This window comes from Streptosporangium jomthongense, from assembly GCF_042650425.1.
Lineage (GTDB): Bacteria > Actinomycetota > Actinomycetes > Streptosporangiales > Streptosporangiaceae > Streptosporangium.
This window is the reverse complement of the sequence record NZ_JBHSBC010000015.1, coordinates 1-56,773: the sequence shown is the minus strand read 5'-3', so window position 1 is coordinate 56,773 and position 56,773 is coordinate 1. Positions and strand designations below refer to the sequence as shown.

Here is a 56,773-nt window from a genome sequence, read left to right as displayed (position 1 = left end):
TCCCGAGCCGTCCAGCGATGTGTATGGCAGACGGTCGGGTGGTCGGATTGGAAGCATTCATTGCTGTTTTCTCCTTTCGGCGCGGGAGGGGTGCGCGGTCGTTTCTCCTCAAGGGTGCCTGAGAAGGACTCTTTCGGCAGCCACATGATTGCGACGATCTGTTCGCACATTGAGTTTCGGTTTCTGTAGGACGCACACAGGTTTATGTAGGACCGTGAAGGATTCCTCGCCGACGGCGCGAATATATTTCACAAATCCCACATAACAGGCAGCCCGCACAAGCCCTGACCTGCACGGGACCCGATACCACGGCGCGACCCCGGTCGAGCTTCGTTGATCACGTGCCGGTTTGCGGATAGGTTCCCCCTGACCGCGAAGCGCGAGAGAAAAACAAAGATATCCGACAATTAGAACATTGCCCACAAATCATAATTTGTCATTTATGCCCTTTTTCTTGCGCCGTCTGCCGCCGCGAACCCACCAGCGGAAGGACTCGCCTTGCTGGATCGCCTCCTGCCCTCCCTCGTCACGCCGGCCGCATTTCTCACCGTCTCGGCGATCGCCTGCGCGGCCGTCTGGGCGGGGAGCGCCGCGGCCGGGGACACGGGTTCCGTCGGCGACTGCGGTCCCTCCCTGACCTTCTCCGGCTCCGCGTTCGGCTACCTCGACAACGGCACGCTCAGCGCCGGGTTCTGCGTCAAGGGGAGGTCCCTGCGCCGGATCAACGTCGCCTACGACAAGGCGCGGGGAGGGGCGACGAACGTCCGGCTCGGCTACCAGCAGACGAACAGCTCGGGCGTCGGGATCAAGAGGCCCGTCTACGGCCCGGCCGTGACGGCGCGGGCGGGCGGCACCACCTTCAGGAGTTTCTCCCTCTCCCTTCCCTCCGGGTGTTACCACGGGATCATGCTGAACACCGCGACCCGTTTCCAGTACGTCACGAAGGTCTGGGGCGACTGCTGATCCCCCTGCCCGTCGAGGTCTTCCTCGCCAACCGTGACCTCTGGCTGCCGGTCGTCTGCCTGCTGACGGTCCTCACCGGACTGTGCGTCCCGCTGAGCCGAAGAGCCTCGGCGGTGTTCCGCGTGCGGCGGCCGACGGCGTTCCTCTGGCTGTTCTCCCTGGCCGTGATCCCGGCCCTCACGATGCCGACGCGTCTGACCACGCACGGCCTGGCCTTCTGCGCGACCGGCGGCCCGGCCTCCCTCACGGAGGCCCAGAACCTCCTCAACCTCCTGCTCTACGCCGCGCCCGCCCTGCTGGGGGTCCTCGTGACCCGCCGCCCGCTGGCGGTCGTGACGGGGCTGGCGGCGGCCTCCCTCGCCCTGGAGATCACCCAGGCGTTCTCGGAGGGGCGTAGCTGCGACGCGGCGGACGTGCTCTTCAACGTCCTGGGCGCCCTCGCGGGAGCCGGGACGGCGCTGCCCGTCCTGCGAACGGCTCCCCGCTCCCCACGCGGAACGCCCGCGATCCCGGCCGAACGGCCGTCCCGGACGCCCGGGGGCACCGGGTAGCCGGGGACTTCAGCCGCGCGCGGCGGCCACGAACTCCCTGATGAGCCCGGCGTCCTTCACCCCGGGAGCGGTCTCGACACCGCTTGAGACGTCGACTCCCCACGGCTGGGCGGCGGCCACGGCCTCGGCGACGTTCGCCGGGCCGAGTCCTCCGGCCAGCATCCAGCGGCCCTGCGGGAGGCCGCGCACCGCCGCCCAGTCCCACGGCTCCCCCGAGCCCGGGCGGGGGGCGTCGACGATGAGCATGTCCTCGTCGAAGGCTCCGCAGCGCAGGTCGGCGCCCGCCGCCGCCCCGGCACGGACCAGTGTCAGGCCGAGGTCCTTGAGCGCGGTGAAGTCCTCGTGCGGATGGGCTCCGTGCAGCTGCACGGCCCGCACCCCCGACTCGGTCGCGGCCCGCCGTACCTCCTGCGGGGTCTCACCGGCGAAGACCGCGACGGTCAGCACATGGGCGGGCACCTCGGCGGCCAGCTCACGGGCGAGCTCCGGGGTGATCCGCCGAGGGCTACGGGTCAGGACGAAGCCGATCGCGTCGGCTCCCGCCTCGACGGCGGCCGTGACGTGGCCGGGCTCTCGCAGCCCGCAGATCTTCACATACACCCCTGCACCCTAGCGGTGCCCGAACGGTTCAGGCTCCCTGCTGCATCGGGATGCCGACCCGGTCGACGATCGCGTCCTCCCCCTCCTGACGGGCGCAGTGCGCGCAGCAGAACCAGCTCCTGCCCACCTGGACCCCGTGGCCGACGACCTTCACCCCGCAGTGCTCGCACACCGGGGCCATCCGGTGGACCGCGCACTCGAAGCTGTCGAAGACGTGCACGGCCCCCTGCGCGTGCACCTCGAAGCTCATGTCGTAGTCGTTGCCGCAGACCTCACATCGCGCCATGTCTTCCCCCCGAAAAACTCACGGCGTACTCCCGGCTATGCCTACCCGCCGGTGGAGGGCTCAGACAGGCCGGCCGCCGGTTCCGAGGGCGGCCACCAGGGCCGCGACCAGGGCGAGGGTCAGCAGTACCGTCAGCCCCAGCCAGTACAGGCGGTCGCGGGCCGTGCGGGCCCGCGCGTCACGGTCCGCCTCGATCCACCCGGCCAGCCTCGGCCAGGCGTACGGTAGCGCCGGATCGGCCAGGCGGGCCAGGTCCCCCGCACGGACGACCAGCGGCCCGAACGCCTCGGCGATCCGTTCCTCGGCCTCCCCCGCGCCACGCGGCCCGCCGCGCCCGTCCGCCAGCCTGAGGAACATCGCCGAGGCGAACGGCCGGTCGGCCGGGTCGAGCGTGACGTAGGCGTCCTCCGCGACCGCGCCCAGTCCCGGGTCGTCGTACGGGGTCCGCAGCCTGGCCGCCATGGCGTCGCCCGCCGCCAGCAGGAAGTCCAGGGTGAGCGGCACGCGGGCGGCCAGCAGGGCGTCGGCGAGACAGACCCGCCCGCCGAGGACCGTCCCCGTGGTGAGCGGCGCCTCCGCGGTGAACGTCTCCGCCGCCCATCCGGGGATGTCGCCGCCCGAGGGCACGAGACAGGCCGCCGGCAGGCAGGCCGCGGTGGGGGAGGCGTGTGTGAGGCAGTCGGGGGCGAGGCAGGGGGCCTTGAGCCGGACGGTCGCGTCCGCGGAGACCAGGGCCCGCAGCAGGTCCCGGGCCCCGGGCCTGCGCTCGGGGTCCTTGGCCAGGGAGTCGGCGACCAGGGCGCGCAACGGCTGCGGGATCGGGTCCAGGTCGGGATCGACCGACAGCACACGGTGCATGACCGTCCCCAGACTGGTGCCCTCGAACGCGTCCCTCCCCGTCGCGGCGTAGAACACGACCGCGCCCCAGGCGAACACGTCCGCGGCGGCGCCGGGCTCCCGTCCGGTGAACGCCTCCGGCGCGGTGTAGGCCGGGGCGTTCATGGCCAGCCTGGGCCAGGTCAGCGTCGTCTCCGTCGGGGAGAGCGGCCCGAACCCGACGACCCTGGGACCGTCGGGGCCCAGCAGCACGTTGTCCGGGGTGAGGTCACGGTGGACGACCCCGGCCTCGTGGAGGGCGGTCAGCGCGGTGGCCAGGGCCGCGGCCAGGTGGAGCAGGTCGGGCCCGGCCAGGATCCGCCCCGCCCCACGCAGGCTCGGCCCGGCCACGTACTCACTGACGACGTACGGCCGCGCCCCCACGCAGTCGGCGTCGATCACCTTGGCCGTGCAGGACGGCGCGGCGGCGCGGACCGCGGCCACCTCCCCGGCCAGTGGCCGCCACAGTTCGGGGTCTCCGTGCGGCACCTTCACCGCCACCCGCCGCCCTCCGGAGTCGTAGGCCTCGTAGACCACGCCCCGGCGGCCCGCCCCAAGACGGCCCGCCAGCCGGTAGTCCCCCAGACGGTGCGGGTCCCCCTCGATCAGCCTCGCCGCGACTCTCATACGGTGTTGGATGCGATCTCAGACCGGAAAGTTCTGGGTCATCGGGGGCATACATCACGGTACGGCGTCTCCCCCAGGTAGGTCCGCCACTCCTGCGCCGAGAGCGTACGGCCCGCCCTCGCGCAGACCGCGTTCGCCACGGCCTCCGGCTCCACCGGGTGCTCGGCCAGGACTCCCGAGGAGTCGGCGACGACCAGGCGCGTCCCGTCTCCGGTGAAGGCCAGCGCCTTCGGCTCTCCTGGCCCCGTCGCGATCGGCGCGCCGAGGCGGCGCCCGGTCTCGACGTCCCACAGCGCCACGGAGCCGCCGTCCACCCGGCCCGCGATCACGTCGCCGCGCGGCGAGTAGGTCAGCAGGGGGGTCTCGCCCGCCCCCGTCCTGACCGTCTCACCGACCTGCTTCCTCGACGAGGTCTCCCAGACCGACAGCCGTCCCGCCTGGTCGGCGATGGCGAAGCGGGAGCCGTCCCCGCCGAAGGCGAGCGAGAGGACGGGGACGCCGACGGTCGGCGAGCCGTACGAGGGGCCGAAGGGTTTGCCCGTGCGGGTGTCGAGCAGGCGCTGTTCACCGCCCGCGACCGCCAGGGCCCTGCCGTCCGGGGCGAAGCGGAGGCCGTCGGGGTAGCCCTGCTTCCTCGCCCAGCGGTGCCGGCCGCCCGGCACGTCCCACAGGTGGATCTCCCCGCCGTCCCCGGTCGGGGAGTCGGGGTAGGCGACGTATCCGGCGAGGGCGGTGCCGTCGGCGTTCACCGCGATGGCGGTCACGTTGCCCTGTCTCGGGGCGGTGACGGTCATGACCTTCTCGAACGTCCTGGCGTCCCAGATCTGCACCTCGCCCGCCATGTCGCCCGTGACGACCGCCAGCCGTCTCCCGTCGCCGCTGAAGGCCATCTCGAAGTAGCCACCGGGGTCCTGTGAGCCGACGTCCAGGGCCGCCGGGGACCTGCGTCCGCGCACGTCCCACAGGACGACCTTCCCCGGCCCCTCCCCCTTCGAGGCGAGCAGGCGGCCGTCGGGGCTGAGCGCCGCCCTGGCGAAGCCCGCCTTCCCCAGTGGCGCCGGGGCGGTCGCGAAGGCGATGTCGAGGCTGGTCACCGAGTCCTCCGACAGGTAGCGCAGGGTGCGCCCGTCGGGGTCGAAGGCGGCGACCGGCCTGAACGCGGCGACGGCGTGGGTGAACAACAGGGCACCGTCCGCGACGCGCCAGAGCCTGATGTTGCGCTCGCTCACCGACGCCAGGAACCGCCCGTCGGGGCTGAAGACCAGCGTGTCCGCGTCGCCCTCGTCGAACGAGCGCTGCACGTCGGCGTCGGTGAAGGAACGTTGCAGATCGGCGCCGGTCGAGGCGTCGTGGAGCCGGATGAGCGCTCCGGTGCGGACCGCGACGACCTTGCCGTCCGGGCTGTAGGCGACGCGCCGCACGCAGGTGCACCGCTGTCCGAGCGACACCTTGCGGCCGTCCGCGAGGGTCGTGGCCGTCGCGTTCCCTCCGAGGTCGGCGACGGCGAGCCCGGTGCCGTCCGGCGAGGTGTCGAAGCCCATGCCCGCGGTGAACGGGGCCGCCTCACCGCCCGTCCGCCGGTTCCAGACCATCAGCCCCTCGCCCCTGCTGACCAGGACCAGGTCCTCCGAGCGGCCGAAGGTCACCTGGGATATGCCGTCGACGCCCCTGCCCCGGACGGTGAGGGTCGCACCGGTCGGCTTGCCGGTCGTCATGTCCCAGATCGTGAGTTTCGTCCCGCTGACCACGGCGAGCAGCCTGCCGCTCGGGCTCAGCGCGATCCCGGTCAGCTCGTCGCCTATCCCGTCGAACCCGCCGGCGCGTCCGCCGGTCCGCACGTCCCAGACGCGCGCCTGTCCGTCCCCGGCGCTGACGAGGACGCGCCCGTCACGGCTCAGCGCCCGCAGCGTGTGCACCCCGGCCGCCGGGTCGTGGAAGGCGGCCGTCTCACGCTGGGCCAGCGAGCCGGTCAGGGCGGCTCTCGCCTCGACCACCGGGTTCAGCCGCCAGGCGGCCACGCTGAGCAGCATGGCCCTGACCGGCTCGGAGACGCGCAGCGATTCGGCGGTCGCGGCGAGCTGGCGGGCCTGCGCCTGGTCGCGCTGGTGCGCGATGGTGACGCTGCGCGCCTCGGCGACCCTGCCCTGCTGTACGGCCAGCACCCCGGCGGCCAGCGCGACCGCCAGCAGCCCGGCCAGCGTCACGGACAGCAGCCTGCCCCTGCGTGCGCGGCGCCTGGCCAGGGCGGCTCCCGCTTCCAGGAAGTCGCGTTCGACCGGGCTCAGTGTGATGTTGCGCCGTCCCGTCGCCGCCCAGTTCATGGCGTTCTCCAGGTTGCTGCCCTGGAACAGGTCGCCGTCCCTGCGGCCCTGGCTCTGCCAGCGCCAGGCCGCGGTGAGGATGTGCCGGTGCACGACCAGGCCGTCGCGGTTGGCCCCGACCCACTGACGCAGCCGGGGCCAGGCCTGGGTCAGGGCGGGCCGCGAGAGCCACAGCGCCTGCTCGTCGCGGCCGACCAGATAGGTGAAGGCCGCGAGCACCCGGTGGACGGCGGCGATCTCCTCCTCGCCCCTTCCCTGGAGGAGTTCGGCCAGTTGGGCGCGCCGTACGGTGAGCTCTCCGTCGTCGGTCACGGTGACGAGCCGGAGGAACACCTCGGGGGCGATTTCCCGTTCGGCCTGCCCGAGCGCGCCGAAGGCCTCCTCGGCGAGGTCGCCGAGCGCGGGGTCGTTCGAGCCGGTGTGCATCCGGCCGCCCGTCTCGCTGCCCGCCGCGAGCAGCCGCCGGGTGTCGAGCGAGCCGCCCCCGCTGATCAGGGCGAGCAGCAGTTCCCTGGCGGCGGGCCTGGCCGTGGGGTCCTTGGCCAGGGAGGCGGCCACCAGCGGACGGAGCTGCTCGGGCAGTACGTCCAGCTGCGGCTGCACGGAGAGCACCCGGTGCATGACACCGCCCAGGCTCTCCGCCCTGAACGGGTCGAGTCCTGTGGCGGCGAAGACCATGACCCCGCCCCAGGCGAAGACGTCGACGGCCTCGGTCGCGCGCTCCCCCATGAAGATCTCGGGGGCCATGTAGGTGGGGGTCCCCGCGACCATCCCGGTCGCGGTCAGCGACATGTCGGCCATCCGGGCGACACCGAAGTCGATCACCCGGGGGCCGTCGGGGCCGAGCAGCACGTTGTCGGGCTTGAGGTCTCGGTGGATGACCCCGGCCTCGTGGATCGCGGTCAGCGCGGTGGCGACGGCGGTGGCCAGGCGGTGCAGGTCACCGCCGGTGAAGCGGCGCCCGTCGACGACGGCCCTGCGCAGGCTCGGTCCCTCGACGTACTCGGAGACGATGTACGGCCTGGGCCCTTCGAGGTCGGCGTCCACCACGGCGGCCGTGCAGAAGGAGGCGATCCGCCTGGCGGAGGCCGCCTCGCGGCCGAACCGCTCGCGCAACTCGGGGTCGGCCGCCGCGTCGCCGTGCAACACCTTGACCGCGACCCGTTCGCCCCGTGCGTCGTAGGCCTCGTAGACCACTCCCTGCCCGCCCGCGCCCAACCGGCCCGCCAGCCAGTAGCCGCCGAGCCGTTGCGGATCTCCGTCGACCAGTCCGGTGCTCATTCCCGCCTCCGTTCACCGGCTTGTTGGACGCGCCGCTGGACACCATAGTTCGGCCGATGTCACGCACTCAGGCGTTCCCCAGGTCAGCGGCGTCGTCCGGCCGCGATCAAACCGGTTGATAGGGCTCACCGGGGAGAACTAGGTTGGCAAGCGTGGGCGGGCTCCCGCCGACCCCCGGCCGGCGAGCCCGAGCAAGAGGAGGGACGAGCCATGCGTCACGCGAAAGTCGCCCGTTCGCAGCACCGGCGTCGCCGTACCCGCGCCTTCGACCTGGACCTTCGCACCCCGTCAGGCCGCAGGCTTCCCTACTGACGATCAGTTCTTTACGACGGTTTTACGGGACGATCTGTAGACATTTCGTGTAACGAAAGCGTCACGCGGGGGGCTCAATGAAGAGACTTGTGCTTGTGCCGCCGTCCGTCGCGCGGCTCAAGATCAGAGACATCCGGTCGGTACGGCGCCGCGGCGGCGCGTCCGACACCAAGGTCGTCGATCTGCGCGCCTACACAGGACGCAACGTCCTGCGGTTTCCGGCCACGAGCGGCCCCACTCCCGCGGCCTGACCGACCGCCCGGCCGGCCGGGAGGACCCGCGACCCGCGGGTCCTCCCGCATTATCCGGACACAGTGTCCACCTATACCCTGGGGGCATGGAGAGAGCAGACGCCGCGCGTAACCGGGCGCGCATCCTGGAGGCCGCGGAGCGGCTGTTCGCCGCCAAAGGGGCGCCCAACGTCACCATGGAGGACATCGCCAGGGCGGCGGGAGTCGGCCGGGGCACCCTGTACCGCCGCTATCCCGACCGGGCCGCGATCGCGACCGCGATGCTCGACGAGCACGAGAAGGCCCTGCAGCGCGAACTGATCGGAGGCCGGCCGCCCCTCGGCCCCGGTGCCACGCCCGCGCGGCGGCTGGCCGCCTTCTACGCCGCGATGGTCGGCCTGCTCGAATCCCACTCCCACCTGGTGCTCGGCGCGGAGACGGGCCGCTCGCGCTTCGCCACCGGCGCCTACGGTTTCTGGCGGGCGCACGTGCGCTCGCTGCTGGTCGCCGCCGACGTGCCCGACCCGGACGCGCTCGTCGAGATCGCGCTCGCCCCGCTCGCCCCCGAGGTCTACACCTTCCAGCGTGAGGGTCGCGGGCTCGGACCCGAGCGGATCACAGCCGCGCTGGAAGAACTCGCCCTGCGGCTTCTCGCAGGACACGCGCCACCCGCCGGGGATGGGTGAGCTGGGGGTAGTGCCCCGCGCCCTCGATCACGACGTCGGCCTCACCCACCACGAGCGGGTCGGCCGCGCCCGTGACGATCGTCACCGGGACCTCGGCCCGGCCGAGCGCCCGCCGCAGTTCCTCCCTGGCCGCGTAGCCCGCGCGCATCGCCCCGATCACCCGCCGGGCGGCACCGGGGCGGCGCAGGTCGGCGAGCGCGCCCTCGGGCACGCCGAGTCTGCCCGCCAGCCGCGCCGGGGACGTCCCGCGCAGTACGGCGGCGCCGAAGGCCGAGCGGGCCGGCCACCCCGCCGGAGCCTGCAGGAAGGCCGGGGCCAGGAGCACGACCGCGGAGATCCGCTCAGGACGTGCGAGCGCGTAGCGCAGGACGGGCCCGCAGGCGAAGGAGTGCCCGACCAGCACCGGGCGCGTCCCCGCCGGTTCGAGCAACGCCTCGGTCCACTCCCCCAGTGAGCGGGCGGGCGAGGAGCGGCCGAGTCCCGGCAGGTCGGCGGCCAGGACGGGACCGTCGAGCGACTCGCTCACCTCCGCCCAGGAGCGGGCGTCGAGCGGCAGCCCGTGCAGCAGCACGTACCGGGGGCTCTCCCGCTCCCCCGCCACCCAGGTACGGCTGCCCGCCACGTCCCGGAACCCGTACGGCCCGCGTGGCGCCTCCCCCTCCCCGAACCCGGCGCCGACCAGCCCGTCCGCCCAGGTCCTGAGCATCTCCTCCACCGGGGGCATGCGCAGACCGGCCCGCTCGGCGAAGGCCAGGGCGGGGGCCGTCTCGTAGCGGTCGCCGGACATGAACGACAGCGTCTCCGGGTCGGCGCCGGTCAGGGCGCGGGGCAGCCGCCGTACGAGAGGGACCGGGATCGTCGCGCGCGGAGGGCGGACTCCCAGGTGGGCGGCCAGGAGCCCGGCCAGCTCCGGCAGGTTCGGCGTCCGGTCGTCGAGCACCCAGTAGGCCTCGCCCGCCGTCTCCTCGTGGCCGGGCACCTCCGCCATGAAGCGGGCCAGGTAGCCGATGTCCACGACCGGCAGGAAGGTCCTGCCGTCCCCGGGCAGCAGGGGCAGCCGGCCACGCCACAGGTCGCGCACCACCGAGGCGAGGCCGATGAACTGCCCCTCACCGGTGACCGAACTGGGGTTGACGACGGTCAGCGGGACGCCGAGTTCCGCGGCGCGGGCGCGCACCGCCGCGTCGCCCTCCCGTTTCGAGGCCTCGTAGGCCCCGTCACGGCGGTAGTCGGGAGGACCGCCGCTGACACGGTAGCCGCTGACGTGCACCAGGCGCCGCAGCCCCTGGCGGGTGGCCGCCCAGTCGGCCACGTTGACCGCCCCGGTCACGTTGGCCGCCCTCGCCTCGGCGACGCCCAGTCCGAAGGCGAAGCGTGCCGCGGTGTTGTAGACGTCGCGCACCCGCCCGAGGTCCGGCGCGGCGCCGAGCCCGAGCCCGGGGACGGCGATGTCGGCGGTCACGACGGTCAGCCGCGCGGTGTCCACGCCCTGCCCGGCGAGCCAGGAGGTCAGCCGGTCCGCCGGTCCGCGCAGGGCGGCGGCCACCACGCGCTCCCTGCGCAGGAGTTCGGCGACCAGGGAGCGGCCGATGAATCCCGCCGCGCCGAAGACGATGGAGTCGGGGGTCACGCGATCACCTCATAATAGATCGGTCTACATATTTCATGGACATACGAAGGGAGCCGGGGAGGGGTCCTGGCGTTACGGCCTCAGCAGCGTGGCGATCCCGCGCGCCACCCGGTCGAGCGGCTCCCGGCTGCGATGCGCCCTGGCCAGCAGCAGCGCGCCCTCGATCAAGGCCAGGACCGTGGCGGCCGTGTCGGCGGGCTCCGGGTGCCCGTCCACGGCCAGCCGGTGACGCAGCGCCTCCTCCCACGAGCCGTAGACCTCGGCGCAGACCTCCTGGAGCGGGTCGCTGACGGCCGCCATCTCCAGCGCCACCGTGGCCACCGGGCAGCCCTTGCGCCACCCGGAGGCCTCAAGCCGGTCGCCCAGCAGTGCGAGCACCCCGGTGACCAGGCTCACGGCGTCGGGCGCGGACTCGGCAAGCTCCCGCACGATCCGGCCGACCTCGTGGCCCGCCCGCCGTACGGACTCACCGACGAGCTGGTCCTTGCCGCCGGGGAAGTGGAAGTAGAGCGAGCCGCGCGGCGCTCCGCTGGCCGCCACCACCTGGTTCAGCCCGGCCCCGAAGTAGCCGCCGCTCTCGATCAGCTCCCGCGTCGCGTCGAGCAGCCGCGTCCTGGTCTCCTCACCCTTGCGTCCCATGGCCCAAAAAATAGACCGGTCTGCTTATTCTTGGCAACCCGGGGCGGTGAAGCGCGAGAGCTTGTCCGGATTCAGCACGGCCCGCACCGCCGTGATCCGCCCCTCCGTCACCTCGATCGCGAAGACCGCGACGACCACGTCCCCGGCCCACACCACGATCCCCTCCTCGCCGTTGACCTCGGTGTGGGCGAACCCGCCCCCGGGGCCGAACTTGGCGGCGATCCCGGCCAGGAAGCGGACGACCTTGTCCCGGCCCTCCACGGGGCGCAGCGCGGCGCCGACCCGGCCACCGCCGTCGGACCAGACGACCACGTCGACGGCGAGCAGCCGCTCAAGCTCGGCGAGGTCGCCGCCCCGCGCGGCGTCGAGGAACCGCTCGACGATCCTGCGCCGCTGCTCCCCGGGCACGTCGAACCTCCGGGGCTCGCCCATCCGCTTCCTCGCCCTGATCAGGAGCTGGCGGCAGTGGGTCTCCGAAAGGTCGAGCACCTCGGCGATCTCGCGGTAGCCGTACGAGAAGGCCTCGCGGAGCACGAAGACGGCGCGCTCCGGAGGGGTGAGGCGCTCAAGCAGCGTCAGGAACGCCATGGAGACCGCGTCACGTCGCTCGGCGGTCTCCAACGGGCCGAGTGCCGCCGACTCGACGGGCTCGGGAAGCCAGGGGCCGACGTAGCTCTCACGGGTGGCACGGGCGGCGGTCAGCCGGTTGAGACAGAGGTTGGTGACCACCTTGGCCAGCCACGCCCCCGGCGTCTCCACGTTCCGCCTGTCGGCGGTGTGCCAGCGCAGGTAGGCGTCCTGGACGACGTCCTCCGCCTCCGCGGCCGAACCGAGCATCCGGTAGGCCAGGCCGAACATCCGCCGCCGCAGTTCCTCGAACTCATCGACCATCCGTCCAGGGTCCCAGAGCTCAGCGGGCGCCCGGCTCACGGGGACTCCCTGAAGGCCCTGCGGTAGGCCGAGGGCGAGGTGCGCATCGTCCTGGCGAAGTGGTGCCTGAAGGTCACGGCGCTGTCGAAGCCCACCGCCGCCGCGACCTCCTCGATCGAGGCGGAGCCCGACTCCAGCGGCTCCAGGCTGGCCGCGATCCGCTGGGAGATCACCCAGCGCAGCGGGCTCGTCCCGGTCTGGCGGGCGAAGTGCCGCAGAAAGGTGCGTTGCGACATGCGGGCGGCCCCGGCCATCCCGGCGACCGTGATCGGCTCGGCCAGGTGCCCGAGCGCCCAGGCCATCGCGACGGCCACCGCGTCGTCCCCCTCCGCGGGCGCCACCGGGGCCTGGACGAACTGGGCCTGCCCGCCCTCCCGGTGCGGCGGGACGACCAGCCTGCGCGCGACCGAGTTGGCCACGCCGGGGCCGTGGTCGGTGCGGACCAGGTGCAGCAGCAGGTCGAGGCCCGCGGCGCTGCCCGCGCTGGTCAGCACGTCCCCGCCGTCCACGTACAGGACGTCGGGGTTGACCCTGACCAGCGGGAACCTCTCCCTCAGCAGGTCGGCGTACCTCCAGTGGGTGGTCGCCTCACGCCCGTCGAGCAGCCCCGCGGCGGCCAGCGCGAAGGCCCCCGAACAGATCGACACGATCCTGGCCCCACGCCCGTGCGCCGTCCGCAGCGCCCTGACCAGCTCCGCGGAGACCTCCCCCCGCACGTCCGCGACCGCGGGCACGATCACCGTGTCCGCCGCCGCGGCCACGTCGAGCCCGTGCCCGGCCCGCATGGTAAACCCTCCGACGACCCGCAGGTCGGCCGGGGTCTCGGCGCAGACCGTCAGCTCGTACCAGGGGACGTCGAGTTCGGGCCTGGGAATGCCGAAGATCTCCACCACGCAGCCGAGTTCGAAGGGGGCCATGCCGTCGAAGGCGACGGCGGACACGGTGTGCGCCCGCCGCGCCGGGAAGAGAAGCGACATGGCGGGATATTAGCGATAAGCGGCGTTCACGCCACTGGCCGGAGGGGCGCCGTGCGCGAAACCATGTCTCACGCACGGCACCGTTCTCCGAGAAAGGCATGTGATGTCCGCCCCCTCATCCGCCGTCACCGCGGTCCCCGCCGCCGAGAGCACCACGGCGATCGCCCACTTCGCCGCCCGGCTCGCCTTCGAGACCGACGTCTCCGACGTGGCCGCCGACCTGGCGGCCGGAGTCCCGGACGTCGTCGTGGTCGACACACGTGGCGTCCAGGCCTGGCTCCAGGGCCACGTCGCGGGAGCCGTACACCTGCCGACCGGCGAGATCGCCGCCCGCGCGGCCGAGGTGGTCCCCACGGGGGCGACCGTGGTGACCTACTGCTGGGGACCGGGCTGCAACGGCGCCACCAGGGCGGCCCTGGAGTTCGCCAGGCTCGGTCACCCCGTCAAGGAGATGATCGGCGGCTTCGAGTACTGGGCCCGGGAGGGCCTGCCCGTCGAGACCTCGGAGGGGGTCTCCCGGCGTGCGCCCGACCCGCTGACCGCCCCTGTCCTCGGCGTCTCCTGCGCCTGCTGACGCCCTCAGCCGTTCGCGGCGAGCAGATCGACGCCGTTGCCGTCGGGGTCGTGGACGATGGCGTACCGCTGCCCCCAGAGCGCGTCCCAGGGCTCCTTGTGGCCCTCGTAGCCCAGGGAGACGAGTTCGTCGTAGGCGGCGTCCACCTCGGCGGGGGTGTCGAACTCGAAGGCGAACGCCGTCCGGGAGCCTCCGGTGGGCGGCCGCCAGCCCGGGTCGAAACCGTGGAGCGTCTCGACCGTGTCCCAGACGAGCTTCAGCCCCCCGGGCAGTTCCGCCTCGACGTGCGGCTCCCCGTCCGCCTCCGGCGGCAGGTTCAGGCCCAGCCGGCGGTAGAACGCCAGCGACCTGGCCATGTCCTTGACGACGATTCCCACGAAACTCAGACGTGCCCGCATATCAATGTCTTTCCGGTTGAGGTGCCGTGCTCGGTGCGCGCGTCCCGGGGCCGCGCACGGCCCAACCTAACCGGAGGTCACATCCACGGTCTTGCAGGAATCAGACGACTCACGCCTCGGCGGACGCCCTGAGCGCGGCGGCCAGCCAGAGGAAGGCCGCCACGGCCGGAGGGAACGGCGGGCGCCCGTTGATGGCCCCCACCAGCTGCCAGTACCGCTCGACCCGCAGGTCGCTGAACAGCTCCACCTGCTCGGCCAGCCGTACCCGCTCCTGTGCCCGGGTCTCCGGCGCGACGATCAGGTCGAGTACGGCCCGCCCCTCGGCCGAGTCCGGCGCGACCCCCGCCGCCTGGGCCGGGACGGCGTGCTCCATGACGGCCTGGTGGTCCAGCGGGTCTGCGGGGCTGTCCGCGTTCTGGCCCGCCACCACCATCTCCCTGACCCGGCGCTGGAAGTCCTCGTCCTCGACGAGTTCCGCCAGCTCCATCCAGGCGTCCACCTGCTCCGGGCTCGGCTCGTCCGGCAGTTCGGTGTTCACCTGCCGCATGCCGTTCGCGATGCCCAGCGCCGGGCCCTCGCCGAGGTCGACCACGGCGAGGACGCGGTCCACGAAGTCATCGATGATCTGCTGCCGCTCCCGCGCGGACAGCCTGGCCAGTCTGTGCATCAGTGACGCCTCCTCGATCGTGCTGCCGCGCTTGGCGACCGTGCTCAGCACGGCGCGGCGCAGCCGCAGGGTACGGATCTCCGCCTCAAGCGCCGCGACATGCGTCTCGGCGACCTGGGCGACTGTCGTGGCCCGGCACAGGACCTCCTCGACCGCCTCAAGACCGAACCCGAGTTCGCGCAGGGTCCTGACGAGGTCGAGCCGGGCGACCGCCCGCGCGTCGTAGAGACGGTAGCCGCCCGCGGACCGCCCGGTCGGCGGCACCAGACCGCTGTCCGACCAGAAACGGATCGTCCGCACCGGCAGTCCCGTACGGCGGGCGAGCTGCCCGATCGTGAAAAGCTCCGTGCCTTCGCTCACGGCACCACTGTGCCGTCTCCACTCACTGGAGACTCAACTCCCTTTTCCCGCGATGCTCCCTTTCCCCGCGATCGGGAGAGACGACGGGGAGCCGGTGAGCCATGTGGCTCACCGGCTCCCCGGTTCAGGCCGTGTCAGCTGCAGCCGCTGGTCGAGCCGCAGCCCTCGCAGACGTAGCAGCTGCCCGCGGGACGCATCTTGGTGCCGCAGGTCATGCACAACGGCGCGTCGGCGGTGCGGCCCTGGTGCGACTCCAGGGAGCCCGCGGCGCGCTCGGGGGCGGCCACCTCGACGGTCTGGGCGCGGGTCTCGGAGCGGGGCTGGGGCCGCTCGATGGGCGCGGAGGTGGCCAGCTCGGCGATGACCTCGTCCGCGGCGATCGGGGCCGGGTCCTCGCCCCGCTGCTGGGCGGCGCGCTCGGAGGCCGAGAAGATCCCCAGGGCGGCCCGCTCGTCGTAGGGCAGGTGGTCGAGCGCCAGGCGGCGGAAGATGTAGTCCATCACCGAGGCGGCCATCCGGATGTCCGGATCGTCGGTCATGCCCGCCGGGTCGAAGCGCATGTTGACGAACTTGCCCACGTAGGTCTCCAGCGGCACGCCGTACTGCAGGCCGATGGAGATGGCCACGGAGAAGGCGTCCATGACGCCCGCCAGGGTGGAACCCTGCTTGGACATCTTCAGGAAGACCTCGCCGAGACCGTCGTCGGGGTAGGACGAGGCGGTCATGTAACCCTTGGCGCCGCCCACCGTGAAGCGGGTGGTGGTGCTGGGCCGCTGGTTCGGCATCCGGCGCCTGGTCGGACGGCTGACCTCGACGACCTGGACCTCGGGCTCGGCCGGTTCGGCCTTCTCCTCGGTCTTCTTGCCCGCCGCCGACAGCGGCTGGCCGACCTTGCAGTTGTCGCGGTAGACGGCCAGGGCCTTCAGGCCGAGCTTCCAGCCCTCCATGTAGACCTGCTCGATGTCCTCGACCGTCGCGGACTCGGGCAGGTTGACGGTCTTGGAGATGGCACCGGACAGGAACGGCTGGGCCGCCGCCATCATCCGCACGTGGCCCATCGGCGCGATGGCCCGCTCTCCCATGGCGCAGTCGAACACCTCGTAGTGCTCGGGCCGAAGACCGGGGGCGTCCACGACGTGGCCGTGCGCGGCGATGTACTCGACGATCGCCTCGACCTGCTCCTCCTGGTAGCCGAGCTGGCGCAGCGCCCGCGGGATCGTCTGGTTGACGATCTGCATGGAGCCGCCGCCCACAAGCTTCTTGAACTTGACCAGGGCGAGGTCGGGCTCGATGCCGGTGGTGTCGCAGTCCATCATCAGGCCGATGGTGCCGGTCGGCGCGAGCAGCGAGGCCTGGGCGTTGCGGTAGCCGTTCTTCTCGCCGAGCTTGAGGCAGTCGGCCCACTGGCGGGAGGCCTCGGTGTGGATGACCCGGTCCATCCCGCCCAGGGTGCGCAGGTCGTCGTTGGCCGCGGCGTGCTTGCGCATGACGCGCTTGTGCGCCTCGGCGTTGCGGGCGTAGCCCTCGTACGGCCCGACGACCGCGGCCAGCTCGGCGCTGCGGCGGTAGGAGGCGCCGGTCATCAGCGAGGTGATGGCCCCGGCGATGGCCCGGCCGCCCTCGGAGTCGTAGGCGTGGCCGGTGGCCATGAGCAGCGCGCCCAGGTTGGCGTAGCCGATGCCGAGCTGACGGTAGGCCCGGGTGGTCCGGTCGATCTTCTCGGTCGGGAAGTCGGCGAAGGTGATGGAGACGTCCATCGCGGTGATGATCAGCTCGGTGAGCTTCACGAAGGCCGCGACGTCGAAGGTGTCGTCGTCCCTGAGGAACTTCAGCAGGTTGATGCTGGCCAGGTTGCAGGAGGAGTTGTCCAGGTGGAGGTACTCGGAGCAGGGGTTGCTCGCCGTGATGCGGCCGGTCTCCGGGCTGGTGTGCCAGTCGTTGATCGTGTCGTCGTACTGGACGCCGGGGTCGGCGCACTCCCAGGCGGCCTGGGCCATCTTCCTGAACAGGGACTTGGCGTCGACCTTCTCGATCACCTCGCCGGTGAGGCGTGCGCGCAGCCCGAAGTCACCGCCGTTCTCGACGGCCCGCATGAACTCGTCGGAGACGCGCACGGAGTTGTTGGCGTTCTGGTACTGGACGGAGACGATGTCCTTGCCGCCCAGGTCCATGTCGAACCCGGCGTCGCGCAGCGCGCGGACCTTGTCCTCCTCGCGCGCCTTGGTCTCGATGAACTCCTCGATGTCGGGGTGGTCGACGTCCAGGACGACCATCTTGGCCGCGCGGCGGGTGGCGCCGCCGGACTTGATGGTGCCCGCCGAGGCGTCGGCGCCGCGCATGAAGGAGACGGGACCGCTGGCCGTACCGCCGCTGGAGAGCAGTTCCTTGGAGGAACGGATCCGGGAGAGGTTCACCCCCGAGCCCGAACCGCCCTTGAAGATCACACCCTCTTCCTTGTACCAGTCGAGGATGGACTCCATCTGGTCGTCGACGGCCAGGATGAAACAGGCGCTGACCTGCTGCGGGGAGGCGGTGCCGACGTTGAACCAGACCGGCGAGTTGAAGCTGAAGACCTGGTTGACCAGGGCGTGCTTGAGCTCGTGGTCGAAGATCTCGGCGTCCTCCTCGGTCGCAAAGTAGCCCTCCTCGACCGCGGTCCTGGTGTAGACGCCGACCACCCGGTCGACGAGCTGCTTCAGGCTCCACTCGCGCTGCGGGGTGCCGACGGCGCCCCGGAAGTACTTGGTGGTCACGATGTTGGCGGCGTTGACCGACCAGGAGTCGGGGAACTCGACGCCCCGCTGCTCGAAGTTGACCGAGCCGTCCCGCCAGTTGGTCATGACGACGTCACGGCGTTCCCAGGTCACCTGGTCGTACGGGTGCACCCCGGGCGTGGTGAAGATGCGCTTCATCTTCAGTCCCTTGCGTGGCCGCTTGCCCCCGCGCGCGACCGCGCCGTTGACCGTCTCCGTCATGACTTCCCCCTTCCGAGGCTCCATGGAGCCCCCAGTCGGACCAGTTCAACACGCCGCGTACTCCCCCGGCGCCCGGGGACTGACTCAGTCGCGCCGCGCGGAACGCTCGGCGCGCAGCTGTTCGATCTCGGCCTCGAAGTCGGCCAGGGTCTCGAAGCCCCGGTAGACGGAGGCGAAACGCAGGTACGCCACCTCGTCGAGCTCGCGGAGCGGGCCCAGGATCGCCAGCCCGACCTCGTGGGCCGCGATCTCCGCGGCCCCGGTCGCCCGGATGCTCTCCTCGACCCGCTGGCCGAGCTGGGCCAGCGAGTCCTCGCTCACCGGGCGCCCCTGACACGCACGCCGGACACCGGCGATCACCTTGTCCCGGAAGAACGGCTCGGTCACCCCGCTGCGTTTGCTCACCATGAGCAACACCGTCTCCTGCGTGGTGAACCTGCGCCCGCACTCCGGGCAGGTGCGCCTGCGCCGGATGGCGCTGCCGTCCTCGGTCGACCGGCTGTCGATGACCCGCGTGTCAGGATGACGACAGAACGGACAGTGCACGCGTGTCGCCTCCCTGACTTGCCCAGCGGCTCATCTTCCTCGCGTTGCTCCGCCGGCTCTGCGATCTCCGTGTGGAGACGCTCACGCACGCCCTCGAATGGTCGAGATGCGGTAATAGAAACACAATCTATGGTGGAGCGGAATGATGAAGCCACTAGATGTTGTGGTCCAACCGTAGGAGTGTCGGACCATGAACGCAAGTTAGGAAGGGCCTGCCGAGCGAAGTCGCCGATCAGCGCAGCTCAAGGGCGTCAGCCGGGCGTGTCGCCCTTCCGGTGCGGCCCCGCGGGCGCCGTCCGGACATGCGGCACCCCTCCCCGGGGCGTGCGAACGGGCCGATCGCCGAGATCCATTATCGGGTGAGCCCGGGGCGTGTCGTCACGCTCCGTCGTCGGCGCCCCCGCCCGCCCCTCCTCGGAGCGCCCAGGACCCCCACTGGCCACAGGGCCCGCAGAGGCCCGTCGAGGCGCCCCGGAAAGCCTTCTAGGAGGCGAGGGCCGCGTCCAGGAGGGCACCCGCCCAGAAGGCCGCCAGAACGAGGAGCACGAGCGCCAGGACCGCCACGACCCTCCCCCTGCGGGTCAGCCTGACCGGGGCGCGCCTCCGCCGGACGGTCGCGTGCGCCACCCTCCCCCCGGCGACGGCCCGCCTCCGCGAAACCGCCGGAACCGTACGGCCCGCACGCCCCGCGGCGGTCCCACGGGGACGCGCGACGGGCCGCCCGCCCCCCGCCGCCCCACGGCCCGCGTCCTTGGCGGCCGTCTCCCCGGCGCCCCTGACCAGCGTCAACGTGGGCCTGGTTGTCCTCGTGGCCGCCTTCACGGTGCCCCCCATCTCTTCGACCTGGCCGAACACATGTCGAAGAAAGATCGGCGAATCGAACACGATGTCGATCGAACTCCCGTACGATGTTGTACACCACGCCGCCACCGATTTCGAGGACCATTCGAACAAATGTTTGAGTATGATCTTCGGCGGAGGTACGGTCGCTGTGTGCGACGCAACCAATACAGACCGGGAGCGAGGAGATCATATGAGTGAGCGCGACGAGAGCGGCGCGGCCGTCAGTGACCTGGCGGTGCGCAGGCGTGACTCCCTCGGCCTCACCCCCAGGCAGCGCAAGATCCTTGAGGTGATCCGCGACTCGGTGCAGCAGCGCGGCTACCCGCCGTCGATGCGCGAGATCGGCGAGGCGGTGCAGCTGACCAGCACCTCCAGCGTGTCGCACCAGCTGACGGCCCTGCAGCGCAAGGGCTATCTGCGCCGCGACCCGCACCGCCCGCGTGCCCTGGAGGTGCGCCTGCCCGGCGAGCCGGTGCTGTGGGTCGACCCCGACACCAACGCCGAGGAGACCTCGGTCAACCGCCCGACCGCGGCCTACGTGCCGCTCGTCGGCCGGATCGCCGCCGGCGGCCCGATCCTCGCCGAAGAGAGCGTAGAGGACGTCTTCGCCCTGCCCAAGCAGCTCGTCGGCGAGGGCACCCTCTTCCTGCTCCAGGTCACGGGCGACTCCATGATCGACGCCGCGATCGCCAACGGCGACTGGGTGGTCGTCCGCCAGCAGCCCGTCGCCGACAACGGCGACGTGGTCGCCGCGATGATCGACGGCGAGGCCACGGTCAAGACCTTCAAGCGCAAGGACGGCCACGTCTGGCTGGTTCCGCACAACACGAACTACGACCCGATCCCCGGTGACGAGGCCACCGTCCTGGGCAAGGTCGTGGCGGTGCTGCGCAAGCTCTGAGGCGCCCCGGCGGCATCTCTCCCGGAACGCGAGGAGTGACCCTCAAACCGAGGGTCACTCCTTTCTGCGTTCACGATCAGGGAACGATGTTGACCAGCTTGGGGGCCCTGACGATGACCTTGCGGGGCGCGCCGGACAGGAAGGCCTGCACCTTCTCCGACGCCAGCGCCAGTGCCTCCAGGTCGGCATCGGAGATCTCCGGGGAGACCTCCAGACGGTCACGGACCTTGCCCGCGACCTGTACGACGCAGGTGACGGTCTCCTGCACCAGCAGCGCCGCCTCCGCGACCGGCCACCCGGCGGTCGCGACGGAGGCGGGGTGCCCCAGCCGCTCCCAGCCCTCCTCCGCCGCGTACGGCGCGACCAGGGACAGCATGACCGCCAGGGTCTCCGCGGCCTCGCGCACCGCCGGGTCGGCGGCACCGGGGCCCGAGTCGATGGCCCTCCTGGCGGCGGTCGTCAGCTCCATCATCCTGGCGATCGCGACGTTGAAGCGGTGCGAGTCGAGCAGCTTGGTGACCTCGTCCACGGTCCGGTGGACGACCTTGCGCAGCTCCAGATCACCGGTGGAGAAGTCGACGCCGGGTGCGGATCCCGCACCGGCCTCGGCCATGACGCGGAAGGCCCTGGCCAGGAACTTCTGCGACGCGGCCGGGGAGACGTCGGCCCAGTCGATGTCGTCCTCGGGCGGGCCGGCGAACAGCACGGTCAGCCTGACCGCGTCGACGCCGTAGGTGTCGATCTGCTGGCCCAGGTCGACCCCGTTGCCCAGCGACTTCGACATCGCCTTGCCCTGGTTGATGACCTGCCCCTGGTTCAGCAGGCGCAGGAAGGGCTCGGTGAAGTCGAGCATGCCCATGTCGTGCAGGACCTTGGTGAAGAAACGCGAGTACAGCAGGTGCAGCACCGCGTGCTCGACACCGCCGACGTACTGGTCGATCGGCCCCCACCTGCGGACCTTCTCCACGTCGAAGGGACCGTCCAGGTAGGTCGGATCCACGTAACGCAGGTAGTACCACGAGGAGTCGACGAAGGTGTCCATCGTGTCGGTGTCACGCTTGGCGGCTCCGCCGCACTTGGGGCAGGAGACGTTGACCCAGTCCTCGGCCGAGGCCAGCGGGGAGACACCCTTGGGCGCCAGCGCCTCACCACGCATGTCGGGCAGGGTGACGGGCAGCTGGTCGTCGGGAACCGGGACCTCGCCGCAGTCAGCGCAGTGGATGATCGGGATCGGGCAGCCCCAGAAACGCTGGCGGGACAGCAGCCAGTCACGCAGGCGGAAGTTGACCGCCGCCCTGCCGGTCCCGCGCCCGGCCAGCACCTCGATGATCCTGTGGATGGCCTCGGCCTTGGACAGGCCGTCCAGCGGCCCCGAGTTGACCAGGGTGCCCTCACCCGCGGTGGCGATCCCGGTCTCCCCCGGGTCGGCCATGCCGGTGTGGACGACGACCCGCACCGGCAGGTCGAAGGCGCGGGCGAAGTCGAGGTCGCGCTGGTCGTGGGCGGGAACCGCCATGATGGCGCCGTGGCCGTAGTCGGACAGCACGTAGTCGGCCGCCCAGACCGGCATGCGCTCACCGTTGACCGGGTTGATCGCGTAGCGGCCCAGGAAGACGCCGGTCTTCTCCTTCTCGGTGGACAGCCGGTCGATGTCGGACAGCTTGGCGACCTCGGCCCGGTAGGTCTCGAAGGCCTTCCGCTGCTCGTCGGAGACGATCTCCTCGGCCAGCGGGGCGTCCGGGGCGACGACGAAGAAGGTCGCGCCGTACAGCGTGTCGGGGCGGGTGGTGTAGACCGTGACCGGCTCGTCGCGGCCCTCGATCACGAAGTTGACGTCCGCGCCCTCGGACCTGCCGATCCAGTTGCGCTGCATGGTCAGCACGCGCTCGGGCCAGCCGCCCTCCAGCTGGGCCATGTCGTCCAGCAGCCGGTCGGCGTAGTCAGTGATCTTGAAGTACCACTGGGTCAGCTCCCTGCGGACGACCTCGGCGCCACAGCGCTCGCACCTGCCTCCGACGACCTGCTCGTTGGCCAGCACGGTCTGGTCGTTGGGGCACCAGTTGACCAGGCCGCCCTTGCGGTAGGCCAGGCCGCGTTCGAAGAAGCGCAGGAACAGCCACTGCGTCCACCGGTAGTAGGTGACGTCACTGGTGTGCAGACGACGGGACCAGTCGAAGGAGACCGCGTAACGCTTGTAGGAGGCCGCCTGGGTCTCGATGTTGGCGTAGGTCCACTCGGCCGGGTGCGCGTCACGCTTGATGGCGGCGTTCTCCGCGGGCAGGCCGAAGGAGTCCCAGCCGATCGGGTGCAGCACGTTGTAGCCGCGCTGGAACCAGTAGCGCGACACGATGTCACCGATGGCGAAGGCCTCGGCGTGACCCATGTGCAGGTCGCCCGAGGGGTAGGAGAACATGTCGAGCATGTAGCGACGCTCGCGCGGGTCCGCGGGGTCGTCGGAGGCGTGGAACGGGTCCAGTTCCTCCCACCGCCGCTGCCACTTGACCTGCAGTGCCTGCGGATCGTAGTGCTGCTCGTCGCTGTTCACGTCGGCTCGCTCGCTCACGTCAATCTTCCCTCGGTATACGTCTGCTGCGATGATCTGACCCGTCCGGCCCAATAGAAAAACCCTCCGCTCATGCGAAGGGCAGCCGCACCGGCGGGCGTCTAACGCCGAGAAGGCCGATGCGGCCCGGTAAGCAGCAGGGTCGCGGCACGCATACGGCAAGACTATCGCAGTCCGCAAGCCGTATTCGTGGCCTGGGGAAACGAATTGGATCACGGTAAACGGAGGACGCCCGTCCGGCGATCCAGCACAATAAGAGCAATCACGTGCCTGGAGCGGGCCGAGACCTGATGGGGACACATCCGTTGTGACCTCGCATGTCCCGTCAGTTTACTCTTCTCACCGTGGCACACTCAGTCGAGCCGGGGCAGGGCCCGGATCCCTTGGAGGCCGGCCTGCCGATGCAGGATCCACCGACCGACCCCACAGGACTCCAGTTCAGGGGGGCGTTCTCCGGTTTCCCTGCGAACATCCCTGCCTCCCGTGAGACCATGCCGAATACCCATAATTCGGGCACCCGTGCGGAAGGTAAGGAAGCCATGGCCCCGGAGCAGCCCAGCCAGCCCCACCTGCCTCCGGCGTGGCCGGAGGCGGCGGAGACGACGTCCGGCTGGGCGAACGACTCCTTCGGCGCCTCGTCGCCACGACTTCCCCTCCCCCATGAGGAGCCGGCCTCGCCCGCCGACGGCCAGGGACAGCCGGGCGCCGGTTGGGAGCAGGCGGGGGCGAGCACGCCCGAATACGGCTGGAGCCAGCCGACGCCGTCCCAGACCCCCAACGGGGCTCCCAGCGGGTCCTCCAACGGCTCCGCGACTCTCGGCGGCGGCTGGGACCAGGCGCTGGCCTCCCCTTCGGGGGGCGCGCCCGACGACATGGAGACCCCCCGGCAGGGCGTCCCCACTCAGCCTCCCGTCACCGGTCCGGCGTCCGGCTGGAACTCCCCGGCGGGGACCGGGTGGGACCAGGCAGCCCGTACGGCGCCCGCCGATCCGCGGGACCGCCCCGCCTCCAGCGCCACGACCAGCTGGAGCGACGCGTTCACCCCGCAGCCGAAGGACGCCCTCAGGCCGGACCCCGACCTGGCCGGCGGATACGGAGGCCAGCTTCCCGAGGCCGCTCCCGTGAGTGCCGAGCCCCGGTGGGACCCGCAGCCCCCGGCGGAGGCGGCACCCGCCGACAACCCGGTGTGGCCGCCCGCCACCGCCGAGAACACCGGATGGCCGTCCGCCACCACCCCACAGGACGACGCCGCGCAGCCGCCCGCCGCCGCAAACGCCTCCTGGCCGTCCGCCGCGCCGCAGGACAACGCCGTGTGGCCGCCGACGGCCCAGGCGAACGGCTCCGCCTGGCCGTCCGCCTCCGCCGAGAACACCGGGTGGCCACCCGCCGCTCCGGCCTCCGGTCCGGCCGCGGGACCCACCGCGCCCGCGGGAGACCCGGCGCCCGGGGCAACCGCGTGGCCGTCGGCCGTGCCCGGGGACAACCCCGTGTGGCCGCCCTCCGCGGCCGAGGGAACCGTGCGGGACCCGCTGTCGCACACGTGGTCGACCCCTCCTCAGGAGGAGCCGAGCCGTGACGGCGCGCCCTTCGGCGAGGACGCCGCCCGGGGCAGCTTCGGGGTGCCGAACAACCCCGCCGTCTGGGCCCTCGCCGCGACGACCGCGTCCGAACCCACCCCGCGCTCCGATCCGCTGAACGACCCGCTCAACGCCCCCCGCAACGCCCCGCCGGTCGACCCGTTGAGCGGCCCACTGAACAATCCCCTGAACGACCCGCTGACGGCGCCCGCCTACGACGCGTCCGCGACACGGCATCCGGCCGACCTTCCGCTCCCGCCGCAGGCTCAGCCCTTCGGGCAACCGGGACAACCGGCTCACCCGGGGCAGCCGGGACAACCAGGGCATCCGGGGCAGCATGAGTTCGGCCACCCCGGGCAGCCCGGTCACCACCTGAGCCAGGACCCGTCCGACCCCAACAGGCGTTTCGTCACCGCGGGCCAGATCAGCGGCCCGAAGACCCCTCCGCCCGAACGTCAGCAGGAGCTGTGGGACACGGTCTTCGGCGACAACTACCAGGCCATGGGGAACGAGGACGACTTCGACGAGCAGGGCAGGCCGGTCTGGGTCTTCGCGCTGGTCGGGTCGGTGGTGATCGCGCTGGTCGGCGCGCTGCTGTGGGCGTTCATGGCCGGTCCGCTCGCCGCGACGAACGAGGCGGACCCCGCTCCCAGCGCCAAGCCCTCCGCCACGTCCAAGAAGCCGCCGAAGTCCCAGACGCTCGGCCGTCTTCCGCGTTTCCCCGGCAAGGCGTCCCCGGTCTCGGGCACCCTGGCCGACCAGGCGGCGGCGATCAGCGTGACACGGCTGGGCGGAGAGTGGCGGGAGGACCAGCGCAGGACCGTGCCCACGGTCTACGGTTTCACCACCCGCCAGTACGTCGCCGCGGGCACCGACTCCGCCGGTAGGACACAGTTCGCCCAGCTGATGTCGGGGGTGCTCCCGTCCCGGCTGAAGGACAAGTACACCTCACCGGAGAATCTCTCCCCCGTGACCAACGCGGTCGCCGCCTCGGCGCGCAAGAAGTTCTTCCCCGAGGACAACACCGCCCGCAAGACCGCCCAGCAGTCCCTGACCGTCAACGGCCTGCCCGGACAGCTGTCCGCCTACGAGATCACCACGGGCGACACCAAGACCACCATGGTCGTGGCGGCCGTGAGCACCGGCGCCGACCTTCCCTCGATCGTCTACATGTCGGTGCCCGACAGCAAGAAGGAGCTGCTGCCGGACATCAACACCGTCTTCACCTCGATCAAGGCGCTCTCCTCTTAGGACCCGCGTCCGGTCTCAGAAGTCGCACTCAAGGTGCTTGATGCCGTTGATGAAGCTGGAGCGCAGCCGGACCGGTTCGCCGACGGAGCGAATGTGCGGAAGCCGGGTGAACAGCTCACGGAACATCACGGAGATCTCCCTGCGGGCCAGGTGCGCGCCCAGGCAGAAGTGCGGGCCCGGGCCGCCGAAGGCCACGTGGGGGCCGCCCGCGCGCCGGATGTCGAAGCGCAGCGGGTCGGCGAAGACGGCCTCGTCACGGTTGGCCGCCCAGTAGTAGAGCAGCACCTTGTCTCCCTCGCGGTAGAGGTGGCCGTTCATCTCGTGGTCGCGGGTGAGGGTGCGGCGCATCCAGGCCACCGGTGAGGCCAGCCGGAGGATCTCCTCGACCGCGCCGGGCAGGCGTCCTTCGAGGTCGTCGAGGAGCAGCGCGCGCTGCTCGGGGTTGTCGGTGAACAGCTTCAGGCCGTGGGAGATGGCGTTGCGGGTGGTCTCGTTGCCCGCCACGACCAGCAGGATGAAGAACGAGCCGAGTTCACGCACGGTGAGCTTCTCGCCGTCGATGTCGGCGCTGGTCAGCGAGGTGATCAGCGGGCCACCGCCCTCGGCCGCCAGGGAGACGACGAGGTCCTGCAGGCACTGTCCCGCGCTGAGGAGCAGCTCGGCGGCACGGCTGACGTCCTCGATGAACTCGGGGTCGCCGCCGGACAGGATGACGTTCGAGGCGTCGAACACCGTCTGGTAGTGCTCGGCGCCGATGCCCATCATGTCGCAGATGATCTTCAGGGGCAGCCTCGTCGCGACCTCGGTGACGAAGTCACAGCCCGGCCCCTTGGCGATCAGGTCGTCCACGATCCTGGTGGCCTCGGCGCGCACGTCGACCTCGAAGCCACCGATCATCCTGGGGGTGAAGGCCCGTGAGACGATCCGGCGGAGCCTGGCGTGCCGGGGATCGTCCATGTTGATCATCGATCCGAAGTACTCGCCGAACTCGGGGCTCAGGTCGTGGATGGCCGTCGCCCCGCGCGCCGAGGAGAAGATCTCGGGGTTGCGGCTGGCCTCGACGATGTCGGCGTGCCTCACCAGCGCGTAGTAGCCCGTCCCCGGCAGGGCGAAGCTGATGTCGGGTTCGGTGAACCTCATCGGGGCGGGCTGGGCGCGCAGCAACGCGAAGGCCTCCTCCCGCTCGGCCATCGGACGCTCCCAGAAGGAGATTTTCGAGAGGTCGATGTCCGACAGTGAGACGGTCACCCCAGCTCCCCATTTGCCGATCCTGTCATGTGACTTTCCGTTCGAAGAGTGCTGAACGGGACCGTACGGATCGTGAAGGCCGGATGCTTCGATCACGGAGAACACACGCGCGCACACCGGGAGTCACGACTCGATCCCATGGCGGAACCTAACACCTGCCCCATGGTGCGGGCCGGGATTCCCCGCAGAATCCCCCGTGAATCGAAAAGGACCTCCGGGGGGTCACGAACCTCCGGCGATCAGTTCGGCGGCCTTTTCCGCGATCATGACGGTGGGGGCGTGGGTGTGGCCCCGGTTGATCACCGGCATGACCGACGCGTCGGCCACGCGCAGCCCCTCGATCCCGCGAACCCGCAGGCTCGGGTCGACCACCGCGTCCGCGTCCTCGCCCATGCGGCAGGTCCCGACCGGGTGGTAGAGGGTCTCGCTGCGTTCACGGATCCAGCCGATGAGCTCCTCCTCGCTGTCGGCCCCCCGGTACGGGTCCATGGGAGCCCCCGCGAACGGCAGGAGCGCCGAGGTCGCGAACAGTTCCTTGGCCTTTCTCAGTCCGGCGACCTGTCTCCTGAGGTCGGCCTCCGCGGTGAGATAGGCGGGGTCGATGGCCACGTCACGCCCCTGGAGGAAGATCCGCCCCCTGCTCTCCGGCCGCAGGAGGATGGAGGCGATGGTCAGGCCGTGCGCGGGCGGCCGGGTGAGCCCGTGGTCGATGAAGGGCACGGGGGCGAAGATCAGCTCGATGTCGGGGGCCGGTTCGTCCGGCGAGGTCTTGATGAAGGCCACCGCCTCGCCGACGTTCGAGGTGAGCATGCCGTTCCTGCCGACCAGGAAGCGCAGCAGGTTGCCGACCGACTCGGCCTTGGCGAGCGTGACCGGTTCCGGGCAGTGCAGGATGACCCCGGAGGCGAGGTGGTCCTGGAGGTTGGCGCCGACCTGGGGAAGGTCGACGAGCGGCTCGATGCCCTGGGCGAGCAGGTCGTCGGCGGCTCCGACGCCCGACAGCATCAGCAGGTGCGGCGAGCCGATCGCCCCCGCCGACAGGACGACCTCCCTGCGTGCCCGCACGACCGTGCCGCCGTCCCTGCCGCCTCCCTCGTTCGCGGGGGCGCACTCGACGCCCGTCGCACGCCCCTCCTCGATCAGCACCCTGCGCACCTGGCGGGAGGTCAGCACGGTGAGGTTGGGCCTCCTTACGGCCGGCCTCAGGTAGGCGTCGGCGGAACTGCAACGGCGGCCCCTGTCCTGGGTGACGGGGGTCGGGGAGCAGCCCTCGTTCGAGGGGCCGTTCAGCTCGTCGAGGCGGGTGAGCCCGGCCTCCTCGCAGGCCTTCAGGAACACCGGGGTCAGCGGATTGGGGCTGCGCAGCTCAGAGATGCGGACCGGGCCCGCGGTGCCGTACACGTCGCCGCGGTTGGAGCCCACCCGGCCCTCGGCCCGGCGGAAGTACGGCAGGACCTCCTCGTAGGACCAGCCGGGCACGTCCCATCCGTCGTAGTCCGCCCGGTGCCCGCGCACCCACATCTGGGCGTTCATCGAGGAGGAGCCGCCGAGCATCCGGCCGCGCGGCCAGTAGAGCCGCCTGCCCGACAGGCCTGGCTGCTCGACGGTGGTGAAGTTCCAGTCGCAACCGGTCTTGAAGAGCCGGGCGAACCCGGCGGGCATCCTGACCTCCAGCTTGTCGGCCGGTCCGCCCGCCTCGATCAGCACCACCGTCGTCGCCGGGTCGGCGGACAGCCGGTTCGCCAGCACACACCCCGCCGACCCCGCCCCCACGATCACATAGTCGTACTCCACTGCGCACTGCCCCTTCGTCGCACGAACGGACGGCCCGCCTACCCTCGGTAAGCGGGCTCACATCTGCTTACCCTGAGGTGCTTTACGCGTCAATTCGTAACCATTGTTACCTACCGGTAGGTATCTCCGCCCTGAAAAGATGGCACGGGACAGATCCCGCCCTGGAGGAGGACGCCCATGCTCAATCTGTCGATCGTCCTGGAGGACAGTGCCCGCCAGCAGCCCGACCGCACCGCGATCGTCTTCGGCGACCTGCGGCTGCCGTACTCGCTGGTCGACACCATCGCCAACCAGGTCGCCAACCTGCTGGTCTCCAGAGGCGTCGGCAGAGGGGACCGGGTCGCGCTGGCCTGTCCGAATCTGCCCTACTTCCCCTTCGTGTACTACGGCATCCTCAAGACGGGCGCCACGGTCGTGCCGCTCAACGTGCTCCTGCAGCCCAGGGAGATCGCCTATCACCTGCGGGACGCCGAGGCCAAGGCCTTCTTCTGCTTCGAGGGCACGCCCGAACTGCCGCTGGGCGAGCGGGGCAGGGCGGGCTTCGAGGAGTCCGAGCCGACCGAGCACTTCATCGTCCTGCCCGCCACCGCCTTCGCCACCGAGTCCGAGCACGGCGAGACCCTGTGGGCGGCGCTTGACGGCGTTCCCGGGCAGTTCCAGACCGTGCAGACCGCACCGGACGACACCGCGGTGATCCTCTACACCAGCGGCACCACGGGACAGCCGAAGGGCGCGGAGCTGAGCCACCAGAACATGCTGCTCAACGCCATGGTCTCGGACGAGATGTTCCCGCGCTCCGAGGGCGGTGACGCCTTCCTGGCCGCGCTGCCGCTGTTCCACTCCTTCGGCCAGACCACGGTGCTGAACCTGGGGTTCCGGCGCCGGGCGACCATCGTGCTCATGCCGCGTTTCGAGCCGGGTCCGGCGCTCGAACTGATGCGCGCGGAGAACGTCACGCTGTTCGCGGGCGTGCCGACGATGTACTGGGCCATGCTGACCAGGGTTCACGACGGCGACGCGGTCCCCTCCTCGCTGAGGGTCGCGGTCTCCGGCGGCGCCTCCCTGCCCGGTGAGGTGCTCAGGGACTTCGAGGCCACCTTCGGGATCGGCATCCTGGAGGGCTACGGCCTGTCGGAGACCTCCCCGGTGGCCAGCTTCAACCAGCTCGGCAGGCCGACCAAGCCCGGCACGATCGGCACGCCGGTCTGGGGCGTGGAGATGAGGCTGATCGACGGAGACTGGAAGACGGTCGAGGGCGAGGGTCCCGGGGAGATCGCCGTCCGCGGCCACAACGTGATGAAGGGCTACTACAACCGCCCCGAGGCCACCGCGGAGGTCATGAACGACGGCTGGTTCCGCACCGGCGACATCGCCGTGCGTGACGCCGACGGCTACTACACGATCATCGACCGGGCCAAGGACATGATCATCCGGGGTGGCTTCAACGTCTACCCGCGTGAGGTCGAGGAGGTGCTGATGACCCACCCCGGCGTCTCCCTCGCCGCGGTGGTCGGAGTCCCCCACGACTCGCACGGCGAGGAGGTCAAGGCCTATGTCATCCGCACCCAGGGGGCGACGCTCACCGAGGACGAGCTGGCCGCCTGGGCCAGGGAGAACATGGCGGCCTACAAGTATCCCCGTTTCGTCGAGTTCCGTGAGACCCTCCCGATGACCGCGACCGGCAAGATCCTCAAGCGTGAGCTGAGGTAGGGGGCCCGGCCCTCCATCGCCTCCAGAGCCGTTCCGAACCCGGAAGGCCGCGGCCCGCACCCCGGTGGATGCGGGCCGTGGCCCCTGGTGATGAGTCCGGTACGAGGCCCCCGCGAAGAGACCGGTTGAGGTCAGGGCCAGTCGAGAGCCGGACGCAGCGGCACACCGGCCACGCCCTTGTCGTCGAGTTTCACGCCCAGGACCTGGTGGAGCTGGACCTTGTTGCGCTCGAAGCCGACCACGCACCCGGCCATGTAGAGCCGCCACACCCTGGCCGTCCCCTGTCCGACCTCCTCGACCGCCTCGTCCCAGTGGTCGTCGAGGTTGGCGCACCAGTGGCGCAGGGTCTGCGCGTAGTGCTCACGCAGGTTCTCCTCGTGGCGGATCTCGAAGCCGAGGTCCTCCATCTGGCGAATGAGGTGGCCGACCGACTCAAGCTCACCGTCGGGGAAGACGTAGCGGTTGATGAAGCCGCCCGCGTTGATGGTCTTCTCCACGCCGGTGGGCCTGGTGATGCAGTGGTTGAGGATGCGCCCGCCGGGCACCAGCTTGCCGTACAGGAACTTGAAGTAGAACGGCAGCTGGTCCTTGCCGATGTGCTCGGTCAGGCCGATCGAGCTCACGGCGTCGAAGCCGCTCTCCTGGACGTCCCGGTAGTCCATGTGACGGACCTCGGCCAGCTCGCTGAGCCCCGCCTCGGCGATGGCCTTCTGCGCCCATTCGGCCTGCTGACGCGAGAGGGTGACCCCCAGCGCCTTCACGCCGTACTCACGGGCGGCGTGCATGACCATGCCGCCCCAGCCGCAGCCCACGTCCAGCAGCCGCATGCCCGGCTTCAGGCCGAGCTTCTTGGCCACCAGGTCGAACTTGGCGTACTGCGCCTCCTCAAGTGAGGACTCCTCGGTCGGGTAGACCGCGCAGGTGTAGGCCATGGAGGGGCCGAGCACCCAGGAGTAGAACTTGTTGGAGACGTCGTAGTGGTGGTGGATCGCCTCGGCGTCACGCTGCTTGGCGTGCCTGCTGCCCATCTTCGCGAGCATGCTGCGCCGTACCTCCTGGGGGGGAGGCGGTACCCGCATCATCAGGGGCTTGACGCCGAGTGCGCGGATCGCGGCGACCTTCTGCGCCGTGGTGATGTCGTTGATGGTGAGTGACCACATGCGCGCCAGCAGGGAGTACATGTCCCCGTCGACGTCGAGGTGCCCCGAGACATACGCCCTGGCCAGACCCAGCTCACCCGGAGCCTGGGCTAGATAGGCCACAGCGATCGGAGACTTGACCTCGACACCGATGTCGGCGCTGTCCGGACCCGCCTTGCTGCCGTCGTACGCTCTGAAACGAATCCCCGCCTCCGAGCCGACGACCATCTCGAAGATCTCTGCGAGTTTCACAGATTCAACCTCCTAACGCCCCCGCACACACTTGTCGTAGAGGTCGAGCAACCGGCCACCCGCGTCGTATGCCCGCTTTACTGGCCAGTAGGCCGTTCCGTTATAGAACTGCCAGAACTCGTCCTCCCCGTAGAACGACGTCGAGTACAGCGACTTGTGCCCCTCCAGCTCGTGCACCCTGCGTTCGATGAGACGGTTGTAGTAGCCGTCGAACTGCCCTCTGGGCAACGGCACCGTACCCCAGAAGCCGAAGTTGACATACAGTCGCCCCGGCTCAAGGGGGTAGAGCGGCCACTGCCCGGTCGCCTTCAGGGGGCACATCCACACCGGCTCCATGCCGACCTTGTCGTGGAAGAACTCAAGGAACTCGGCGCCGCGCTCGACGGGCACCTCGATGTCCTGGATGACCGACTCCTGCAGCGGACGGCCACGCCAGCGGTCGATCCTGGCGATCACGCCGTACTTGCGGTCGAGGCCCACGAGCCTGCGGTAGACGTCCGAGCGCATCCACTTGCGCGGCATCAGCGAGCGCACCAGCGGCTCCTGCACGCCGAAGGCCCGCGAGCACCAGAACCAGTCGGTGTCCCAGCGCCAGATGTAGTCGCGGACGGTCAGCCAGTCACGGGTCCTGGTCTGGATCGACCGGTAGTAGATGCGCATGCCCGTGTAGTCGGACAGATAAGGCGCCTTCTCCGCGAAGCGCCCGACGGTGATGTAGAGCTCGCCGGGGCCGAAGAACGTGCCGTCCACGAAGTCGACCGGCTCGCCGTCGTGCTCGCCGCGCTCGCAGATCTCCTTCATGGCGATCATGCACTTGTCGGCGTCGGTGAAGGGGATGTGGGTCAGCCGGACGTACGGCTGCACACGCTTGAGCTTGATCCGGATCCGCAGCGCGTAGCCCAGCGTGCCGTAGGAGTTGGGGAAGGCGTGGAACAGGTCGCTGTGCTCGTTGTCGGCACGCGCGACGACGACACGGCCGTCACCGGTGAGGATCTCCAGCTCCTCGACCGACTCGTGCGGGAGCCCGTCGCGGAAGCTGGTCGACTCGATGCCCAGCCCCGTCACCGCCCCGCCCAGCGTGATCGTCTTGAGCTGCGGCACGACGTACGGCATGAGCCCGTGCGGGAGGGTGGCGTCCACCAGGTTCTCGTAGGTGGTCATGCCCTGCACCTCGGCGGTCATCGCCACCGGATCGACCTCGATGACCCGGTCGAGGTCACGTGCGGACAGGCGCGCCCCCTGCGAGCCCTCCCTGAAGCGGAACAGGTTCGTGGTCGCCTTCGCCAGCCGTGGCGCGGAGCCGCCGGGAATCGCGGCGTAGGAGTCCCTGATCTGCTCAACGGCACGCCGATGTGCCGACATCTGTGTCATCTGTTCCACAGGTCCTCACCCCCAGGGCTCCCACAGTAAAGATCGCCTCTAGCACGTTATATCTCTGATGTCCCGGGAGCCATGCGGGACACGTTAAACGCGTGGAAACTCTACGGGGGTCCCGTCCCCGGCGTCTCTCCGGCCACCGGCCCGCTCCGCCGTCACTCGCCTCCGCGCGGGTGGAAGCTGTCCATGACCTGGTTCATCAGGCCGGTTCCCGCCTTCCACTCGGAGGCCACGGTGGTCCAGCTCACCACCATGACCGTGTCACCGACGCCGATGAACCGGCTGATCTCGTGGTAGGTGGTCCCGGGGGTCGCCCACGGCACACCGCCGACGTCCCTGGCCGTCCAGGTGAACTCCCACTGCAGGCCCGCGCCGTACTTCAGGGGGATGCGCGCCGTACGGTCGGTGCCGATGTCGCTCCACTGCGCCGTGTTCTCCTTGACGGTCCGCTGGAGCGTCTCCAGGCTTCCCAGTTGCCCGGGAAGCACCTCGACCGCCATGTGGGCCCGGCCGTCCGAGCGCAGCCACTGGGTGTAGCCGGTCTCCGGGGCGTAGTCCCCCTTCCAGCCCGCCGGGTAGCCGATGGACCAGTTCTCCGGGGACCTGGCCCGCCAGGTGCGCAACCGGGAGGCCGGGGCGGCGGTCCTGGTCTTGACGGGGGTCGGGGCGGGAGTCGCGGACGGCGAGGTCGTCTCGGCGCTCACCTCGGCGACCGGCGAGGGGTCGCCGGAGCCCGCCGGCTCAGGGAACTGCGCCTTCACCGGTGAGACCGTGACGGTGTTCGCGTTCGCCATCGCCACCGCCACGGCGCTGCCTCCGGCGACGAGAACCACCGCGGCGGTGATCAGCGCGGTCTTGCCGCCGCCCACGCCGGCCTGCCGCCTGCGCCGCCGCCTCGCGGGGGGCTCGGGCGCTTCAGGGATCTCGGTGGTCGCCGAGGTCGTGTGCTCGGCTCGCACGGCGCGGCGCGGCATGGTCCCCGAGGGGTCGTTGATCGCCTCGGTCAGCAGCAGGTCGGCCTGCTCGGCGCTCAGCCTGCGCGCCGGATCGCGCTGGAGCAGCCCGGTCAGCACCTCGCGCATCGCCCGGGGCACCCGGTCGAAGTCGGGTTCCTCGGTGAGGAGCGCGCCGAGGGTGGCGATGGCGTCACGGCGTTCGAAGGGGCCGTGGCCGATCAGCGCGGCGTACAGGGTGGCGCCCAGCGCCCACAGGTCCGACCAGGGCCCGACGTCGCCGTTCGCGGCGCGTTCCGGGGGAAGGAAGCTCGGCGAGCCGGTCACCATGCCGGTCTGGGTGAGGGAGGTGTCACCCTCGACGGTGGCGATCCCGAAGTCGGTGAGTACGGCCCGGCCCTCGGCGTCCAGCAGGATGTTGCTCGGTTTGACGTCACGGTGCAGGATGCCCGCCTCGTGGGCCGCCCTGAGGGCGGACAGCACCTGACGACCGACCTCGGCGACCTGCCGGACCGGCAGGATGCCCGCCTCGTCGAGCCCCCGCGCCCTGACGAGTTCCATGACGATCCAGGGACGCCCGTCCTGCTCGGCGACGTCGTAGACCGCCACGATGTTGCGGTGGTTGAGCCTGGCGGCGGTCCTGGCCTCGCGAGAGGTGCGGGCGAGCTGGCGTTGGTGCTCCGCGGGGGCGAGATTGGGCGGCAGGAGAACCTCCTTGACCGCGACCGGGCGGTCCAGGAGGGTGTCGTGCCCCTCCCACACCACCCCCATGCCCCCGCGGCCGAGCTCTCTCAACAGCCGATAACGCCCAGCGACCACCCGTTCACTGTGCGGATATGTCATCGCACGACCCCTGTCCCATCCAGATAGGGCGCAAGTTTCCCATATCACTCGGACACCGCGTGGGCCACCGAGAGATGTCTTGCCAGCGAAAGCCGAACGTTGTTCTACTTGCCGGAAGGAGACTCTGGGACCTTACCAAGGGACCACCGGTTGCGACGGACCGAACATGAGGAGGACGCCCCGGTGGAGCACGTCACCAGGACCGGGCCGCTGACCGGAGTGCGTGTGCTGGAGCTGGCCGGGCTGGCTCCCGGGCCGTTCGCGGGGATGATGCTGGCCGACCACGGCGCGCGGGTGCTGCGGATCGAACGCGTCGCCGTGGTCACCGCCGAGGCGGACGCCCCCCGGCGCCAGGTCATGGACCGGGGCAAGCGGACGATCGGTCTCGACCTGAAGTCCCCCGAGGGCGTGGCGGCCTTCAGGCGCCTGGCCCGGGAAGCGGACGTGGTCATCGAGGTCTACCGGCCGGGGGTCGCCGAGCGGCTCGGCATCGGCCCCGCCGACCTGCACGCGGTCAACCCGCGCCTCGTCTACGGGCGGATGACCGGCTGGGGCCAGGAGGGGCCGCTGGCGCGGACCGCCGGGCACGACATCGACTATCTCGCGGCCTCCGGCGTGCTCTCGGCGCTCGGCCGCGAGGGGGAACGCCCCCTGCCGCCGGTCAACCTGCTCGGCGACTTCGCGGGCGGAGGCCTCATGCTCGCCTACGGCGTACTGCTCGCGCTGCTCGAACGCGAGCGCACAGGACGGGGACGGGTGGTCGACGCCGCCATGGTCGACGGGGCCGCGGCGCTGTTCGCGATGTTCTACGACCGGGTCCAGGACGGCTCGTGGGGTCCGCGCGGCACCAATCTGCTCGACACCGGCGCCCCCATGTACGACACCTACGAGACCGCCGACGGCGGGTTCGTCGCGGTCGGCGCGCTCGAACCGCGGTTCTGGGCGGAGCTTGTCTCCCTGATGGGCCTGACCGGCCTGCCCGACCGAAACGACCGGGCGAACTGGCCCGAGCTGCGGCGCAGGCTGACCGAGGCCTTCCTGTCCAGGACGCGCGCGCAGTGGCAGGAGGTGTTCGAGGGCTCCGACGCGTGTGTGTTCCCGGTGCTCGACACGGCCGAGGCGGCCCGGCATCCGCACAACAGGGCCCGCGGCACCTTCGTCGAGGCCGGGGGCGTCCTCCAGCCCGCTCCCGCGCCACGCCTGCTCGGTGTCCCCGAGCAGGATCTCTCGCCCGCGACCCGGCTCACCGACCTGTCGTCCTGGGGCCTGCCCCCGGCCGAGCAGGCCAGGCTTCGCGAGGCCGGGGTGCTCGCCTAACCCGCGGGGCGCATCGAGGGGAAGACCGCGACGTAGAGGTCTGCGCCCTCGGCGTGGTGGATCTCCAGGTCGGTGGTGAAGGCGCGGGCGGGCGAGCCGCCGGACTCGGTGTGCTTCCACACCTGCTGCCAGGCCTCAAGGAGAGCCCCCGGCATGGGGCCGCGCGCCTCGACCTTCAGCGCCTGGACGCCGGGCACCCGTACCGCGACCATGCCCTCGGGCAGCGCGGCGGCGCTGCGCACGGCCACCCCGACGACCTGCGTGTAGGAGCCGTGATGGTCGCTCTCGTAGTCGGTCAGCACGGCGTAGAGGTTCTCGTCGATCCGCCCCGGCACGTGCGCGAAGGCCCCGGGAACACTCGCCCGCGCCCACAACGCGCCAAGCCGTCCCCGCCCCTGCTCCAGTTCCTCCGCGTTGGAGGTCCGTACGGCATGGCCGACGACAAGCATTTCGGACCGATCGACAACGATCACAGCGCCTCCTTACGGCCATCCAGTGAACTCCGCTCAAACCGGATCTTAGTGCCCTCTCAGAGTGCCGGCTCCTCTTTGAGATCTTCAAAAGCGGGAAGGCCTATTCGTAACCATTCATCGGAGTATTTACCGGATCATTCACCGGAACAGGATGGAAGAACGTGAAATTTCTCAACGAGATGGTGCCTGCTCATGAGCTGACCTACAGCGATGTGTTCATGGTGCCGTCACGCTCCTCCGTCGGCTCCCGGCTGGCCGTCGACCTCTCGACCCACGACGGCACGGGAACGACGATTCCGGTCGTGGTGGCCAACATGACGGCCGTCGCGGGACGCAGGATGGCCGAGACCGTCGCCCGGCGCGGCGGGATCGCGGTGATCCCCCAGGACATCCCCAGCGAGGTCGTCGCCGACGTGGTCGACTGGGTCAAGAAGCGCGATCTGGTGCACGACACCCCGCTCACCCTCACCCCGCACGACACCGTCGGCAAGGCCCTGAGCCTGCTGCCCAAGCGGGCGCACGGCGCGATCATCATCGTCAACTGGGACAACCGCCCCGTCGGCGTGGTCACCGAGGGAGACTGCGCGGGCGTGGACATGTACACCCAGTTGTCCCAGGTGATGTCGGATCACCTGCTCACCCTGCCCGCCGGTCTCGACCCGCGCGAGGCCTTCGACCGTCTCCACGACGGACGGCACAGACTCGCCCCGATCGTGGACGAGGAGGGCCGCCTGGTCGGCATCCTGACCAGGACCGGCTCGCTGCGGGCCACGCTGTACCGGCCGGCGACCGACGCCGCGGGCAGGCTGCGCGTCGCCGCGGCGGTCGGCGTCAACGGGGACGTCGCGGCCAAGGCCAAGGAGCTGCTCGAAGCCGGGATCGACTGCCTGGTCGTGGACACCGCCCACGGGCACCAGGAGAAGATGATCGGCGCCCTGCGGGCGGTCCGCTCGCTCGGTCCCGGCGTGCCGGTCGCGGCGGGCAACGTCGTCACCGCGGAGGGGGTGCGCGACCTGGTCGAGGCCGGGGCGGACATCCTCAAGGTCGGGGTCGGGCCGGGGGCCATGTGCACGACCCGGATGATGACCGGGGTCGGGCGCCCGCAGTTCTCCGCCGTGCTCGAATGCGCCGCCGAGGCCCGCCGTCTCGGCCGGCACGTCTGGGCCGACGGCGGTGTCCGGCATCCCAGGGACGTCGCCCTGGCCCTGGCCGCGGGGGCGGCGAACGTGATGATCGGCTCCTGGTTCGCCGGCACCTACGAGTCTCCCGGCGACGCGAGGACCGACGCCGAGGGACGCAGGTACAAGGAGAACTTCGGCATGGCCTCCGCCCGCGCCGTGAAACTGCGAACCGCGGAGGACTCCCCGTTCGAGCGGGCCCGCAAGGCGCTCTTCGAGGAGGGGATCTCCACTTCGCGGATGTATCTCGATCCGGCCAGACCCAGCGTCGAGGACCAGATCGACGCCATCGTGGCGGGGTTGCGGTCTTCGTGCACCTACGCGGGCGCCTCGACCTTGGAGGAGTTCCACGAGCGCGCGGTGATCGGGGTCCAGAGTTCGTCGGGCTACACCGAGGGCATGCCCCTGCACCAGAGCTGGTGACCCGGCCGCCGCGCGCCGCTTTCGCGCCGGGGCGCCCTCGCCCCGGCGCGAAAGAACGTCACCTGCGGTAACGCGGCTGCAACACGTGCTCCGCCCGGTCCTCCAGCTGCATCCGCCTGGCCGGATAACGAGTGAGCCTGCACAGCGCCATCAGCCCCGCCAGGGCCAGCACTGCTTCGATCATCATGATGAATGCGATCATTTCGGGTTCCTTCGCGGACCTGGCGCCGACGATCCCTGCCCACCCGCCGTCTGCGCCACTCGTAAGAACCTTAACAGTGGATCAGGGGATTTGTCCCTCGATGTCCACTTTCGTGGGAAAAGTTTTCACTTGGAAGCTTTCTCGCAGACTACCAGGGGCTGACAAGCCATGACCAGGTCGAACGCATGTCCCCCTCCTCACGGGGTAGCCGACGGCCCGAATCCCCGACCACACAAGGGAAGGCGAACGGACATGGCACGGTTATCGACCACCCCGGACACCCCCGTCGTCGTCGACCGCAGGGTTCTCGTCGGCTACGACAACTATCCAGCGGCCCAGCGAGCCGTGGACGGGCTCTCCGACGCCGGGTTCCCCGTCGAGTACGTGACGATCTTCGGCAGCGACCTCCGTCTTGAGGAGACCGTCACCGGCAGGATGACGAACGGCAAGGCCGCCCTCACCGGGGCCGGCGGCGGCGCGGTCTTCGGCGCCGTCGTGGGAATGTTCCTCGGCGTCTTCACCTCGACGACGATGTCGTTCGTGGTCCTGGTGCTCTGGGCGGCGCTCTGGGGCACGGTGACGGGGGCGGCGTTCGGCTTCGTCAACCACTTCTTCACCGGCGGCAGGAGGGACTTCGCCTCACGCAGCGCGATCGTGGCGGGCCGCTACGACGTGCTGGTCGCCGCCTCCCACCTCGACCACGCCCGCGCCGTCCTCGACGGCGGCCCGCGGCCCGCGGACACGGTGGTCGTCGAGCCCGCTCCGTCGGCCGGGCCGTACGAGCCCGGCCTGCCCCGCCAGGAGGGCCCCTCCTCCCGGCAGCGGACCTGAGCCCGTTACGAGGACGACCTCACGACGAGCCTTGTCGGCATGACCAGCGGCTCGGCCGGGTCCCCCTGGATCAGGCCGAGCAGCAGCCGGACCATGGCGGCCGCCTGCTCGGCGTGCGGGCTGTGGACACTCGTCAGCGGTGGGTCGGTGTAACGCGCCGCCTCCACGTCGTCGTAGCCGACCACCGCGACGTCGTCGGGAACACCTCTGCCCGCCTCGCGCAGGGCCCGCATCGCGCCGATGGCCATCAGGTCGTTGGCGGCGAACACCGCGTCCAGGAGCGGGTCGTCGGCCAGCAGCTGGCGCATGGCGACCGCGCCCGACTCCCTGGTGAAGTCGCCGACCGCGATGATCGAACGACGGTCGGAGTCACGCAGCGTCTCGCGGTAGCCGGTGAGCCGGTCCTGCCCCGCGGTCATGTCCAGCGGCCCGGCGATGGTCGCGATCCGCCGTCTGCCCCGTTCCAGCAGGTGCCCGACCGCCTGTTTCGCGCCGCCCACGTTGTCACCGTCCACGTACGGCACGGCGACCGGCGCGGCGGGCCTGCCGTACGAGACGACCGGGACGCGCAGCCGGGTGAGCGCGCCGGGCAGCGGGTCCGCTCCCCGGCCGGACACGAGCATGACCCCGTCGACGTGGCCGCCCGCAACGTACTTCTCCACCCTCGCGTGGCTCTCCGGCGATCCGGCGGGCAGCAGCACGACCTGCTTGCCCGCGGTCTCCAGTTCCAGGCTCGCCGCCCGGATGACGGTGGAGAACATCGGGTCGTCGGAGAAGGCCCGGTCCGGGTGCTCGGAGACGACCAGCGCGACGGAGTTGGTCCGCTGGGTCACGAGGTTCCTGGCCGCGCCGTTGGGGACGTAACCCAGTTCGTCGACCGCCCGCATGACCACGTCGCGGATGTCGGGGGTGACGGTCGGCTGGCCGTTGACCACGCGGGAGACGGTCGAACGGGACACCCCGGCACGGGCGGCGACCGCCTCCAGGGTGGGTCTTCTCATCTGTTTTCCCCCGCTTGTCGACACCACGGCGTAATGCCCTCGGGTGGCGAGTCGGGCGCGCGAGGTCGCGCGGGTCCGCGCCGGTCTCCCGGCCTGCTCGGCATTATCCGGCATTATGCGTCAGCCGCCTGAACGGACGGCCCGGAGCGCCCGCCCCCACGCCGATCGCGGCGCGCACGGCACACCGTTGGCCGTCGCGGCACCTCCCGCCGAGGTCACGGCGATGATCGCGAGGTGTCCGTCCCCCCGCATCTCATATGTCGGCCGGACCCCGTAGAGTCGTTCGGCCGACCGGAAAGCGGCCGGCGTGCATCAACCGACGCGCACCCAACCAAGGAGACCAACGTGGCACTGGAGAAGCCTGAGATCGACTTCCCGGAGGGCGCGCCGCCCGCGGAACTGCAGATCGTCGATCTCATCGAAGGAGACGGTCCTGAGGCCAAGTCGGGCCACCAGGTCAGCGTGCACTATGTCGGCGTCGCCTTCTCCACCGGCGAGGAGTTCGACGCCTCCTGGAACCGTGGCGAAGCCTTCCAGTTCCCGCTCGGTGGCGGCCGGGTCATCGCCGGCTGGGACCAGGGCGTCGCGGGCATGAAGGTCGGCGGCCACCGCCGTCTCACCATCCCGCCGCACCTCGGCTACGGCAACCGCGGCGCGGGCGCCCGCATCAAGCCGGGCGAGACGCTCATCTTCGTCGTGGACCTGCTCGGCGTCAGCTGACCCCACACGAACCCGTGAACGGGCCGTCCCCTTCCGGGGCGGCCCGTTCCCATGCCGGCCCGGGCTCCGGTCGCGTGCGGAGAGGCCTCGGCGCGCCGAAAAGGCCGGACCCGCGTCGGTGAAATGTCACCGGTGGCTCATAGGCTGAACCCGTGCTGCTGATCGACCTTGTCCGCACCTCCGCGGCGGTGTCCGCCGACCCCGCCAGGCTCGCGAAGATCCGTCATCTGGCGGAGTTTCTCGGCAGGACCGGTCCCGGCGAGGCGGAGATCGCCATCGCCTACCTCTCGGGAGAACTGCCCCAGCGCAACGTCGGCGTCGGCTGGGCGAGCCTGCAGGATCCGCCCGACCCACGCCTGGCGGCGACCGCGACCCTGCGGCAGGTGGACGGCCTCCTCGACCGCATCAAGGCCCAGGCGGGCCCCGGCTCCCAGTCCGCGCGCAGGGCCCTGGTCACCGAGCTGTTCGGCGCCGCCACCCGCCAGGAGCAGGCGTTCCTGTCCCGGCTGCTCCGCGGTGAGCTGCGGCAGGGCGCGCTCGACGGGGTGATGGTCGAGGCGATCGCCAAGGCGGCCGAGGTCCCGGCCACGGAGGTCAGGCGGGCGCTGACGCTGCGCGGCTGGCTGCCCGCCGTCGGGGCCGCCGCCCTCGGCGGCGGGGTCGAGGCGCTGCGCGCCTTCCGCCTGGAGGTCGGCCGCCCGGTCGCACCGATGCTGGCGCAGAGCGCCACCTCCGTGGCCGCCGCCCTCGGCAGGGTCGGCGCCCCCGCCGCCGTCGAGTGGAAGCTGGACGGCATACGGATCCAGGCCCACCGTTCCGGCGACACGGTGTCCGTCTTCACCCGGACGCTCGACGACATCACCGCCCAGGTTCCCGAGGTGGCCGAGGCGGTCGGCGCTCTGCCCTCCCAGGACCTGGTGCTGGACGGCGAGGTCATCGCGCTGCGCCCCGACGGCCGTCCCGAGCCCTTCCAGATCACCTCGGGCCGCGTCTCCAGCCGCACCGACGTCGCCGCGGTGCGCGGCAGGACCCCGCTGAGCGTGTTCTTCTTCGACGCGCTGCGGGTCGACGGCGCCGACCTGCTCGACCAGCCCGGCCAGGTCAGGCACGCGGCCCTGGCCGGGGCCCTCCCCCCGGAGCTGGTGACCCCCCGGCTGGTCACCGAGGACGCAGAAAGCGCCGAGGAGTTCTACCAGGACGTGATCAGGGGAGGCCACGAGGGGGTGGTGGTCAAGTCTCTGCTGGCGCCGTACGCGGCGGGCAGACGTGGGGCGGGCTGGGTCAAGGTGAAGCCCCGGCACACCCTCGACCTGGTCGTCCTGGCCGCCGAGTGGGGGCACGGCCGCCGTGAGGGGCGGCTGTCCAACCTGCACCTGGGGGCCCGTGACCCCGTGACGGGCGGGTTCGTCATGCTCGGCAAGACCTTCAAGGGGCTGACCGACGAACTGCTCGCCTGGCAGACCGAGCGCCTCCTCTCACTCGCCGACGGCCCGGCGGACGGCTGGGTGGTCCCGGTCCGTCCCGAACTGGTCGTCGAGATCGCCTTCGACGGCGTCCAGCGGTCCAGCCGCTATCCCGGGGGGATGGCGCTGCGCTTCGCCCGGGTCCTGCGTTACCGCCCGGACAAGGGCGCCGCCCAGGCCGACACGGTGGAGACCGTGCGCACCCTCATGTTCTGAGACGACGTCCCGGCGCGTTCCGGTCTTCGGCGGCTTTCCGTCGTTGTGTTCGCGGTCGTCGCCGTGTGCCGTTTCCGGCCCGTGGGTCATTCGATCCGGGCCCCGTTGGGGCGTGACGGGGTTTCCGGGGCATCGGATCCGGGCCGCTCGTTCGGGCGTGGTGGGATTTCTGGGGCACCGGAAAACCTTTGTTGCGCAAGAGGCCGATGGAACGACCGCGTTTCCTGTGATTTCCCGGCCCGCACTTCTCGTACCGCCTGACATGGGCTCCCACCGGGGACGACGCGGTGATCAATTCTCTTTTCCCGGCCTGGGAAGGTCGTTCGAGAGATCACCGGGCCCGGAGACCGTCGTGGATCACGATTCCGCCCTGGCCCAGCCCCGCGCGCCCAGAAACGGCGATCATCAGCACTTTCATTATCATTTATCATAGAAAGTGACATAAATCACTTTATGTCCCATTAACGTGGCTTTACTTCCTCTTTGTCGCATATGGTCGGCCCACGTCACGGCGGGAAGCACCCCTGCACCCCGCCGACGGGACCGGCCGGTGCGCTCCCCGCCCCCTCCGCCCCCATACGGTCCCCTGCCCCGCTCCCTACCTTGGACCGTGGTTTCCCTTGGGCCTGCACTCACACACCCCCTCCCCCACTTCCCCGAAGAGCCCTCCTCACAACAGACGGCGGATCGCCGCCCTGGCGGCGGGCGTCACCGTGGTCGCCGTGATCTCCGCGACCGCATGGGCGGTCTCCAGCGGAGACGACGCCCGCCTGGCGACGACCGTCGCCCTCACCGGTGCCCGGCAGAGCGCCCCTCAGCCCCAGGACACCCCCCGACCCCCTGGAACCGCCGCCGGCACCGCCCCCTCCCCCGGCGCCCCCGGTGCCTCCCCGGCCGCCCCTGACGCGTCCCCCTCGGGCCCCGCCGTACCCCCCTCCGGCACAGCGACCGCCCCTCAGGGCTCGCCCTCCCCCGGCTCCCCCGCCGAGGGGACGAGCACGTCACCCTCCCCCTCCCCCACCGCCGCCCGGGTGACCGACAGCGCCCCGAGAAGAACCAAGAAGGCCGCGAAACCCAGGGCTCGTGTGATCTCAAGCGGATCCTGTGGCGCGTCCTACTACGCGGAGGGACAGATGACCGCCAGCGGTGAGCGGTTCAACCCGAACGCGATGACCGCCGCGCACAAAACCCTCCCCATGGGCAGCAGGGTCCGGGTCACCAACCCCGCCAACGGCGAGTCGGTCACGGTCAGGATCAACGACCGGGGTCCCTACATCGGCGGGCGCTGCCTCGACCTGTCAAGGGCCGCCTTCTCCGCGATCGGCAGCGTCAACGCCGGAGTCATGCGCGTCAGATACGAGGTGCTGGCCAGGTGAGCCCGGCCGTCTACCTCACCGGCCGCATCGTGAACGGATAGTGGAAACCGCCCTCACCCAGCGCCGCCATGCCTCCGATCACCGAGAGCGCCATGCCCCCGAGCCAGACCACCGGCAGCAGGACCGTGCCCACGACCGTGATGGCCAGCAGCACGGTCACGCCGAGCAGGGTGAGCTGGAAGTTGAGCGCCTCGACCGCGTGCCTGCGGACATAGGGCGAGGTCTTGCCCGCGGTCAGCATCATGATCAACGGGCCGATCGCGAGCAGGCCGGTCAACGGGAGCAGGTGCGCGGCCGCCGCCCCCAGCCGGTCTCCTCCCGTGAGCTCCCCTGCCCGGTGGTGGACCGGCGCCGCCTGCGTGAACGGGTACGGCGCGGGCATGGGCGGGCGTGAGCCGTACAGCTCGTGCATGATCGGCATGAGGTCGGCGTGGACGCGGGCCGTCATCGCCCGCCCGAGCCTGTCGTCGAACTCGATCTTGTCAAGACGTCCCTCGGCGTAGGCGGCCTTGAGGTGCTCGACCACCTGTTCCCGGTCCTGGTTGCTCACCCGGAGCCCGGCGTGCTCGAATCCGGGGCTGGAAAGGGGTGCGCCGCCGTGCCATGGGCCCGCCGCCGGTGTCACTGTGCCTGTCATAGAACCGACATACCTTTCGTTTCAGCCGTCGATCCAATATTCAGTGACAACTTTTGGCTGGTCCATCCGGGTGAACCCTTGGATGTCCCTTAGAGTCCACCCTGGGCTTTCACCATGAAAGGACCAGGGGATGTATACAAGGAGGCATGAGATGGCGTGATCGCTATGGTTTAAGGCGTCTGCGTGGGCCGAAGATCGCCAAGTTCGACCGAGAGGCAACCGACTCCGACGTCGAGGCGCTCATCGCCTTCGCGAAGTCACGCCAGGGTGTCGAGTTCTATGTCGAGCCCGAGACATTCGCGACCGACACCACCGCGATGGCGATCGCGGACGACGGCGAGTGGACACGCCGCCGGGTCGGCTCGCCCGCGGTGATCAAGAAGGTGGCCCGCGACCTCGCCCTCCCGGTCTACGACGTGCAACTGACCGGCTATCCCGCCCGGATGCGGGCCTACAACGAGCGGCGCAAGCGCGCCGAGGGTTGAGCGGGTCACTCCGCGGAGACCTCAGGCTCCTCCAGTAACGCGATCATCGGCAGCAGCCAGGCCATGCGGGGAGCCCCCATCTCTCTGTCGAGTTCCTGCGGGCCGGGCATCCTCTCTCTGAGCACCCGTGGTGGAAGCATGTGCCGTAACGCGCACATGAGCAGATTGGCCATCGAGTAACCCGGGTCGATCTCACACGCGCGGGAGAGTGCGATGCCCGCCAGAGCGGAGTCGCCCCGGCACCAGGCCGCGGCGCCCAGCAGGGACGCGACCGGAGGCACGAACCTCGGCTCCAGCCTGCGGGTGAGGTCACGCCACAGCCCGGCACAGGCGTCGGGGACGCTCATCGGGGCGCCCGGCGGGACGGCCGCGGCGTGGTCGGTGATCAGCGCCCACGCCTCGTCGCGGATCCGGACCACCGCGAGGGCGAAGCCCAGCCTGACCGCCTCCTCGTCGGACAGCCGCCCGCCGGAGGCGTGCAGGGCGATCGCCGAACGCACCCGCGCCACCCCGTCGGCGACGAACTCCGCGGCGAGCCCTCCGGGGTCGTCGCTCCCGGTGAGCGCGGCCCTCAGCTCCCGCGTGACGCGTGCGGTCGCGCGGCGTACGGCCAGGCGCGCCGCACCGTCCACGGGGTCGAGGGAACGCTCCAGGGTCTGCCTGTCGGGCAGCGCGACCAGGCCGTGCACGATCGCCTTGGTCGCCACGACACCCGTCTCGCGGTCGTACGGCGTGCCGTCGGCGGGACAGCAGCCGGCGCGGGAGCACGTGTAGGACCAGTAGCGGCCGTCCTCGGCCCGCAGCGCGTCGACCACCGTGACGCCCGACCGGCGAAACAGCCCGACGGCCAGGTCCACGGCCGGGGTCACCAGCGTGCCGGGGCCGTACCCGACGACGATGACCTGGGTGATGCCCTCCTCCGCCAGCAGCGGCAGGAGCCTGCCGGGACCGGGAGGGGCGAGGGGCAGGTCCCAGCGGACGGTGAGATGCAGCCTGCAGCGGGGAGGCCTGCCCTTCAGCCCGATGACGACCAGGCTGTCCGAGGGGTGGAAGCCCACGAGGTAGGGCACCGCGCCGAGGACGTCCTGCGTGGAGGCGAGCAGGAGGCCGGGCGTCGGGGAGGAGGGGGTGGGCGGAGCGGGAACGTCGGTTGTCATGGCGGAAAGCATCGTTCGCTTCCCGCCCCGCCAGGCGACCGAACGCGGTTCTGTGGACAACGAGAGGGTGGCCGCCGGTTGCCCACAGGCCCCGTTATCCCGTTTGAGCAGAAAGCCAGGGTTGCGCCGCCGCGGCCTCCGGCCGAGCGGGCTCAGACCCCGGGTTCAGGCCCTCTCGTGGATCTCCGGAGCGCCCGTGGCGGGCCCTGACACGCCCAGCCGTGACCTGACCATGACCGCCGCACCCGCCACCGCCGCGGGCATCGCCACGACGGAGGCCAGCGGGATGAGGAAGATCAGGAAGATCAGCACGCCGAACCCGAGGGCGCGCATCTTGTTCCGGCGCAGGACCGCGAAGCGCTCCTTACGCGCCATGCCCCTGCGCTCCATGGCCAGCGCGGTCAGTTCCACGGTCAGGAAGAAGCCCGAGACCAGGGCGCCGAGCACCGGCACGACCGTCTGCCCGACCACCGGGACGAAACCGAGGAAGAACAGCGGAACGGTGAACAGCAGCACGTACCACAGGGTGATGAGGCTGTCCCTGATCGACCTGGGGATCGTCTTCCACAGCGGAAGGTCGGGCCCGGCGGGCAGGTCGCCGTAGGACAGCTCGACCCGTTCGGAGAGCTTCTCGTAGAAGGGTTCACCGACGATCAGCGTCACCGCGGTGAAGGTCACCACGAACAGGACCAGCCCGGCGCCGAAGATCGCCAGGCCGACCAGGGTCCGCAGGGCCGTCTGCGCCGCGTGCGCCCATCCCGAGGCGAACGGCGTCGCCCATTCGGCGATGTCGGTGGCGTGGGTGCCGAGCCAGTAGAGCCCTGCCGCGTAGAGGATGAAGACGATCAGGGCGGGGATCAGCCCGAACAGCCACCAGCGGGGGTTCCTCGCGACCCAGCGCAGTCCCTGGAAGAAGAACCCGGCACCGTCCACGAAGGAGCGGAAATGACCCATGCCGGAAGATTAGCGGCATCGGCGGATCGCCGCGCGACGCTTCCGGCTCGGAGAGGGATCAGGACTGCCAGAGGGTGGGAACGGAGACGCCGAGTTCGCCGAGAAGGCGGCGCAGGAGGGGCAGGGAGATGCCCAGGACGTTGCCGTGGTCGCCGTCGATGCCCTCGACGAACCAGCCTCCCGGACCGTCCAGCGTGAAGGCGCCCGCCACCCGCAGAGGTTCGCCGGTGGCCACGTAGGCGGCGATCTCCTCGTCGCCGGGGTTCCCGAAGCGCACGACGGTCGCCCCCACCTCCGCGACCTGCCGGCCGTCGGAGGCGTCGATCACGCAGTGGCCGGTGAGCAGCCGCCCCTGACGGCCGCGCATGGACTTCCAGCGGGCGACGGCCTCCTGCGGCGAGGCCGGCTTGCCGTACGCCCGACCGTCCAGTTCGAGCACCGAGTCGCAGCCGACGACGAGGCCGGAGGTGAGGTCACGCGCGACGACCGACGCCTTGGCCACGGCCAGGGCCAGGCAGAGTTCGGCCGGACTGTCCGCGGTCACGGCCTCCTCGTCCACCCCGCTGACGATCACCTTGGGGTCGAGCCCGGCGCTGCGGAGCAGGGCGAGGCGGGCGGGAGAGGCGGAGGCGAGAACGATCCGGGTCACGCCGACCGAGCCTAGCGTCCCGCGGGACGTCCGTTACTTCGGCCTGATGGAGGAGACCGCGGTGTTGATGTCGCGCCAGTAGGCGCGCTGGGTGTCGGGGACGGTCACGAAGACCATGGCGGGCCGTGGGCCGGAACCCCGCGTCACGGCGACGGCGGCCACCGAGAAGCGGGCCTTGCCCTTGACCTTGTACTTCACCTTGTAGGCGAGCAGCCACCCCTTCTTGATCGGCTGCGAGGCGAACCAGGAGATCCTGGAGCCCTTGGGGTGGTGGTTGAGCGTCCATCGGGCGGCCAGCAGCGCGGTGTCCTTGGCGTGGCGCTGCGCCTGGATGGGCACCGGGCAGCTGACGAGCATCGCCCTGACGGGCGCCCCCTTGACCTTCGGCAGGACCTGCTTGGTCGAGAACGGCGCGGCCCCGAAGATCTTCCACGGCTTGCCCAGCCTGGCGAGCCAGACGCCCGCCCTGCGGTCCTTCAGCAGACGCTTGCCCTTGTGGGCCTTGCCGGGCAGCCGGGCGAGCTTCTTGTTGCGCGGCAGGTCGGGGACGCGGTGATCGGCGAGGGCCGCCACGACCGCGCTCCGGTCACGCGCGACCTCCTCCAACGCGGTCGGTGAGGACATCGGCGAGGACGAGGACAAGGGAGAGGGTGACGCCGTCGAGGTCTCCGCGGCCGAAGAAGAGGCGGAAGGAGAGGCCGAGGGAGAGGCGGAGGCGACGGTCCCCTCACCGGCCAGGACCGCCGGGGAGGCGACCGGCGAGGCCTGCGGGGAGCTGGAACCGGGCGAGGGCGTCGCGGCAGGTGGCGCGGCGACCTGCCCCGACCGCCCCTCGCCCGGTCGTTCGGAGGTGCCGGAGAGGACCAGGGCGGCCACGACGGCCACGACGGTGACGACCACCACCACGGCCACGGCCAGCATCCGGTAGACGACGCGCATCGACAGGTCGCCGATGCGGGAGCGCTTCGGCGGCCTCGGCGGGCCGGGGACGGACGTCCTCCGCGGCTCTGACGGGTCCGTCCCGTCGGTCGCACGCGTCGGTACGGCACCCGTTTCCCGGGTCACCTCAGTCCCACCCACCCCATCGAGCACGATCGGGAGCGTACGACAAATCCGGTTTTCTCGTGCACGATCCCCATCACACTTAGGGAACGAGTACCCTCCCGCTCTTCAGTCCGATATGCCCCTTCTTGCACCTTCCTGCCATGATGCCACCGTGCTTGCAGAACGCCGGGTAGAACTCCGTTTCCATGTCACCTCCCGTGACGCGAGGACCCACACGAACCTGTCCGCCGTCCGCTCCGACGGCACGGGCCTCTGGCTCGCGGGTGACGAGACCGCGACCCTGGAGTACCTGACCCTCCGTGAGGGCCGCTACGACGACCAGCGCACCTACGCCCTGGCCGACTTCGTCGACCTGCCCGCGGGTCCCGACGACGAGGCCGACATCGAGGGACTGGCCAGGGCCGACGGCTGGTTGTGGGCGATCGGCTCGCACAGCCTCAAGCGGAAGCGTGTCAAGCGGGACCACCCCGTCGGCAAGTCCCTGCGCAGGCTCGGCAGCCTCGTACGCGAGGAGAACCGCTACGTCCTCATGCGGTTGCCGCTCGTCGGTTCGCGGCCGGTCCGCGCGGACGGCGCCCGCACCGCGGCGATCCTGTCGGGACGCGGCAGGAACCTGGCCGACCTGATGGCCGACGACCCCTACCTCGCTCCCTTCCTGAAGATCCCCGGCAAGGACAACGGCCTGGACATCGAGGGCATCGCGGTGCTCGGCGAGCGCGTCTTCGTCGGCCTGCGCGGGCCCGTGCTGCGCGGCTGGGCCGTACTGCTCGAGATCCGTCCCGAGAGCGACCCGCGCCGCCCCGAACGGCTGCTGCCGGCCCCGATCGACGGCGAGCCGTACCGGATGCACTTCCTGAACCTCGGCGGTCTCGGCATCCGGGACCTGTGCCCGCACCAGGGGGACCTGATGATCCTGGCGGGGCCGACCATGGATCTCGACGGCCCGGTACGGCTGCTGCGCTGGACCCCGGGGGAGACGCCGTCCGTCGAGCACGATCCCCGGCTGGTGATGGACCTGCCCTACGGCGACGGCGACGACCACGCGGAGGGAATGACCATGCTCGACGACGAGCACCTGCTGGTGGTCTACGACAGCCCGGCGGCTTGGCGGCTGACCCCCGAGGGGGGTGTGCTCGCCGACGTCGTCAGGCTGACCTGAGAGGGCCGGAGGCGGCCGGGCGGAAGCCTTCCCCGCGTAGCCACGGCGCGTCCGCGACGACCGTGCACGAGCCGGGCGCGATCTCGGTGAACCCGGCGTCCCTGACCGTGGGCAGGCCGGAACCGGTCAGCCCGGCCCACCGCCCGGTCTCGGCGGTGCGCACCGCGCAGGTCAGGCCCCGTTCACGCCAGGACCGTCTGGCCGCCTCGTCGCTCCCCCACCAGGCGAGCTGGGCGGCGTGTCCCACCTGGGCCATGGTCTTGCCCGCCGACATCTCCAGGGTGGGATTGACCCAGAGCAGCGCGTCCCCGTCCGGCGCGGGGCCCGGCTCCTCGGGGTCGGTCAGGTCGGTGCCGGAGACCTGGAGCCTGGACAGGTCTCTGGGCCAGTCGTCGAGCGGGACCGGAGGGTGGACCCGGACCTCCGCGGTGCCCGAGGTGACGGTGATGCCGGGCAGGTCGAGCACCCGGCGCCACTCGGCGCCGCGGGCGCGCCGTACGACCTTCCTGATCCCGAGGGTCTCCCACGCCTTGACCTGTTCGGCCCACTCGCCGCCGTCCGCCGCGCGGGGGTCGTCGAGCAGCGTGAGCACGGCGAGCGCCGCCGCCTCAAGGGCGTCGGTGCGCCGTGGCGGGTCAGCCCGCTCGATCCGCACCACCAGCGGGAGCACCCTCTGACCGCTCACTTCCGTCTCACTCACCCTCCAAGCATGCCCTCTCCGCTCCCTAGACGGAGACGGTGTTCCTCTCGGAGGCCCTGGCGGCCACGACGGAGACCGACATGAGGGCGGCGACCAGGCACAGGGCGCCCGCGACGTACCAGGCGAGGTCGTAGGCGCCGAACAGGTCGCGGGTGAGTCCCGCGCCCACCGCGGCGATGGCCGCGCCCACCTGGTGGGAGGCGAAGACCCAGCCGAAGACCACCGGGGCGTCGGCCCCGTAGACCTGGCGGCACAGCGCGACCGTGGGCGGCACGGTCGCGACCCAGTCGAGGCCGTAGAAGATGATGAAGACGAGCATGCTGGGCTCGGCCGTCGCCGAGAACAGGCTGGGCAGCACCATCAGTGACAGTCCGCGCAGCGCGTAGTAGACGCCGAGCAGGACTCTGGAGTCCACCCGGTCACTCAGCCAGCCCGAGGCGATCGTCCCGACGACGTCGAAGATCCCGATGACCGCGAGCAGTCCGGCCGCGACCGGTTCCGACATGCCGTGGTCGTGGGCCGCGGGGATGAAGTGCGTGCCGACCAGGCCGTTCGTGCTCATCCCGCAGATCGCGAACCCTCCGGCGAGCAGCCAGAAGGACCGGGTGCGGGCCGCTCGCCCCAGTACGGCCAGGGCCCGTGCCGCGGCCCCACCCCTGGTCGTGGGACCGGGCACCGGAGCAGGGTCCCGGGGGTCGGCGCCCAGGGCGGTCGTGCCCGCCTCCGCCGGGTGGTCGCGCAACAGGAACCACACGAGGGGGACGACGACCAGGGCCGCCCCGGCCACCGTGGCCGAGGCCGTACGCCATCCCGAGGTCTGGGCCAGGGAGGCCAGGACGGGCAGGAAGACGAGCTGCCCGGTCGCGCCGCCCGCGGTGAGGACGCCGGTGACGAGACCCCGGTGACGGACGAACCAGCGGTCGGTGAGCGTGGCGGCGAAGACCAGGGCCATCGAGCCGGTGCCCAGCCCGACCAGCACGCCCCAGCACAGGACGAGCTGCCAGGGGGCGTTCATCAGGATGGTCAGGCCGCTGCCCGCCGCGACGAGCAGCAGCGCGCACGACACGACCCTGCGCATGCCGAAGCGGTCCATGAGGGCGGCGGCGAAGGGGGCGGTGAGGCCGTACAGCATGAGGTTGACCGAGACGGCCAGCGAGATCGTGCCGCGTGACCAGCCGAACTCCTCCTGCAGGGGGGTGATCAGCACGCCGGGGGTCGCTCGGAACCCGGCGGCGCCGAGGATCGCTACGAACGCGACTCCCGCCACGATCCAGGCGCGATGCACCCCACGCGTGCGCGTGCGAAGAGGGGTGGTTGTCATGTGGCCCATCATGGAGGGTGGTTTGTCGGGCCCACGAGTGGCCCAAGAGCCAATATCCGCAAGAATCAGGCCATAAGAGAGATGACCTGTCTCAGATGTACAACACCCGGCTCGTCCCACTTGTCGGAAATATGGGATGGTGTTCAGCTTTGCTCGACCGAGGTCGGCGAGCGAGCGCGCCGGGCTACTAAGGAGTTCTAGCGTGTTCCATGCGCGGAGGTCTGGCAGGTTCCTGTCAGCGCTGGTCGGGGGGATGCTCATGCTGGGCGCCTGCGGAGTCGGCGACTCCGGACCGGCCACCTCGGAGCCGGTCTCTTCGGGGGCCAGGAGCATCACCTATGCCTATGAGCAGGAGTTCCACTCCTACAACAACAACACCGCCGCCGAGAACGCCACACGCAACGCCGGACCGCTGCAACGCGTCCTGACCGGCTTCTGGTTCTACGGGGAGAACGGCGAGATCACCCCCGACAGGGACTTCGGCCGCTACGTCAAGACCTCGGACGACCCGCTGACGGTCGAGTACACGATCAGCGACAAGGCCGTCTGGTCCGACGGCACCCCGATCGACTGCGACGACGTGCTGCTGTGGTGGGGGTTCAAGTCCGGGAAGATCAAGGGCTTCTCCACCTCCGGCACGACCGGCGTCGAGGACACCAGGCTGCCCGCGTGCGAGAAGGGCGGCAGGAGTTTCTCCCTCGTCTACGACAAGCCCTTCGCCGACTGGATCGCGGGCGGGCCCGGCGCGACCGAACTGCTGCCCGCCCACGTCGTGGAGAGGCAGGGCGGCCTGTCCGAGGACGAGTTCATCGCGGCCGTCAAGGCGCGTGACGCGAAGAAGCTCGAAAAGGCCATCAAGTTCTTCAACGACGGCTGGGTCTCCGAGGTCTCGCTTCCCCCCGCCGAGCTGATCCCGTCCTCCGGCCCCTACAAGCTCTCCAAGATGGACACGGGACAGTCCCTGACCCTCGTCGCCAACGACAGGTGGTGGGGCACCCCGGCGGCGACCCCGACCATCATCGAGCGCTTCATCACCCTCGACGAGCAGGCCGAGGCCCTGCACGACCGGGAGGTCCAGATCATCGAGCCGCAGCCGGGACCCGGCGTGCTCAAGGAACTGAGGCAGATCAAGGGCGTCAAGGTCAACGTCGCCGACCAGTACACCTACGAACACCTGGACTTCAACGTCGACTCAAGCCCCTTCAAGGACAAGAGACTGCGCCAGGCCTTCGCCAAGTGCGTGCCCAGGCAACTCATCGTCGACAGCCTGATCAAGCCGGTGATCCCGAACGCCAAACCCCTGGAGATCCGCAACGTGGCGCCGTTCCAGGCCAACGCCGCGGCGGTCATCGCCGCCTCGGGCGGTGCGGGGGTCTACGGGAAGCAGGACATCGAAGGCGCCAGGGCCCTGGTGGCCGAGGCGGGCAAGACCGGGGTGGAGGTCAAGATCGGCTACCAGACCCCGAACCCGCGGCGCACGGTCGAGGTGCAACTGATCATCAACGCCTGTGACAAGGCGGGCTTCAAGGTCGTCGACAAGGGATCCGACGACTTCTTCGGCACCGTGATGCCCGCCAACGGCTACGACGTCGCGCTGTTCGCCTGGTCGGCTTCGGCCCTGGTCAGCGGCTGGGCCTCCACCTACACCACGCCCGTGAGGTGTGACGGGGAGAGCAAGGGCAACAACAACGGCTGTTATTCGAGCAGAAGGGTCGACCGGCTCATCAGGAAGCTGAACGCGACCGTCGACCTGAACGCGCAGATCCCCATCATCGGAGAGATCGAGAAGCAGTTGTGGGAGGACGTGGCCACCATTCCGCTCTTCCAGCACGCGAGCCTGAGCGCGTGGGACGAGAAGATCGGCAACGTCGTGCCGAACCCGGCCCAGTCGACCATCACCTGGAACATGGACCGGTGGAGCCTGTCCTGACCCACGGCGTCATAGCTGACAGAAGATGACAGGTACGGGCGGCACGATGGGGACCGTACCTCGGACGAGCAAGGAGATCCCCATGCCCCGCGCGGACGGCACATTCACTCTGGACAGCTGGGAGCCGGAGACCTACGACGAGGCCGAGGGCGCGACGCTCTCCCTCGTCCACGTGACCAAGACCTTCTCCGGAGACCTTGTGGGCACCAGCACCACCGACATCATCACGGCGGTGGCCCGGGTCGAGGACTCGGCGGCCTACGCGGGCTTCGAACGCTTCAGCGGAACCCTGCACGGCCGCAAGGGCACCTTCGTCCTGCACCACAACGCCACGGCGCACGCGGGAGAGTCCGCCCTGACCTGGGACGTCCTGCCCGATTCGGGCACCGGCGAACTGACGGGCGTCCGCGGCACAGGAGGCATCGTCAACAGGGACGGCGTCCACTCCTACCACCTCGACTACGAGCTCGGCTGAGGTCTCCGGTGAGACGAACTCACATGCGTGTGAGCCGTACGACCATGTGATCGTCTCACCGAAGACGGTGTGATGGTGTCATGAGCCAAGCACCGATTCTCGTCCTGGGCGGCCGCGGCAAGACCGGCCGCCGTGTGGTCGCCCGCCTGCGCGACCTGGAGATTCCCGTACGCGTCGCCTCCCGCACGACCGGCACCCTGTTCGACTACGGCGCTCCGGAGACCTGGGGTCCCGCGCTGGACGGCGTGCGGGCCGTCTACCTCGTCCCGATGGCCGAGTTCGTCGACCCGGCCGCCGTCACCGCCTTCGCCCACCGCGCGGCCGAGGCGGGCGTCCGGCGGATCGTCCTGCTGTCGGCGCGCGGGGAGGACGGCCGGGCGCACCCGGAGCAGGAGGCGTTCGAGAAATCGGTGCGCGACGCGGTCCCGGAGTGGACGATCCTGCGGGCGGCCTGGTTCGCGCAGAACTTCAGCGAGGACTTCCTGCTCGAACCGATCATGTCCGGTGAGCTCGCGCTGCCCGCCGGTGAGGGCCGTGAGGCGTTCGTCGACGTGGCCGACATCGCCGACGTCGCCGTCGCCGCGCTCACCGGTGACGGGCACGCCGGTCAGACCTATGAGCTGACCGGCCCCGAGGCGCTCTCCTTCGGCGACGTCGCCGCCACCGTCTCCCGCGTGTCGGGCCACCGGGCCCGCTATGTCCCGGTCAGCCGGGAGACCTACGCCGCCGCGCTGGCCGGGCAGGGATACCCCGAGGGGACCGTCGAGGCCGTCGCCGACCTGATGGAGGAGCTGGCCCGCGGGGCCGGCGAACGCGTCGCCGACGGCGTGTACCGCGCCCTGGGACGGGCACCGCGTTCCTTCGGTGACTTCGCCGAGGAGGCGGCCGCCGCCGGAGCGTGGAGGTCCTGAACGGGGTCAGGAACGGCGCGCCTCGGCCAGGAGGGCGCCGGGTGAACGGCCACGGACGCGCTTGAAGGCGTTGCTGAACGCGAACCCGTCGGAGTAGCCGACGCGGCGGGCGACCGACGCCACGCTCGCGCCGTTCTCGCGAAGCATGTCGGCGGCCAGGGTCATCCGCCACTCGGTCACGTACGCCATGGGCGGCGTCCCGACCAGTTCGGTGAACACCCGGGCGAACGCGGCCCGTGACAGCCCGGCCTCCCCCGCCATGCTCGCGACCGTCCAGGGACGGCCGGGATCGTCACGCAAGGCGCGCAGCACACGCCCGACGCGCGGATCGGCCAGCGCACGGTATCCGGCCGGGGGTTCGGCGTCGGGGCGGGCGAACCAGCAGCGCAACGCCTTGACCAGCAGCGTGTCGAGCAGCCGGTCGAGGACGATCTGCTGCCCCGGTTCCTCACTGACGATCTCGACGGCCAGCAGGCCGAGCAGCGGCGCCAGGTCCTGGCCGCCCTGGACGATCGCCAGGTCCGGCAGGGAGCGCAGCAGCCGGTCGCCGACGTCGCCCCGGATCGGATACCCGGCGACGACGAACGTGCCGGTCGCCTCGTCGCTGAGCCCGCAGGTCCGGGGACCGAGGACGAGGTCGTCGGCGTCCAGCACCGGCCCGTCGCCGACCGTGTGACAGGTGGTCTCGTCCTCGATGACGATCTGGGGTGGGGTGGCCGGGTCGTCGGCGACGGAGAACGGCCTGCCGCCCCGGACCAGCGCGACGTCTCCCCTGCGCAGCGGCTCCGGCGCCGAACCGTCCATGAGGATCCAGGCGTCCCCGGTGAGCACGGTGACCAGGCCGAGCGGGACCGGCCCGGTGAACCGGACGTTCCACGGCGGTTCGACCACCGAGCGGCAGAACACCGCTCCTCGCGCCCGCACACCCCCGAGATAGTCGTCAAGGAAGTCCATGACGAGACGATCTCACATGCGCATCGGTTCTACGGCCACGAACCGTCCAGAGTGCCATGGACATCGCACCGGCGAATTGACGAGGCCGATTCCGCCGTGAAAGACTGACCCCGGCAGAGAGGTTGACGCTCATAGTAAATGTGGTGTCCCGTTTGTCATTTGCGCTATTCTGCTGCCCTCGCGCTGTCCGCTCACGTCCCCGGATCCTTCCGGGGCGTTTGGCATGCGCGCAGTCGATTCCATCCGTGCCTCCCGGAAGGACATCTGTTGGCAGCCTCGCGCAACGCCTCCGCCGT

The 56,773-nt window shown here is 70.7% G+C and carries 49 protein-coding genes; 19 read left to right on the top strand and 30 right to left on the bottom strand.

The window, feature by feature from the left end:
• Positions 1–498 precede the first annotated feature (498 nt).
• The gene (locus ACFOYY_RS17345; RefSeq protein WP_352015893.1) at positions 499–963 is read left to right on the top strand and encodes a hypothetical protein; all 465 of its coding nucleotides are present in this window, start codon (positions 499–501) and stop codon (positions 961–963) included.
• Complete coding sequence (locus tag ACFOYY_RS17340) at positions 891–1,514, top strand: VanZ family protein (protein WP_362781768.1); 624 nt, start codon at positions 891–893, stop codon at positions 1,512–1,514. Before ACFOYY_RS17345 ends, ACFOYY_RS17340 begins: the two co-directional genes overlap by 73 nt.
• A gap of 9 nt (positions 1,515–1,523) precedes the next feature.
• Here the strand turns inward: ACFOYY_RS17340 and ACFOYY_RS17335 are convergent, their stop codons facing one another.
• From ACFOYY_RS17335 to ACFOYY_RS17320, 4 genes are read right to left on the bottom strand one after another with little or no spacing between them, the layout of a single operon-like run.
• The gene (locus ACFOYY_RS17335; RefSeq protein WP_362917770.1) at positions 1,524–2,114 is read right to left on the bottom strand and encodes a phosphoribosylanthranilate isomerase; all 591 of its coding nucleotides are present in this window, start codon (positions 2,112–2,114) and stop codon (positions 1,524–1,526) included.
• Between the two features lie 28 nt (positions 2,115–2,142).
• Entirely contained in the window at positions 2,143–2,400 is a 258-nt protein-coding gene (locus tag ACFOYY_RS17330) for a hypothetical protein (protein ID WP_362781762.1), read from the bottom strand.
• Positions 2,401–2,460: 60 nt separating this feature from the next.
• A complete protein-coding gene (locus ACFOYY_RS17325) occupies positions 2,461–3,903 on the bottom strand; it encodes a serine/threonine-protein kinase (RefSeq protein WP_386190297.1) in 1,443 nt (480 codons plus the stop codon).
• Between the two features lie 38 nt (positions 3,904–3,941).
• On the bottom strand, positions 3,942–7,505 hold the full coding sequence (locus ACFOYY_RS17320) for a WD40 repeat domain-containing serine/threonine protein kinase (RefSeq protein WP_386190296.1): 3,564 nt from the start codon (positions 7,503–7,505) through the stop codon (positions 3,942–3,944).
• Positions 7,506–7,894: 389 nt separating this feature from the next.
• On the opposite strand from ACFOYY_RS17320, the gene ACFOYY_RS17315 reads away from it, so the two are divergent.
• Positions 7,895–8,068: a hypothetical protein gene (locus ACFOYY_RS17315; protein WP_352015899.1), complete on the top strand. Its 174-nt coding sequence runs from the start codon at positions 7,895–7,897 to the stop codon at positions 8,066–8,068.
• Positions 8,069–8,154: 86 nt separating this feature from the next.
• Entirely contained in the window at positions 8,155–8,733 is a 579-nt protein-coding gene (locus ACFOYY_RS17310; protein WP_352015900.1) for a TetR/AcrR family transcriptional regulator, read from the top strand.
• On the opposite strand, the gene ACFOYY_RS17305 is transcribed toward ACFOYY_RS17310, so the two are convergent.
• From ACFOYY_RS17305 to ACFOYY_RS17290, 4 genes are all read right to left on the bottom strand, one after another.
• On the bottom strand, positions 8,663–10,363 hold the full coding sequence (locus ACFOYY_RS17305) for an alpha/beta fold hydrolase (protein WP_386190295.1): 1,701 nt from the start codon (positions 10,361–10,363) through the stop codon (positions 8,663–8,665). The two genes, ACFOYY_RS17310 and ACFOYY_RS17305, sit on opposite strands and share 71 nt — an antisense overlap.
• A 72-nt stretch (positions 10,364–10,435) precedes the next feature.
• Positions 10,436–11,002: a TetR/AcrR family transcriptional regulator gene (locus ACFOYY_RS17300; RefSeq protein ID WP_386190294.1), complete on the bottom strand. Its 567-nt coding sequence runs from the start codon at positions 11,000–11,002 to the stop codon at positions 10,436–10,438.
• Positions 11,003–11,026: 24 nt separating this feature from the next.
• The gene (locus ACFOYY_RS17295) at positions 11,027–11,893 is read right to left on the bottom strand and encodes an RNA polymerase sigma-70 factor (protein WP_386190293.1); all 867 of its coding nucleotides are present in this window, start codon (positions 11,891–11,893) and stop codon (positions 11,027–11,029) included.
• 35 nt (positions 11,894–11,928) lie between these two features.
• Positions 11,929–12,909: a helix-turn-helix domain-containing protein gene (locus ACFOYY_RS17290; protein ID WP_386190292.1), complete on the bottom strand. Its 981-nt coding sequence runs from the start codon at positions 12,907–12,909 to the stop codon at positions 11,929–11,931.
• Between the two features lie 103 nt (positions 12,910–13,012).
• Between ACFOYY_RS17290 and ACFOYY_RS17285 the strand changes: the two genes are divergently transcribed.
• Entirely contained in the window at positions 13,013–13,483 is a 471-nt protein-coding gene (locus tag ACFOYY_RS17285; RefSeq protein WP_362781746.1) for a rhodanese-like domain-containing protein, read from the top strand.
• 5 nt (positions 13,484–13,488) lie between these two features.
• On the opposite strand, the gene ACFOYY_RS17280 is transcribed toward ACFOYY_RS17285, so the two are convergent.
• From ACFOYY_RS17280 to ACFOYY_RS17260, 5 genes are all read right to left on the bottom strand, one after another.
• On the bottom strand, positions 13,489–13,881 hold the full coding sequence (locus ACFOYY_RS17280; RefSeq protein ID WP_386190291.1) for a VOC family protein: 393 nt from the start codon (positions 13,879–13,881) through the stop codon (positions 13,489–13,491).
• A gap of 109 nt (positions 13,882–13,990) precedes the next feature.
• The gene (locus ACFOYY_RS17275; protein ID WP_386190290.1) at positions 13,991–14,908 is read right to left on the bottom strand and encodes a helix-turn-helix domain-containing protein; all 918 of its coding nucleotides are present in this window, start codon (positions 14,906–14,908) and stop codon (positions 13,991–13,993) included.
• Between the two features lie 134 nt (positions 14,909–15,042).
• The gene (locus ACFOYY_RS17270) at positions 15,043–17,883 is read right to left on the bottom strand and encodes a vitamin B12-dependent ribonucleotide reductase (protein ID WP_352015908.1); all 2,841 of its coding nucleotides are present in this window, start codon (positions 17,881–17,883) and stop codon (positions 15,043–15,045) included.
• Between the two features lie 84 nt (positions 17,884–17,967).
• Complete coding sequence (gene nrdR / locus ACFOYY_RS17265) at positions 17,968–18,429, bottom strand: transcriptional regulator NrdR (protein WP_184715543.1); 462 nt, start codon at positions 18,427–18,429, stop codon at positions 17,968–17,970.
• 483 nt (positions 18,430–18,912) lie between these two features.
• Positions 18,913–19,263: a hypothetical protein gene (locus tag ACFOYY_RS17260; RefSeq protein ID WP_386190289.1), complete on the bottom strand. Its 351-nt coding sequence runs from the start codon at positions 19,261–19,263 to the stop codon at positions 18,913–18,915.
• 199 nt (positions 19,264–19,462) lie between these two features.
• On the opposite strand from ACFOYY_RS17260, the gene lexA reads away from it, so the two are divergent.
• The gene (lexA, locus tag ACFOYY_RS17255) at positions 19,463–20,173 is read left to right on the top strand and encodes a transcriptional repressor LexA (protein WP_352015911.1); all 711 of its coding nucleotides are present in this window, start codon (positions 19,463–19,465) and stop codon (positions 20,171–20,173) included.
• A gap of 76 nt (positions 20,174–20,249) precedes the next feature.
• Here the strand turns inward: lexA and leuS are convergent, their stop codons facing one another.
• Positions 20,250–22,736 (bottom strand): leucine--tRNA ligase, encoded by a 2,487-nt coding sequence (gene leuS, locus ACFOYY_RS17250; protein ID WP_386190288.1) that lies wholly within the window; start codon positions 22,734–22,736, stop codon positions 20,250–20,252.
• A gap of 539 nt (positions 22,737–23,275) precedes the next feature.
• Here leuS and ACFOYY_RS17245 point away from each other — a divergent pair.
• Positions 23,276–25,564: a hypothetical protein gene (locus tag ACFOYY_RS17245; RefSeq protein WP_386190287.1), complete on the top strand. Its 2,289-nt coding sequence runs from the start codon at positions 23,276–23,278 to the stop codon at positions 25,562–25,564.
• Between the two features lie 15 nt (positions 25,565–25,579).
• Here the strand turns inward: ACFOYY_RS17245 and ACFOYY_RS17240 are convergent, their stop codons facing one another.
• Both ACFOYY_RS17240 and ACFOYY_RS17235 read right to left on the bottom strand, forming a co-directional pair.
• Positions 25,580–26,812 (bottom strand): cytochrome P450, encoded by a 1,233-nt coding sequence (locus ACFOYY_RS17240; protein ID WP_386190286.1) that lies wholly within the window; start codon positions 26,810–26,812, stop codon positions 25,580–25,582.
• A 222-nt stretch (positions 26,813–27,034) separates the two neighbouring features.
• Complete coding sequence (locus ACFOYY_RS17235) at positions 27,035–28,606, bottom strand: GMC family oxidoreductase (RefSeq protein WP_386190285.1); 1,572 nt, start codon at positions 28,604–28,606, stop codon at positions 27,035–27,037.
• A 177-nt stretch (positions 28,607–28,783) separates the two neighbouring features.
• Here ACFOYY_RS17235 and ACFOYY_RS17230 point away from each other — a divergent pair, with 177 nt between their 5' ends.
• Positions 28,784–30,316, top strand: coding sequence for a long-chain-fatty-acid--CoA ligase (locus ACFOYY_RS17230; RefSeq protein WP_352015915.1), 1,533 nt, complete (start codon positions 28,784–28,786; stop codon positions 30,314–30,316).
• A 131-nt stretch (positions 30,317–30,447) separates the two neighbouring features.
• On the opposite strand, the gene ACFOYY_RS17225 is transcribed toward ACFOYY_RS17230, so the two are convergent.
• The 3 genes from ACFOYY_RS17225 to ACFOYY_RS17215 form a co-directional block, all read right to left on the bottom strand.
• Positions 30,448–31,707 (bottom strand): class I SAM-dependent methyltransferase, encoded by a 1,260-nt coding sequence (locus ACFOYY_RS17225; RefSeq protein ID WP_386190284.1) that lies wholly within the window; start codon positions 31,705–31,707, stop codon positions 30,448–30,450.
• Between the two features lie 12 nt (positions 31,708–31,719).
• Positions 31,720–33,078 carry an FAD-binding protein gene (locus ACFOYY_RS17220; RefSeq protein WP_352015943.1) on the bottom strand — a complete coding sequence of 453 codons (1,359 nt, stop codon included), beginning with the start codon at positions 33,076–33,078 and terminating at the stop codon, positions 31,720–31,722.
• Between the two features lie 161 nt (positions 33,079–33,239).
• Positions 33,240–34,880 (bottom strand): serine/threonine-protein kinase, encoded by a 1,641-nt coding sequence (locus ACFOYY_RS17215; RefSeq protein ID WP_352015917.1) that lies wholly within the window; start codon positions 34,878–34,880, stop codon positions 33,240–33,242.
• A 150-nt stretch (positions 34,881–35,030) separates the two neighbouring features.
• On the opposite strand from ACFOYY_RS17215, the gene ACFOYY_RS17210 reads away from it, so the two are divergent.
• The gene (locus ACFOYY_RS17210) at positions 35,031–36,197 is read left to right on the top strand and encodes a CaiB/BaiF CoA transferase family protein (RefSeq protein ID WP_362781731.1); all 1,167 of its coding nucleotides are present in this window, start codon (positions 35,031–35,033) and stop codon (positions 36,195–36,197) included.
• On the opposite strand, the gene ACFOYY_RS17205 is transcribed toward ACFOYY_RS17210, so the two are convergent.
• The gene (locus ACFOYY_RS17205; protein ID WP_352015919.1) at positions 36,194–36,670 is read right to left on the bottom strand and encodes a GyrI-like domain-containing protein; all 477 of its coding nucleotides are present in this window, start codon (positions 36,668–36,670) and stop codon (positions 36,194–36,196) included. The two genes, ACFOYY_RS17210 and ACFOYY_RS17205, sit on opposite strands and share 4 nt — an antisense overlap.
• 161 nt (positions 36,671–36,831) lie before the next feature.
• Between ACFOYY_RS17205 and ACFOYY_RS17200 the strand changes: the two genes are divergently transcribed.
• Positions 36,832–38,271: a GuaB1 family IMP dehydrogenase-related protein gene (locus ACFOYY_RS17200; RefSeq protein ID WP_352015920.1), complete on the top strand. Its 1,440-nt coding sequence runs from the start codon at positions 36,832–36,834 to the stop codon at positions 38,269–38,271.
• A 58-nt stretch (positions 38,272–38,329) separates the two neighbouring features.
• Here ACFOYY_RS17200 and ACFOYY_RS17195 read toward each other — a convergent pair whose 3' ends face one another.
• A complete protein-coding gene (locus tag ACFOYY_RS17195; RefSeq protein WP_352015921.1) occupies positions 38,330–38,473 on the bottom strand; it encodes a hypothetical protein in 144 nt (47 codons plus the stop codon).
• Positions 38,474–38,725: 252 nt separating this feature from the next.
• On the opposite strand from ACFOYY_RS17195, the gene ACFOYY_RS17190 reads away from it, so the two are divergent.
• Positions 38,726–39,304 (top strand): general stress protein, encoded by a 579-nt coding sequence (locus tag ACFOYY_RS17190; protein ID WP_352015922.1) that lies wholly within the window; start codon positions 38,726–38,728, stop codon positions 39,302–39,304.
• Between the two features lie 5 nt (positions 39,305–39,309).
• On the opposite strand, the gene ACFOYY_RS17185 is transcribed toward ACFOYY_RS17190, so the two are convergent.
• Positions 39,310–40,305 (bottom strand): LacI family DNA-binding transcriptional regulator, encoded by a 996-nt coding sequence (locus ACFOYY_RS17185; RefSeq protein WP_352015923.1) that lies wholly within the window; start codon positions 40,303–40,305, stop codon positions 39,310–39,312.
• A 345-nt stretch (positions 40,306–40,650) separates the two neighbouring features.
• Between ACFOYY_RS17185 and ACFOYY_RS17180 the strand changes: the two genes are divergently transcribed.
• The 3 genes from ACFOYY_RS17180 (at position 40,651) to ACFOYY_RS17170 (ending at position 44,080) form a co-directional block, all read left to right on the top strand.
• The gene (locus tag ACFOYY_RS17180) at positions 40,651–41,025 is read left to right on the top strand and encodes an FKBP-type peptidyl-prolyl cis-trans isomerase (RefSeq protein ID WP_386190283.1); all 375 of its coding nucleotides are present in this window, start codon (positions 40,651–40,653) and stop codon (positions 41,023–41,025) included.
• A 152-nt stretch (positions 41,026–41,177) separates the two neighbouring features.
• Entirely contained in the window at positions 41,178–42,704 is a 1,527-nt protein-coding gene (locus ACFOYY_RS17175; RefSeq protein ID WP_386190282.1) for an ATP-dependent DNA ligase, read from the top strand.
• Between the two features lie 620 nt (positions 42,705–43,324).
• On the top strand, positions 43,325–44,080 hold the full coding sequence (locus tag ACFOYY_RS17170; RefSeq protein WP_386190281.1) for a septal ring lytic transglycosylase RlpA family protein: 756 nt from the start codon (positions 43,325–43,327) through the stop codon (positions 44,078–44,080).
• A 10-nt stretch (positions 44,081–44,090) separates the two neighbouring features.
• Here the strand turns inward: ACFOYY_RS17170 and ACFOYY_RS17165 are convergent, their stop codons facing one another.
• Positions 44,091–44,717, bottom strand: coding sequence for a DUF1707 and DUF4870 domain-containing protein (locus tag ACFOYY_RS17165; RefSeq protein ID WP_386190280.1), 627 nt, complete (start codon positions 44,715–44,717; stop codon positions 44,091–44,093).
• A 146-nt stretch (positions 44,718–44,863) separates the two neighbouring features.
• On the opposite strand from ACFOYY_RS17165, the gene ACFOYY_RS17160 reads away from it, so the two are divergent.
• Positions 44,864–45,202, top strand: coding sequence for a hypothetical protein (locus tag ACFOYY_RS17160; protein ID WP_352015928.1), 339 nt, complete (start codon positions 44,864–44,866; stop codon positions 45,200–45,202).
• A 5-nt stretch (positions 45,203–45,207) separates the two neighbouring features.
• On the opposite strand, the gene ACFOYY_RS17155 is transcribed toward ACFOYY_RS17160, so the two are convergent.
• The 4 genes from ACFOYY_RS17155 to ACFOYY_RS17140 all read right to left on the bottom strand — a co-directional run bounded on the left by ACFOYY_RS17155 (position 45,208) and on the right by ACFOYY_RS17140 (position 49,027).
• Positions 45,208–46,359 carry a DUF4192 domain-containing protein gene (locus tag ACFOYY_RS17155; protein WP_362781721.1) on the bottom strand — a complete coding sequence of 384 codons (1,152 nt, stop codon included), beginning with the start codon at positions 46,357–46,359 and terminating at the stop codon, positions 45,208–45,210.
• 165 nt (positions 46,360–46,524) lie between these two features.
• Positions 46,525–47,313 (bottom strand): EI24 domain-containing protein, encoded by a 789-nt coding sequence (locus ACFOYY_RS17150; RefSeq protein WP_352015930.1) that lies wholly within the window; start codon positions 47,311–47,313, stop codon positions 46,525–46,527.
• A gap of 58 nt (positions 47,314–47,371) precedes the next feature.
• Positions 47,372–47,962, bottom strand: coding sequence for a Maf family protein (locus ACFOYY_RS17145; RefSeq protein WP_352015931.1), 591 nt, complete (start codon positions 47,960–47,962; stop codon positions 47,372–47,374).
• Between the two features lie 33 nt (positions 47,963–47,995).
• On the bottom strand, positions 47,996–49,027 hold the full coding sequence (locus ACFOYY_RS17140; protein WP_352015932.1) for a hypothetical protein: 1,032 nt from the start codon (positions 49,025–49,027) through the stop codon (positions 47,996–47,998).
• Positions 49,028–49,178: 151 nt separating this feature from the next.
• Between ACFOYY_RS17140 and ACFOYY_RS17135 the strand changes: the two genes are divergently transcribed.
• Positions 49,179–50,186 (top strand): DUF3616 domain-containing protein, encoded by a 1,008-nt coding sequence (locus ACFOYY_RS17135; protein WP_362781716.1) that lies wholly within the window; start codon positions 49,179–49,181, stop codon positions 50,184–50,186.
• Here the strand turns inward: ACFOYY_RS17135 and ACFOYY_RS17130 are convergent.
• Positions 50,173–50,886, bottom strand: a complete 714-nt coding sequence (locus ACFOYY_RS17130; protein ID WP_362781714.1) for an aminoacyl-tRNA hydrolase — start codon at positions 50,884–50,886, stop codon at positions 50,173–50,175. The genes ACFOYY_RS17135 and ACFOYY_RS17130 overlap by 14 nt on opposite strands.
• Before the next feature lie 25 nt (positions 50,887–50,911).
• Positions 50,912–52,207, bottom strand: a complete 1,296-nt coding sequence (locus ACFOYY_RS17125) for an MFS transporter (RefSeq protein ID WP_352015935.1) — start codon at positions 52,205–52,207, stop codon at positions 50,912–50,914.
• A gap of 202 nt (positions 52,208–52,409) precedes the next feature.
• Here ACFOYY_RS17125 and ACFOYY_RS17120 point away from each other — a divergent pair, with 202 nt between their 5' ends.
• The 3 genes from ACFOYY_RS17120 (at position 52,410) to ACFOYY_RS17110 (ending at position 55,523) form a co-directional block, all read left to right on the top strand.
• The gene (locus ACFOYY_RS17120; RefSeq protein ID WP_386190279.1) at positions 52,410–54,137 is read left to right on the top strand and encodes an ABC transporter family substrate-binding protein; all 1,728 of its coding nucleotides are present in this window, start codon (positions 52,410–52,412) and stop codon (positions 54,135–54,137) included.
• Between the two features lie 82 nt (positions 54,138–54,219).
• Complete coding sequence (locus ACFOYY_RS17115; RefSeq protein WP_352015937.1) at positions 54,220–54,612, top strand: DUF3224 domain-containing protein; 393 nt, start codon at positions 54,220–54,222, stop codon at positions 54,610–54,612.
• 80 nt (positions 54,613–54,692) lie between these two features.
• Positions 54,693–55,523: an NmrA family NAD(P)-binding protein gene (locus ACFOYY_RS17110; protein ID WP_386190278.1), complete on the top strand. Its 831-nt coding sequence runs from the start codon at positions 54,693–54,695 to the stop codon at positions 55,521–55,523.
• Positions 55,524–55,529: 6 nt separating this feature from the next.
• Here the strand turns inward: ACFOYY_RS17110 and ACFOYY_RS17105 are convergent, their stop codons facing one another.
• Complete coding sequence (locus tag ACFOYY_RS17105) at positions 55,530–56,477, bottom strand: AraC family transcriptional regulator (RefSeq protein ID WP_386190277.1); 948 nt, start codon at positions 56,475–56,477, stop codon at positions 55,530–55,532.
• Positions 56,478–56,773 lie beyond the last annotated feature (296 nt).

Coding starts and splice junctions, on each gene's coding strand:
- ACFOYY_RS17330 (WP_362781762.1), bottom strand. CDS start 2,400: ATGGCGCGATGTGAGGTCTGCGGCAACGACTACGACATGAGCTTCGAG.
- ACFOYY_RS17325 (WP_386190297.1), bottom strand. CDS start 3,903: ATGAGAGTCGCGGCGAGGCTGATCGAGGGGGACCCGCACCGTCTGGGG.
- ACFOYY_RS17320 (WP_386190296.1), bottom strand. CDS start 7,505: ATGAGCACCGGACTGGTCGACGGAGATCCGCAACGGCTCGGCGGCTAC.
- ACFOYY_RS17315 (WP_352015899.1), top strand. CDS start 7,895: ATGAAGAGACTTGTGCTTGTGCCGCCGTCCGTCGCGCGGCTCAAGATC.
- ACFOYY_RS17310 (WP_352015900.1), top strand. CDS start 8,155: ATGGAGAGAGCAGACGCCGCGCGTAACCGGGCGCGCATCCTGGAGGCC.
- ACFOYY_RS17300 (WP_386190294.1), bottom strand. CDS start 11,002: ATGGGACGCAAGGGTGAGGAGACCAGGACGCGGCTGCTCGACGCGACG.
- ACFOYY_RS17295 (WP_386190293.1), bottom strand. CDS start 11,893: ATGGTCGATGAGTTCGAGGAACTGCGGCGGCGGATGTTCGGCCTGGCC.
- ACFOYY_RS17290 (WP_386190292.1), bottom strand. CDS start 12,909: ATGTCGCTTCTCTTCCCGGCGCGGCGGGCGCACACCGTGTCCGCCGTC.
- ACFOYY_RS17285 (WP_362781746.1), top strand. CDS start 13,013: ATGTCCGCCCCCTCATCCGCCGTCACCGCGGTCCCCGCCGCCGAGAGC.
- ACFOYY_RS17280 (WP_386190291.1), bottom strand. CDS start 13,881: ATGCGGGCACGTCTGAGTTTCGTGGGAATCGTCGTCAAGGACATGGCC.
- ACFOYY_RS17270 (WP_352015908.1), bottom strand. CDS start 17,883: ATGACGGAGACGGTCAACGGCGCGGTCGCGCGCGGGGGCAAGCGGCCA.
- ACFOYY_RS17260 (WP_386190289.1), bottom strand. CDS start 19,263: ATGGGGGGCACCGTGAAGGCGGCCACGAGGACAACCAGGCCCACGTTG.
- lexA (WP_352015911.1), top strand. CDS start 19,463: ATGAGTGAGCGCGACGAGAGCGGCGCGGCCGTCAGTGACCTGGCGGTG.
- ACFOYY_RS17245 (WP_386190287.1), top strand. CDS start 23,276: ATGGCCCCGGAGCAGCCCAGCCAGCCCCACCTGCCTCCGGCGTGGCCG.
- ACFOYY_RS17230 (WP_352015915.1), top strand. CDS start 28,784: ATGCTCAATCTGTCGATCGTCCTGGAGGACAGTGCCCGCCAGCAGCCC.
- ACFOYY_RS17220 (WP_352015943.1), bottom strand. CDS start 33,078: ATGACACAGATGTCGGCACATCGGCGTGCCGTTGAGCAGATCAGGGAC.
- ACFOYY_RS17215 (WP_352015917.1), bottom strand. CDS start 34,880: ATGACATATCCGCACAGTGAACGGGTGGTCGCTGGGCGTTATCGGCTG.
- ACFOYY_RS17195 (WP_352015921.1), bottom strand. CDS start 38,473: ATGATCGCATTCATCATGATGATCGAAGCAGTGCTGGCCCTGGCGGGG.
- ACFOYY_RS17190 (WP_352015922.1), top strand. CDS start 38,726: ATGGCACGGTTATCGACCACCCCGGACACCCCCGTCGTCGTCGACCGC.
- ACFOYY_RS17185 (WP_352015923.1), bottom strand. CDS start 40,305: ATGAGAAGACCCACCCTGGAGGCGGTCGCCGCCCGTGCCGGGGTGTCC.
- ACFOYY_RS17165 (WP_386190280.1), bottom strand. CDS start 44,717: ATGACAGGCACAGTGACACCGGCGGCGGGCCCATGGCACGGCGGCGCA.
- ACFOYY_RS17160 (WP_352015928.1), top strand. CDS start 44,864: ATGAGATGGCGTGATCGCTATGGTTTAAGGCGTCTGCGTGGGCCGAAG.
- ACFOYY_RS17155 (WP_362781721.1), bottom strand. CDS start 46,359: ATGACAACCGACGTTCCCGCTCCGCCCACCCCCTCCTCCCCGACGCCC.
- ACFOYY_RS17150 (WP_352015930.1), bottom strand. CDS start 47,313: ATGGGTCATTTCCGCTCCTTCGTGGACGGTGCCGGGTTCTTCTTCCAG.
- ACFOYY_RS17125 (WP_352015935.1), bottom strand. CDS start 52,207: ATGACAACCACCCCTCTTCGCACGCGCACGCGTGGGGTGCATCGCGCC.
- ACFOYY_RS17115 (WP_352015937.1), top strand. CDS start 54,220: ATGCCCCGCGCGGACGGCACATTCACTCTGGACAGCTGGGAGCCGGAG.
- ACFOYY_RS17110 (WP_386190278.1), top strand. CDS start 54,693: ATGAGCCAAGCACCGATTCTCGTCCTGGGCGGCCGCGGCAAGACCGGC.
- ACFOYY_RS17105 (WP_386190277.1), bottom strand. CDS start 56,477: ATGGACTTCCTTGACGACTATCTCGGGGGTGTGCGGGCGCGAGGAGCG.